General features: G+C 64.8%; 59 protein-coding genes, 1 tRNA gene and 1 pseudogene (1 of these 61 running past the window's edge). 44 read left to right on the forward strand and 17 right to left on the reverse strand.

Features of this window, described 5'->3' with window-relative positions:
* Positions 1-76 precede the first annotated feature (76 nt).
* Genes AB1411_02660 through AB1411_02670 form a run of 3 tightly spaced genes read left to right on the forward strand, consistent with a single transcriptional unit; the run spans position 77 to position 1,987 of the window.
* Positions 77-952 carry an HD domain-containing protein gene (locus AB1411_02660; GenBank protein ID MEW6542494.1) on the forward strand — a complete coding sequence of 292 codons (876 nt, stop codon included), beginning with the start codon at positions 77-79 and terminating at the stop codon, positions 950-952.
* Positions 953-982: 30 nt separating this feature from the next.
* On the forward strand, positions 983-1,237 hold the full coding sequence (locus tag AB1411_02665; protein ID MEW6542495.1) for a hypothetical protein: 255 nt from the start codon (positions 983-985) through the stop codon (positions 1,235-1,237).
* A 21-nt stretch (positions 1,238-1,258) separates the two neighbouring features.
* Positions 1,259-1,987, forward strand: a complete 729-nt coding sequence (locus AB1411_02670) for a hypothetical protein (protein MEW6542496.1) — start codon at positions 1,259-1,261, stop codon at positions 1,985-1,987.
* A gap of 60 nt (positions 1,988-2,047) precedes the next feature.
* Here the strand turns inward: AB1411_02670 and AB1411_02675 are convergent, their stop codons facing one another.
* Together AB1411_02675 and AB1411_02680 are read right to left on the reverse strand one after the other, a co-directional pair.
* Entirely contained in the window at positions 2,048-2,494 is a 447-nt protein-coding gene (locus tag AB1411_02675; GenBank protein ID MEW6542497.1) for a hypothetical protein, read from the reverse strand.
* On the reverse strand, positions 2,466-3,401 hold the full coding sequence (locus AB1411_02680) for a ParM/StbA family protein (GenBank protein ID MEW6542498.1): 936 nt from the start codon (positions 3,399-3,401) through the stop codon (positions 2,466-2,468). Before AB1411_02680 ends, AB1411_02675 begins: the two co-directional genes overlap by 29 nt.
* Positions 3,402-4,217: 816 nt before the next feature.
* Between AB1411_02680 and AB1411_02685 the strand changes: the two are divergent.
* From AB1411_02685 to AB1411_02810, 26 genes and pseudogenes are all read left to right on the forward strand, one after another.
* Positions 4,218-4,601, forward strand: a pseudogene (locus AB1411_02685) (type I restriction endonuclease).
* Between the two features lie 84 nt (positions 4,602-4,685).
* Positions 4,686-5,246, forward strand: a complete 561-nt coding sequence (locus AB1411_02690; protein MEW6542499.1) for a hypothetical protein — start codon at positions 4,686-4,688, stop codon at positions 5,244-5,246.
* Between the two features lie 697 nt (positions 5,247-5,943).
* Positions 5,944-7,674, forward strand: coding sequence for an SUMF1/EgtB/PvdO family nonheme iron enzyme (locus tag AB1411_02695; protein ID MEW6542500.1), 1,731 nt, complete (start codon positions 5,944-5,946; stop codon positions 7,672-7,674).
* Between the two features lie 27 nt (positions 7,675-7,701).
* Positions 7,702-7,854, forward strand: coding sequence for a hypothetical protein (locus AB1411_02700; GenBank protein ID MEW6542501.1), 153 nt, complete (start codon positions 7,702-7,704; stop codon positions 7,852-7,854).
* A 396-nt stretch (positions 7,855-8,250) separates the two neighbouring features.
* The gene (locus tag AB1411_02705) at positions 8,251-8,451 is read left to right on the forward strand and encodes a type II toxin-antitoxin system prevent-host-death family antitoxin (protein MEW6542502.1); all 201 of its coding nucleotides are present in this window, start codon (positions 8,251-8,253) and stop codon (positions 8,449-8,451) included.
* Between the two features lie 7 nt (positions 8,452-8,458).
* A complete protein-coding gene (locus AB1411_02710; GenBank protein ID MEW6542503.1) occupies positions 8,459-8,716 on the forward strand; it encodes a type II toxin-antitoxin system RelE/ParE family toxin in 258 nt (85 codons plus the stop codon).
* A 54-nt stretch (positions 8,717-8,770) separates the two neighbouring features.
* Positions 8,771-8,992 (forward strand): DUF2283 domain-containing protein, encoded by a 222-nt coding sequence (locus tag AB1411_02715; protein MEW6542504.1) that lies wholly within the window; start codon positions 8,771-8,773, stop codon positions 8,990-8,992.
* Positions 8,993-9,616: 624 nt separating this feature from the next.
* Positions 9,617-10,063 (forward strand): caspase family protein, encoded by a 447-nt coding sequence (locus AB1411_02720; GenBank protein ID MEW6542505.1) that lies wholly within the window; start codon positions 9,617-9,619, stop codon positions 10,061-10,063.
* Positions 10,060-11,394, forward strand: a complete 1,335-nt coding sequence (locus AB1411_02725; GenBank protein ID MEW6542506.1) for an SUMF1/EgtB/PvdO family nonheme iron enzyme — start codon at positions 10,060-10,062, stop codon at positions 11,392-11,394. The genes AB1411_02720 and AB1411_02725 overlap by 4 nt, the downstream gene beginning before the upstream one ends.
* Positions 11,395-12,183: 789 nt before the next feature.
* A complete protein-coding gene (locus AB1411_02730) occupies positions 12,184-12,399 on the forward strand; it encodes a hypothetical protein (protein ID MEW6542507.1) in 216 nt (71 codons plus the stop codon).
* Positions 12,384-12,719: a type II toxin-antitoxin system PemK/MazF family toxin gene (locus AB1411_02735; protein MEW6542508.1), complete on the forward strand. Its 336-nt coding sequence runs from the start codon at positions 12,384-12,386 to the stop codon at positions 12,717-12,719. The genes AB1411_02730 and AB1411_02735 overlap by 16 nt, the downstream gene beginning before the upstream one ends.
* Positions 12,720-13,155: 436 nt before the next feature.
* The gene (gene hpnH / locus AB1411_02740) at positions 13,156-14,172 is read left to right on the forward strand and encodes an adenosyl-hopene transferase HpnH (protein ID MEW6542509.1); all 1,017 of its coding nucleotides are present in this window, start codon (positions 13,156-13,158) and stop codon (positions 14,170-14,172) included.
* Positions 14,173-14,249: 77 nt separating this feature from the next.
* The gene (locus tag AB1411_02745) at positions 14,250-14,639 is read left to right on the forward strand and encodes a hypothetical protein (GenBank protein ID MEW6542510.1); all 390 of its coding nucleotides are present in this window, start codon (positions 14,250-14,252) and stop codon (positions 14,637-14,639) included.
* Positions 14,640-14,968: 329 nt separating this feature from the next.
* Entirely contained in the window at positions 14,969-15,436 is a 468-nt protein-coding gene (locus AB1411_02750; protein ID MEW6542511.1) for a carboxypeptidase-like regulatory domain-containing protein, read from the forward strand.
* Positions 15,437-15,668: 232 nt separating this feature from the next.
* Positions 15,669-16,259 (forward strand): cytochrome c, encoded by a 591-nt coding sequence (locus tag AB1411_02755; GenBank protein ID MEW6542512.1) that lies wholly within the window; start codon positions 15,669-15,671, stop codon positions 16,257-16,259.
* Positions 16,260-16,295: 36 nt separating this feature from the next.
* Entirely contained in the window at positions 16,296-18,014 is a 1,719-nt protein-coding gene (locus AB1411_02760) for a cytochrome ubiquinol oxidase subunit I (protein MEW6542513.1), read from the forward strand.
* Positions 18,015-18,118: 104 nt separating this feature from the next.
* The gene (locus tag AB1411_02765; protein ID MEW6542514.1) at positions 18,119-18,943 is read left to right on the forward strand and encodes a cytochrome c; all 825 of its coding nucleotides are present in this window, start codon (positions 18,119-18,121) and stop codon (positions 18,941-18,943) included.
* 1 nt (position 18,944) lies between these two features.
* Positions 18,945-19,883, forward strand: coding sequence for a ubiquinol-cytochrome c reductase iron-sulfur subunit (locus tag AB1411_02770; GenBank protein MEW6542515.1), 939 nt, complete (start codon positions 18,945-18,947; stop codon positions 19,881-19,883).
* A gap of 15 nt (positions 19,884-19,898) precedes the next feature.
* The gene (locus AB1411_02775) at positions 19,899-20,993 is read left to right on the forward strand and encodes a cytochrome bc complex cytochrome b subunit (GenBank protein MEW6542516.1); all 1,095 of its coding nucleotides are present in this window, start codon (positions 19,899-19,901) and stop codon (positions 20,991-20,993) included.
* An 82-nt stretch (positions 20,994-21,075) separates the two neighbouring features.
* Entirely contained in the window at positions 21,076-22,041 is a 966-nt protein-coding gene (locus tag AB1411_02780) for a hypothetical protein (GenBank protein MEW6542517.1), read from the forward strand.
* Between the two features lie 11 nt (positions 22,042-22,052).
* Entirely contained in the window at positions 22,053-23,903 is a 1,851-nt protein-coding gene (locus AB1411_02785; GenBank protein ID MEW6542518.1) for a cytochrome ubiquinol oxidase subunit I, read from the forward strand.
* Positions 23,904-23,933: 30 nt separating this feature from the next.
* Positions 23,934-24,557: a cytochrome c gene (locus tag AB1411_02790; protein MEW6542519.1), complete on the forward strand. Its 624-nt coding sequence runs from the start codon at positions 23,934-23,936 to the stop codon at positions 24,555-24,557.
* Positions 24,558-24,585: 28 nt separating this feature from the next.
* The gene (locus tag AB1411_02795; GenBank protein ID MEW6542520.1) at positions 24,586-25,305 is read left to right on the forward strand and encodes a c-type cytochrome; all 720 of its coding nucleotides are present in this window, start codon (positions 24,586-24,588) and stop codon (positions 25,303-25,305) included.
* A 43-nt stretch (positions 25,306-25,348) separates the two neighbouring features.
* Positions 25,349-26,188 (forward strand): ethylbenzene dehydrogenase-related protein, encoded by an 840-nt coding sequence (locus tag AB1411_02800; protein MEW6542521.1) that lies wholly within the window; start codon positions 25,349-25,351, stop codon positions 26,186-26,188.
* Complete coding sequence (locus tag AB1411_02805; protein ID MEW6542522.1) at positions 26,185-27,216, forward strand: c-type cytochrome; 1,032 nt, start codon at positions 26,185-26,187, stop codon at positions 27,214-27,216. Before AB1411_02800 ends, AB1411_02805 begins: the two co-directional genes overlap by 4 nt.
* Positions 27,217-27,237: 21 nt before the next feature.
* Complete coding sequence (locus tag AB1411_02810) at positions 27,238-27,738, forward strand: hypothetical protein (protein ID MEW6542523.1); 501 nt, start codon at positions 27,238-27,240, stop codon at positions 27,736-27,738.
* 9 nt (positions 27,739-27,747) lie between these two features.
* Here AB1411_02810 and ubiA read toward each other — a convergent pair whose 3' ends face one another.
* The gene (gene ubiA, locus AB1411_02815; GenBank protein MEW6542524.1) at positions 27,748-28,653 is read right to left on the reverse strand and encodes a 4-hydroxybenzoate octaprenyltransferase; all 906 of its coding nucleotides are present in this window, start codon (positions 28,651-28,653) and stop codon (positions 27,748-27,750) included.
* A gap of 141 nt (positions 28,654-28,794) precedes the next feature.
* On the opposite strand from ubiA, the gene AB1411_02820 reads away from it, so the two are divergent.
* The 3 genes from AB1411_02820 to AB1411_02830 all read left to right on the forward strand — a co-directional run bounded on the left by AB1411_02820 (position 28,795) and on the right by AB1411_02830 (position 31,854).
* On the forward strand, positions 28,795-30,696 hold the full coding sequence (locus tag AB1411_02820) for a hypothetical protein (GenBank protein ID MEW6542525.1): 1,902 nt from the start codon (positions 28,795-28,797) through the stop codon (positions 30,694-30,696).
* A 181-nt stretch (positions 30,697-30,877) separates the two neighbouring features.
* Positions 30,878-30,952, forward strand: a tRNA-Thr gene (locus tag AB1411_02825).
* Between the two features lie 458 nt (positions 30,953-31,410).
* Positions 31,411-31,854, forward strand: coding sequence for a hypothetical protein (locus AB1411_02830; GenBank protein ID MEW6542526.1), 444 nt, complete (start codon positions 31,411-31,413; stop codon positions 31,852-31,854).
* Positions 31,855-32,001: 147 nt separating this feature from the next.
* On the opposite strand, the gene AB1411_02835 is transcribed toward AB1411_02830, so the two are convergent.
* On the reverse strand, positions 32,002-33,984 hold the full coding sequence (locus AB1411_02835; protein MEW6542527.1) for a PAS domain S-box protein: 1,983 nt from the start codon (positions 33,982-33,984) through the stop codon (positions 32,002-32,004).
* Between the two features lie 234 nt (positions 33,985-34,218).
* Entirely contained in the window at positions 34,219-34,698 is a 480-nt protein-coding gene (locus AB1411_02840; protein ID MEW6542528.1) for a hypothetical protein, read from the reverse strand.
* A gap of 349 nt (positions 34,699-35,047) precedes the next feature.
* Here AB1411_02840 and AB1411_02845 point away from each other — a divergent pair, with 349 nt between their 5' ends.
* From AB1411_02845 to AB1411_02855, 3 genes are all read left to right on the forward strand, one after another.
* On the forward strand, positions 35,048-35,947 hold the full coding sequence (locus AB1411_02845) for a phosphatase PAP2 family protein (GenBank protein ID MEW6542529.1): 900 nt from the start codon (positions 35,048-35,050) through the stop codon (positions 35,945-35,947).
* Between the two features lie 93 nt (positions 35,948-36,040).
* Positions 36,041-36,967, forward strand: a complete 927-nt coding sequence (locus AB1411_02850; protein ID MEW6542530.1) for an HD domain-containing protein — start codon at positions 36,041-36,043, stop codon at positions 36,965-36,967.
* Positions 36,958-37,380, forward strand: coding sequence for a secondary thiamine-phosphate synthase enzyme YjbQ (locus AB1411_02855; GenBank protein ID MEW6542531.1), 423 nt, complete (start codon positions 36,958-36,960; stop codon positions 37,378-37,380). The genes AB1411_02850 and AB1411_02855 overlap by 10 nt, the downstream gene beginning before the upstream one ends.
* 10 nt (positions 37,381-37,390) lie before the next feature.
* Here the strand turns inward: AB1411_02855 and AB1411_02860 are convergent, their stop codons facing one another.
* The 3 genes from AB1411_02860 to AB1411_02870 form a co-directional block, all read right to left on the reverse strand.
* Positions 37,391-38,326 carry an alpha/beta fold hydrolase gene (locus AB1411_02860; GenBank protein ID MEW6542532.1) on the reverse strand — a complete coding sequence of 312 codons (936 nt, stop codon included), beginning with the start codon at positions 38,324-38,326 and terminating at the stop codon, positions 37,391-37,393.
* 74 nt (positions 38,327-38,400) lie between these two features.
* Complete coding sequence (locus tag AB1411_02865) at positions 38,401-38,598, reverse strand: DUF3565 domain-containing protein (GenBank protein MEW6542533.1); 198 nt, start codon at positions 38,596-38,598, stop codon at positions 38,401-38,403.
* Positions 38,595-39,041, reverse strand: coding sequence for a c-type cytochrome (locus AB1411_02870; protein MEW6542534.1), 447 nt, complete (start codon positions 39,039-39,041; stop codon positions 38,595-38,597). Before AB1411_02870 ends, AB1411_02865 begins: the two co-directional genes overlap by 4 nt.
* 268 nt (positions 39,042-39,309) lie before the next feature.
* Here AB1411_02870 and AB1411_02875 point away from each other — a divergent pair, with 268 nt between their 5' ends.
* Positions 39,310-39,666 (forward strand): hypothetical protein, encoded by a 357-nt coding sequence (locus AB1411_02875; GenBank protein ID MEW6542535.1) that lies wholly within the window; start codon positions 39,310-39,312, stop codon positions 39,664-39,666.
* A gap of 120 nt (positions 39,667-39,786) precedes the next feature.
* Complete coding sequence (locus AB1411_02880; GenBank protein ID MEW6542536.1) at positions 39,787-40,437, forward strand: OmpA family protein; 651 nt, start codon at positions 39,787-39,789, stop codon at positions 40,435-40,437.
* 571 nt (positions 40,438-41,008) lie between these two features.
* Here AB1411_02880 and AB1411_02885 read toward each other — a convergent pair.
* The 9 genes from AB1411_02885 to AB1411_02925 all read right to left on the reverse strand — a co-directional run bounded on the left by AB1411_02885 (position 41,009) and on the right by AB1411_02925 (position 47,717).
* On the reverse strand, positions 41,009-41,317 hold the full coding sequence (locus AB1411_02885) for a hypothetical protein (protein MEW6542537.1): 309 nt from the start codon (positions 41,315-41,317) through the stop codon (positions 41,009-41,011).
* A 34-nt stretch (positions 41,318-41,351) separates the two neighbouring features.
* Entirely contained in the window at positions 41,352-41,630 is a 279-nt protein-coding gene (locus tag AB1411_02890; GenBank protein ID MEW6542538.1) for a pyruvate ferredoxin oxidoreductase, read from the reverse strand.
* A 16-nt stretch (positions 41,631-41,646) separates the two neighbouring features.
* Entirely contained in the window at positions 41,647-42,351 is a 705-nt protein-coding gene (locus AB1411_02895; GenBank protein ID MEW6542539.1) for a 2-oxoacid:acceptor oxidoreductase family protein, read from the reverse strand.
* A 41-nt stretch (positions 42,352-42,392) separates the two neighbouring features.
* Positions 42,393-43,298, reverse strand: coding sequence for a thiamine pyrophosphate-dependent enzyme (locus AB1411_02900; GenBank protein MEW6542540.1), 906 nt, complete (start codon positions 43,296-43,298; stop codon positions 42,393-42,395).
* Positions 43,299-43,360: 62 nt separating this feature from the next.
* Positions 43,361-44,572: a transketolase C-terminal domain-containing protein gene (locus tag AB1411_02905; protein ID MEW6542541.1), complete on the reverse strand. Its 1,212-nt coding sequence runs from the start codon at positions 44,570-44,572 to the stop codon at positions 43,361-43,363.
* Positions 44,573-44,644: 72 nt separating this feature from the next.
* Positions 44,645-45,280, reverse strand: a complete 636-nt coding sequence (locus AB1411_02910) for a carbon monoxide dehydrogenase beta subunit family protein (GenBank protein MEW6542542.1) — start codon at positions 45,278-45,280, stop codon at positions 44,645-44,647.
* 363 nt (positions 45,281-45,643) lie between these two features.
* Positions 45,644-46,903: a tetratricopeptide repeat protein gene (locus AB1411_02915; protein ID MEW6542543.1), complete on the reverse strand. Its 1,260-nt coding sequence runs from the start codon at positions 46,901-46,903 to the stop codon at positions 45,644-45,646.
* Positions 46,904-46,975: 72 nt separating this feature from the next.
* Complete coding sequence (locus tag AB1411_02920; protein ID MEW6542544.1) at positions 46,976-47,257, reverse strand: YciI family protein; 282 nt, start codon at positions 47,255-47,257, stop codon at positions 46,976-46,978.
* A gap of 46 nt (positions 47,258-47,303) precedes the next feature.
* Positions 47,304-47,717 (reverse strand): DUF2203 domain-containing protein, encoded by a 414-nt coding sequence (locus tag AB1411_02925; protein MEW6542545.1) that lies wholly within the window; start codon positions 47,715-47,717, stop codon positions 47,304-47,306.
* A gap of 474 nt (positions 47,718-48,191) precedes the next feature.
* Here AB1411_02925 and rho point away from each other — a divergent pair, with 474 nt between their 5' ends.
* The 7 genes from rho to hisD form a co-directional block, all read left to right on the forward strand.
* Positions 48,192-49,442: a transcription termination factor Rho gene (gene rho, locus AB1411_02930; GenBank protein ID MEW6542546.1), complete on the forward strand. Its 1,251-nt coding sequence runs from the start codon at positions 48,192-48,194 to the stop codon at positions 49,440-49,442.
* Positions 49,443-49,506: 64 nt separating this feature from the next.
* On the forward strand, positions 49,507-49,713 hold the full coding sequence (rpmE, locus tag AB1411_02935; protein ID MEW6542547.1) for a 50S ribosomal protein L31: 207 nt from the start codon (positions 49,507-49,509) through the stop codon (positions 49,711-49,713).
* A 123-nt stretch (positions 49,714-49,836) separates the two neighbouring features.
* Entirely contained in the window at positions 49,837-50,943 is a 1,107-nt protein-coding gene (gene prfA, locus AB1411_02940; protein MEW6542548.1) for a peptide chain release factor 1, read from the forward strand.
* On the forward strand, positions 50,943-51,839 hold the full coding sequence (gene prmC, locus AB1411_02945; GenBank protein ID MEW6542549.1) for a peptide chain release factor N(5)-glutamine methyltransferase: 897 nt from the start codon (positions 50,943-50,945) through the stop codon (positions 51,837-51,839). The genes prfA and prmC overlap by 1 nt, the downstream gene beginning before the upstream one ends.
* 131 nt (positions 51,840-51,970) lie before the next feature.
* Positions 51,971-53,251, forward strand: a complete 1,281-nt coding sequence (gene murA / locus AB1411_02950) for a UDP-N-acetylglucosamine 1-carboxyvinyltransferase (GenBank protein ID MEW6542550.1) — start codon at positions 51,971-51,973, stop codon at positions 53,249-53,251.
* Complete coding sequence (gene hisG / locus AB1411_02955) at positions 53,248-53,886, forward strand: ATP phosphoribosyltransferase (protein ID MEW6542551.1); 639 nt, start codon at positions 53,248-53,250, stop codon at positions 53,884-53,886. Before murA ends, hisG begins: the two co-directional genes overlap by 4 nt.
* A 39-nt stretch (positions 53,887-53,925) precedes the next feature.
* Positions 53,926-54,999: the 5' portion of a histidinol dehydrogenase gene (hisD, locus tag AB1411_02960; GenBank protein ID MEW6542552.1), read on the forward strand. The gene runs 210 nt beyond the window's last position; only the first 1,074 of its 1,284 coding nucleotides appear in the window; it begins with the start codon at positions 53,926-53,928; its stop codon lies off the right edge, out of view.

Genomic DNA, 54,999 nt, shown 5'->3' on the forward strand with positions numbered 1-54,999 from the left:
AGTCTGCGAGCTCCTTGAGGCCAACCCCAACGATCCGTCCGTCGTGATCGTCGAGTCGTCACGTGACGAGGAAAGCATGGAACTCTTCTCCATTCGGGACACCTTAGCGAAGGTCCCACTCAAGCACCACACGGCCCGGGTCACCCGACACGCCCTCGATCTCCTGGCCCAGCAATATCGGACGCCAGAACCACTGCTTGCGAAACTCCTCACGATTGCCCTCGGCCATGACATCGGAAAGATCGCCACGTTGCGCCAGAGCGGGATTTACACGATGTCGGATCATCCCAAGATCAGTTCCTCGAAACTCCGGGAGATCTTCGCGCCGTATGCCGTCACGCAGAACCTGCATTGGCTGGACGAGGCCTTGAACAGCATCGAGGAGCATCATCGGGTCAGCCGCAATCCATTGACCAATATCCTGCAAATGGCGGATCGGAAGGCCCGCGAAGAAGAAGTGCAGCTCATGAGCCGCGATATCACCGTCCAACCCTGGGAGTCATGGTGCAAACCGGCCGACCTTTTATCGATCGTGGCCGAGAAAATCAACGTGCTCGAGCGAGGCCAGTCGTCGTGGAGAGGGATCTCCTTCGAGGGGGTCGTCTATTGCAAGCCGGAGTGGATGTATGAAGCCGCCAAAAAGCTTGCCAATCACAGACGGGTGATCGACTTGGTGCTGGTCGCCACGTCGGAGAAGGAAACCGCATACCGGCGCCTGGTCGAGACGCTGAGACAGGCTGATCTCCTGGCGCTGGATGTTGGCCCTGGCTATTACGGGCTGCCGTTCGAAATCCGATCGCCCCACTTGAAGAATCCGAAGAAGCACGCTTTGGTTCCAATTAAAATTGAGGCGTTCGGTCAGAAAGCCGGCGAGTTCGAGCAGATGAAAGAGGGGATCTTGCAAACCATCTCGTCTATCAAGCCGGCCAGGAGCGGCTCGCTCTTTCCCTAAACGATGCCACGCTGAACAGGAGTGGAAGTCATGGACAATCTCATTGAGTGGTTTAATCCCGCGTACTACGGGGATCCTGAAGCCTATCTGGCCTGGTGGCAGTCCGTTCTGGACACGCTGTTTACCGGCATGACCGCTCGGCTTCTGGCCTCGGTCATGCTGTTCTATTCGTTCTGGTACGGTGTCTATAAACAGCGCTTCGCGGTCGGCATGGTCTTCTTTCTCGCCGCCTACGCGCTGGCGTATGGCGCGAGTCTCAGCTGGCTCTTCGCTCCGCGACCGTAGTCTGAACAGGAGGAACTGGAGATGGGAAAGGGTGGGGGGCTGCTCCCGATCATCGGCGAGCGGCCAAAGCCAAAAAGTTTAATCGAGGCGATTTCCGACATCCAGATGTACGCCAATATGGAACGGGACGGTCAGCCGCTGCCGGAATCCTATCTCCTCTTACGAGAGCGGATGAGCTTCATGGAGGTGGGGTTGAAAGGAGGCTTGGTGAGCACCTTGATCAGCGGTCTCACCCTGCCGATCAGTGTGGCGGTGATCGAACAGCTCTTCCCAATTTTCGGGACGACGCACCCAAGCGCCTTCGATCAGATGTTTGCCCTCCTGCTGAGCGTCAGCTTTGCCCTCGGATACAACATCGTGACGGCGATGAATTTATCCGCCTGCTTTATCGGTCCGTGGAGCAAGAAAGCGATTTACGCGCTCTACGGCGCGCTCTTTACAGGGAAGGCCCTGGTCGTGGTCGGCCTCTTTTGGTTCTACCATTACCTCTATTTCTTCCTGACGCCGAATCGACTCGGGCTGTTCGTTGAGAAGACGCAATTCATCCAGAAACTCCTCCTGCTCACCCCGGGCACGGTCGGGCACCTGACCGCGTGGATTCTTCAGATTCGTCATGCCTTCCTGATTGCCGCCTGGCTTGTGCTGGTTCTGACCACCTTAACCGCGGTCGTCTCGATCGTCATTTTTCTCCTGGGTCAACATCGGATCCAGCGGGACCTCGCCAAGAAGCGGTTGTACCTGGATCAATGAGTGCCGCTTCCTTCCGATGGACATGGGCGGGCAACGGGGCTCCGGCTTTTCGGGGGATGGTCAGCCGTCCTCATCGGAACCCGTGTCGGTGAAGTGGATGACGTGTTTCAGGATGACATCGAACTCGGTCGAGCGAGTCGGCGTCGTCGCCAAGGAGGCCGGGCCGGGTTCCTGGCGCGTCGTCTCGGGTTCCGATGGCTTCCCTGATGGCCCAGGGTCAGTCACGGCGGGCCGTGGCCCGTCGTGACGCTCGATGACAAGACTGTCGAGCCCTCGCTGCGCAAAGCCCCGCAATAATCGCGCGCGCTCCCGTTGGTGGACGGCCGCCAGGCGGTCATAGAGAGGACGATCAAGGACCGATTGGGGCGAGATCGTCAGCTTGATGCGCAGCGATCGGGCCTTCTGGGATGGCTGAGCCGCCGGCAGCCGCCACTTCGCAAGCCGCTGGCCGATTTGCGTGGTGCGCGCTCGGTTTGCACTACTGGACTTGCTGGATCTGCTTCCCATACTTGAAATACCCCCGCGCGTTGGCGATCGCCGGGTCTTGGACCGCCAGGACCGGATACTCCTTGCCGAGGCCGGCCTCGACCAACTGAGCCCCGCCTCCGGTCAAGAGGAGCTGATCAACCGTCGCGTCTTGCCAGAGTTGTTCGATATACCGCTGGAGGGTCAACGTCAGCTCTTTGACCCGGTGACTGACCAGATCCGCGATGTCATGTGTGGTCCCCCGCACTTTAATCGATCGGCTGCGGAGCGCCGCATCCAATTGATGGAGGCGCCACGAGCATCGGAACTTCTCCCGAAGGTCGCGTTCCAACCGCTGACAGACGAGCGAGACCCCGACCTCGATTCCGGTCATGCGTTCCGTTCGGGGTTGTAGACGATCCACGATCAAGCAGTCCGTCGTATAGTAGCCAATGTCGAGGATGCCGACGGTTTGGTCGGCCAACGCCGGGTTGCGGGTGGCGCCGGCCTCGTCGAGGAGGAGATCCATGTAGGAGCCGAGCGGCTGCGGCAACACGGAGATATGCTTGACGCCACGATGGATCTGACGGATGAGTTTCGTGAGGGATTTCCGATCATCGAGATACCCGACTGGCAGGCCAGTCACCACATGGAGAGGTTCAGGCTGGTCGTACGGCCTCAGCGCATGGGACACCAAGACCCGGTACGGGAGCGATTCGATCCACGATCGCGAGCGGGCTTGAAACTCCATGCTACTGGACCGTACGGCCCGGTCCCCGACGAAAAACAGCTGTCCCTCCACGGTCTCGACGTCATCGAGCCGATCCGTGAAGCCTTCGATAGCCATGCCAGCCTCATAGCTCCCAACGACACTCGGGTAGCTGCGAACTCCCTTCTCGTCCACGATTTTGGTCCACCCATACCCCACATCGAGTCCGATGCTCTTCATGCCCTCCCTCCCTGCGGTTACGGTCTCTTCCGCGTCTCGGCAATACTCTTTTGAGATGTTGTCGCCCGTCGTCGGAATCCGGGGGCCACCCCCCCCTCTCTCGCGTCTCGGCCGCACTCCTTGGCGATTTTGTCGCCCGTCGTCGGAATCCGGGGGCCACCCCCCCCCCTTCCGCGTCTCGGTAATACTCTTTTGAGATGTTGTCGCCCGTCGTCACGGCCGACGGGTCGCTCGTAGCCCCATCATGGTATTACGACCATCGGACGGATCAATTTCATCTGAAAATTCGCGTGGTTCAATGTCTAACACGGCGATATTGCGCAGGTTGAGAGGGAAATTCAGAAGGAATAACAAGAAGTTACATACGAGGTCCCCTGAGGGGCCCTCGTATGCATCAATAATTGTTGATTAACAGGTCCCCTCAGGGGCCCTCAGGGGACATAGCCATAAAATAGCCAAAGAAACTCACAACTTAGAAACGAGCACTTCAGGCGCCCGTGAAGCCGCCGCAGACTGAATGCAAGAAACTATCGAAAGATCAAGGCGTTAGACAACATGGTCGATCTTCTATTTCGTGGCCGTGTGGGCCGTGTGGCGAAAAGCCATGTGATTTCAAATGGTTCGAGAGAAGCCGCGCTCCGCGGTCATTCCATTCGTCCGAGACGCGCCTGGCCACAGCTGTAAGATTGCCGCGAGGGCAACTCGGAACAGTCTGCGTGTTTTGTTAAGACATAACCTATAAGATTTATTCGTAAGACACTCCCAAGTGGCAGGGTGATTGGGGACGGGGTGGGGGAGAGAGGGGTGGGAGAACTGGTGGAACGAGAGTTCAGACTGGCAGGATGGAGGACTGACAGGAGCGATGCTGGGGACGACGTACGCCGCGATGAAGGTGAAATCTCCTGGGAAGACATGGAGTTAGCTATTCAACGGCTCAATCAGCTAGATCAGGAGGAAGCCAAGGCAAAGTCCGTGGTGGTCCGTGACTGGTTACGGAAATTACCATGGGGGTTGGAGGGAAACTGGCTGTTTTGGCAGGCACTTGTATATGGCTTGGATGGCATTCGTCTGGTTGATTGGGAGCATCCGGAGCGGAATCGGTTTGCTGTAACCGGCCGGATCAGGGTAGGGACAGATTCCGGTCGAAGAGTGTCGCCGGGGACAGTGGGATGGGTCAACGGGCTTCCCCTGATCTTGGCGGTTGCGAGGACTGGGACTAGGACGGATGGGATGTGGAAGCTCTGGCGACGGGTTCGTCAGGTAGAAGCACGGTGCCGGGAGTGGATGACGCTCATACAGATCGTCGTCTTGATCGACGGCAAGAGGGTATGGGTCTCGCCGGCGTGGGCATTGCCGAGGCGGTCCATGACTCGATCAGCGCCACAGGTGGCAAACGTGGCGCGCTGGACAGCCGCTGCCTTTCAGCCTGGGCAGTTTCTGGACTGGTTGCGGCATGGCCTCCGGTTTAAGCGAGCGGGGGGAATCGCCGGTCCGCTGAAAAAGACCTTGGTGTATCCCGACTTTAACGGCGCCCTGCCAGCCTGGATAACCGGTGACCGGACGGGAAAGCCGGCACGTTCCGCGAACGGGCCATGGACGCCCGAGGAGAAGCGCCGGCGCGAACAGACGGTGGGGGCCTGGATGGAAAAGCGCTTCGAGACCGACATGCGTATCACCCCAAAGGTGATGGCGTACCAAGCCCGCTATTACCTGATGGGCCGGGAGCCGCGGATGATGCCCTGGCTGATCAAGCTCGCTCAGCGGGTGAAGGTCCGCCTATGGATGCGGCAACGACGGGCGGAACGCCGGGAGTGTCAGGTGCCTTCACCTCACTCGATTGCATAACCGGGTGAAGGGTCAAGCCAGGCCGTCATGGGCTTCGGTGACAAGGGCTGCGTTTTTCGGGCCAGATCGGACACCATTTCGGGGATTTCGGACACCCCAGACAGGCGGAGGAGCGTTGCCCTTGAAGCGGCGCGGGAGAGCGGGCTCCATAGCACCGGTCCTAACCAGGAGGTGCTATGCCGAGGGAGCGCCTCTCCATGCGCAAGATTCGCGAAGTCCTGCGTCTCAAACACGAGTGCCGGCTGACGGGCCGGGACATTGCCCGCAGTTGCGGGCTCGCCAGCAGCACGGTCAGTGACTACTTGGCCAGGGCTGCTGAGGCCGAGCTGAGCTGGCCGCTGTTCCCACCCGCAGCGCCCCGGAACTCGAAGCCCGCCTGTTTCGCCGTCCGGGGACGCCGGGTCGGCCTCGGCCCCTGCCGGACTATGCCGCCATCGAGGAGGAGCTCCGGTGGCATCGGGGCGTCAATCTGACGCTGGACCTGCTCTGGTGGGAGTACAAGGCCCAGGATCCCGACGGGTACCAGTACACTCAGTTCGTCGCCTACGATCACCAGTGGCGGCGGCAACCTACTAAAAACCGGACATTTCTATTTTGGTTTGACATACTCACAAGCGGTGCCTTGCTTTTTAGGAAGAGCCGAGGTAGCCTGGTGCAGGCTTGGCCTGCACCTATGGTTTCACAAGGGAGGCGTGCCATGTATCTTCCGCGCACGTGGGCCTTGGTCAGCTTGCTCCTTCTGGCTGGTCTGAGTCCGATGGCGAGCCAGGCCGGAGTGCCATCACTCCAGCAGCCCGACGCCTACGCGGTGGTCATCGGGATCAGTCAGTATCGCGAGGAGGTCATCCCGAAAGTGGCCTATGGCGTCAAGGATGCCGAAGCGGTGGCGAAGCTCCTGGAGACCCAAGCCGGGATCCCGAAATCCCATATCCGGGTCATGACCGACGCCAAAGCCACCAGCGCGGATCTGCGCACCATCGGGGACTGGCTGCGGATGCGGGTCAAACCGGAGTCCACAGTCTATGTGTACTATGCCGGGCACGGGACGCCCGATCCGAAGACTGGGGACGCCTACCTCGTCCCCTGGGACGGACATCCGGATTATCCCGACGGCTTGTATCCGCTCAAGGCCCTGTATGAGTCCCTGAACAAGCTGCCGGCCAAGCAGGTGCTCGTCCTGCTGGATTCCTGCTTCTCCGGCAGCGCCGGCCGCTCCCTGCTGGCCAAGGGCGCCCGCCCGATGGTGCTCTCCCTGGAGAACCCCCTTCTGGCGGCGGGCAAGGTGGTGGTGCTCGCGGCATCCACCGGCACCCAGATCAGCTCGGACTATGACAAGGCCGGGCACGGTCTCTTCACCTATGCGTTGCTCACGGGGCTGCACGGGGAGGCCGACCAGGACAAGGACGGACTCGTCACGCTGAAGGAGCTCTACCCCTATGTCCGGAAGCAGGTGGCGGAGACCGCCGTGGAAGAGTTGAACCGGGAGCAGACGCCGGTGCTGTTGCCGGGGGAGGAGGTGCTCGGCGCCCGGAGCGCCTTGCCGGTCACGGTGGCCCGCGCCAGGCCATACGAAGCCCTGCGCCAGCCGGGCCGGGAGCTGACGGGGAAGGATGGCGCCAAGATGCTGCTCATCCCCGCCGGGGAGTTCCTGATGGGGAGCACGGAGGGGGAAGCGGACGAGCAGCCGGTCCATCGCGTGACGCTGGACGCCTTCTACCTGGACAAGTACGAGGTGACGAACCGGTTGTTTCAGAAGTTCGTGCGGGAGACCGGCTACGAGACGACGGCGGAGAAGGAGGGCAAGGCCTGGGCTTATGTGCACGACGACAAGTGGACGGAGGTGAGCGGGGCCAACTGGCGCAAGCCGGAGGGCGGCGAGACGGTGTTCGTCTCCAACCGGGACGAGCATCCCGTGGTCTCGGTGAGTTGGTACGATGCGGAGGCCTATTGCCGCTGGGCGGGGAAGCGGCTGCCGACCGAAGCGGAGTTCGAATATGCCAATCGGGGCGGGACGCAGACGACCTACTGGTGGGGCGACGGGAATCCCGGCTCGCGGCGCGTCGCGAATATCGCGGATAGGACCAACAAGCAGCGCTTTCCAGGCCGGCCGTGGCCGATCATGGACGGCTATGACGACGGCTATGGCCGCACGGCGCCGGTGGGCTCGTTCGACCCGAATCCGTTCGGACTCCATGACACGACCGGGAATGTGTGGGAGTGGACGGCGGACTGGTACGGCAAGGACTACTACGAACGCAGCTCTCAACGCAATCCGACCGGGCCATCCAATGGCAAGTCTCGCGTGCTCCGCGGTGGGTCCTGGTACGATGAACCCGTGATCGTTCGTTCTGCGCTCCGGTTCTGGATTCAACCGGCGAACCGGAATGACGTTATCGGCTTCCGGTGTGTCCAGGACGTTCCGAAATAACCCTCTGGACTGTGGCCCTGTAGCCCTGTGAGTCTTGAATCCGAGTCCTCGGCCCCGCCGCCGGCGCTGCCGGCGGCGGTGACCGTGGCCTACGACCTCCTGCTCTGGTTCGTCAATCATGTCGGCACGTTTCCCCGCTCGCATCGGTTCGTGCTGGGCGGTTCTGCCGCCCCTTCGTAAGGGGAGGCCAGGTGGGGTCGAACTCATGCCCTCCGCGAAACGAGGGCGCCGGACTTCCTGCCCCTGAAGCGCCGACTCCGAAGAGCGCACCACCCTGATCCCTTCGACAAGCTCAGGACGGGCCCGGACCGGCCCGCGCCCGAGCACTGGCCAGTTGCCGGCCCGGGACCGGGGCGCCCTGTCGCAATTTCTTCGTCGTCGTTCACGCCGGCGGAACGCGGGCGCATCCTGGGGGGAGCAGGGGGGTGTCGAGAAGACTCCCCCCTCACGAAGAAAAGCTTTCTTGACAGCGCTGACGCCGGACTGTAGTGTGATGAAGTGATTGGCTAGGGGAGACAGGAGACTTGCCACATGTCGAGAGCCTCAGCTACTAAATCGCCAGGCCGATTCTCTACGATGGTCAATCGAGCGGCCCTCCGTAAGGAACGGGTGGTGATCACCCGCCGCGGAAAAAAGGTGGCGGCTGTCGTGCCGATCGAGGATGTGACCCTGCTGGAGAAGCTCGAGGATCTCATGGACCTGGAAGACGCGCGTCAAGCGCTCAAGGAACCAGGGTCCATTCCTTGGGACAAGGTCAAGGCGGATTTGGGGCTCTGATCCCCTGGTGCTGTATCGCGTCGAGTTCAAGCCTTCCGCTGCTCGTAGCCTCGGCAAGTTACCTGAACAGGTGCAGAAGCGGATTGCGGTCAAGGTCAATGCCTTGGCTAACAATCCACGCCCGCCTGGAGTCGAAAAGCTGTCGGGTGCGGAGAGCCTCTACCGCATCCGCGTCGGGGACTATCGGATCATTTATGAAATCCAGGACCAGGTCCTGCTCGTCCTTGTGGTCAAAGTGGGACACCGGGGAGAAATCTATCGTTAGGTGCCCGGTCTGGACGAGTCGAATTGAGCGATATTGGAAAGGGGGAGCGTCATGATGCGCATACGGTATGACCCTGAGGCGGATGTGTTGCTTCTGAAATTGCGTGACGATCCTCCGACCGATGCGGTTGAGGAGCCGGGAGGGGTCATTGTCAGTTACGGCGAGGACCGCGAGCCGGTGAGTGTGGAATTTCTGAACGCCTCCGCTCGGCACCTGGTTCTCCCCAATGAGGTGAGCGTTACGATCCAGGCCGAAGGACACGCACGGGCCGTGTAACGACCGGTTGAGGTGGCGGCCTGAGCTCAGCCGGATCGGGCGTTCGAGAGTTCCCTCGAAAAGCCGCCTAGGTAAGTAGGCACCCTGATCCCGGTTTTACTCCCGGTTCCACTCCCGATTTTGGTCCCTATCCACAGTCTGCCTCAATCGCCATCGGTCACAACGAACATTGCGAAACCCCTTGTTTTTACGGCTCCGGCGTAGTACCCCCTCGCCGTTGATCGCTCTCGGTCGTAGAGGCTTCGGGCTCGCTGCAAAACTGCGATGCGGCGGTTCGAACCCGCCCGGCGCCTCCACCAAGTCCCGCAAGTGGCTCAAGGACTTCTGAAGATTCCGGCTCGGACGGCTTGAGCGGGCTCACCGCGTGACTCCCGGTTCCAACCTCAATTTTTGCCGCAATTGCCCCCAAGCTGGCCTTGTTCACGGCGACCAGCTCAACGCCTTGGTTCGGTAGGTGCTCTCGCATTCTCGCCGGCGGACACGCGGGCGCATCCTGGGGGGAGCCGGGGGGGGCGAAGACTCCCCCCCTCGCGAGTTTCGTCCAGGGCGACGCATTGCTTTTGGGGAAAAACGGAGCTAGCCTAAAATATTCCTATAGCACGTGTTTCACAAGGGAGGCGTGCCATGTATCTTCCGCGCACGTGGGTCTTGGTCAGCTTGCTCCTTCTGGCTGGTCTGAGTCCGATGGCGAGCCAGGCCGGAGTGCCATCACTCCAGCAGCCCGACGCCTACGCGGTGGTCATCGGGATCAGTCAGTATCGCGAGGAGGTCATCCCGAAAGTGGCCTATGGCGTCAAGGATGCCGAAGCGGTGGCGAAGCTCCTGGAGACCCAAGCCGGGATCCCGAAATCCCATATCCGGGTCATGACCGAGGCCAAGGCGACAGGCAACGATCTCCGGACCGTGGGGGAGTGGCTGCGGATGCGGGTCAAGCCGGAGTCCACAGTCTATGTGTACTATGCCGGGCACGGGACGCCCGATCCGAAGACTGGGGACGCCTACCTCGTGTCCTGGGACGGGCACCCGGACTACCCTTCGGGGCTGTATCCCTTGAAAGCCCTGTATGAGTGAACAAGCTGTCGGCCAAGCACGTGATCGTCATGCTGGATTCCTGCTTCTCCGGCGCCGTCGGCCGCTCGGTGCTGGCCAAGGGCGCCCGCCCGATGGTGCTCTCTCTGGAGAACCCCCTCCTGGCGGCGGGCAAGGTGGTGGTGCTCGCGGCATCCACCGGCACCCAGATCAGCTCGGACTATGACAAGGCCGGGCACGGCCTCTTCACCTATGCGTTGCTCACGGGGCTGCACGGGGAGGCCGACCAGGACAAGGACGGACTCGTCACGCTGAAGGAGCTCTACCCCTATGTCCGGAAGCAGGTGGCGGAGACCGCCGTGGAGGAGCTGAACCGGGAGCAGACGCCGGTGCTGTTGCCGGGAGAAGCTGATCTGGGAAAAAGAATCGCTGTGCCGCTGGCGGCTGTGGCGCCGGCTGGATCGGCCGCATCGAGGGCGAGCGCGGCGCTGAGCCGAGCCGAAGCGGAATTGAAAGCGTTAGAAGAACAGGAGCGGCGAGTTGATGAGCAGGTCAAGCAGGCCGCGTTGCAGCGCCAAATTGAGAAGAAAAAGCAACAGATCGAGGAGAAGAAAAAGGCGCTCGAAGTGGCAAGCCTGCCATCCCACAGCACGCCCAAGCAGGCCGCGCAGGAGATCACGGGGAAAGACGGGGCGCCGATGGTGCTGGTGCCGGCGGGGGAGTTCATCATGGGCAGCAACGACTTCACTGATGAGGAACCCGTCCACCGCGTCTCGCTGGACGACTACTACATTGACAAGTACGAAGTGACGACCACCCGCTATGCGGCCTTTCTGCAAGCCACGAGTCGGGCGACGCCGGCCCGCTGGAACGAAGTCAGCCTGGTCAGCGACGGGGAGCGGCCCGTGATCGGCGTGGACTGGCACGACGCCGACGCCTATTGTCGGTATTATGGGAAACGGTTGCCGACCGAGGCGGAATGGGAGAAGGCCGCGCGGGGAACGGATGGACGGACATATCCCTGGGGCAATGACGCGCCTACGAGCCGGCATGCCAATTTCGGCAAGTGTTGTGAGTGGAAGGGGTACGCCACGTTGACCGCGGTGACGGAGCATGACGCCGGCAAAAGCCCCTACGGCGCCTACGACATGGCGGGCAATGTCTGGGAATGGACGGCGGACTGGTATGACAGGACCTATTACCGGAGCAGTCCAGACCGGAATCCGACCGGCCCTTCGAGCGGCTCATCCAAGGTGCTCCGGGGCGGCTCCTGGCTCAATTACGCGTTCAACGTGCGGACAGCGTACCGGAGCAGCGGCCGCCCGACGCTCCGGGACGACCTCGTCGGGTTCCGGTGTGCGAAGACTCCCTGAGCCCTTGGACGCTTGAACCCTTGAGCCCTTGGTCTTCGATTTTGAAAATACCGCCCCTTCGTAAGGGGAGGCCAGGTGGGGTCGAACTCATGCCCTCCGCGAAACGAGGGCGCCGGACTTCCTGCCCCTGAAGCGCCGACTCCGAAGAGCGCACCGACCTGATCCCTTCGACAAGCTCAGGACGGGCCCGGACCGGCCACCCCCTCCCATCCCTCCCCTTGATAAGGGGAGGATAGGTGGGGTAGGGGCCAGGTGCTGGCCCGGGACCGGGGCCTGCACGCGGCTGACGAGCCTCTGGGAAGGTGCCGGATGAGCCGATGGTCCGCCTGATGACGAAGTTTCTACGGGTATCTCTGGCGAAGCCCGAGTGATGGCGGGCCGCTGGGGAAAGCGGCGGCGCTGCGGCAGGCCCAACTGGATGTGATGAAAGAGAACCGGGCGAAGTACGGTGGCGACAGCCGGCCGAACGACTGGGGCGCCTGGGTGCTGTCGGGCGACTGGCGGTAACAGCAGGAACGCTGAGTGATGAATGCGGAATGATGAACGTAAGGCTTTGCGAATCGTTGTGCATTCATCGTGTCGTTAGGCCGGCCCGGTTCGACGAGGCTCACCGCAGGCAGTTCGACGAGCTCACTACAGGCGGGACCGGGGCGCCGGCTCTGGAGGTGCGCAGGGCTGCCCCGTCAGCCAACGAGGAAGCGCCCTTGACAGACCCTCCTGGATCGGATAACCTATCCTACCAACTATCCTACCCATAAACAGGTTGAAGCTGTGAAGGAAAAACTCTCCGTGACGGTGGACCGACCGCTGGTGCGCTTCCTGGATTCGCTTCCCGGCCAATCACGCTCCGAAAAGTTAGAGCGGGTGCTCCGGCGTTTTCAGGAAGCGTCCGAGGACCTCGCCCTGCGGCGGGCTCTGGCCAAGCACAAGGAGCCCGAGGATGAACAACGTGCCCACGCGGCCCTGCGGGACCTGATGGAGGAGGCGATGTGGAGGGAGGAATAAAGCGTGGCGAGATCTGGACCGTTGTCCCGCCAAGGCACCCCAAACCACGTCCGGTTCTGGTCGTCAGCATCAACGCCGTGAATGAATCTGCCTGGCCGGATGTCCTGGTCATTCCGCTCACCTCTGTCCCGAGTCCGCTCCGCGTGCCCCTTCCAGAAGAACCAGAGCAGACTGGTCTGCGCACCGCCAGCTATGCCAAGTGCGAGTCGGTCGGGCCGCTGGAGAAGTCCCGTCTCAAAAAGCGGATCGGGACGCTTCCTCCCGAGGCCTGGGCCTCGATTGAGGAAGGAATCCGGCGGGTCCTTGGTCTCCGAGCTTGACGTCCATTCTCTGCTGTGCCAATGATACCCGCCCACGGTCAGAATCCGCATCTGGGGCGCCCATTGCTCTTTTTCAATGCAATGGGCCGTGGGAAGGCCCGGAGTGTGTCATGCGGGCGTCCAGACCGATCCCCGGCTCATCCCGCTGTTGAGGCGGGAAGCCGAAGAGCGCACCACCCTGATCCCTTCGACAAGCTCAGGACGGGCCCCGACCGGCCCGTGCCCCGACCAGTGGGCCAGTCGCCGGCCCGGGACCGGGGCGCCCTGTCGCAATTTCTTCGTCGCCGTTCACGCCGGCGGAACGCGGGCGCGTGCAAGAAAATTGAAGATTCCCTTTATTTGACGATGAGCGGTTCGCGGTGATAGCATCACGGCTTTGAAGCGGCGACGATGCGGCGGGCTAGCCCGCCGATTCGATACAAAGAAGGAGAGAGGAATGGCCGTTCCGCTTTCCCAGATGTATACCGTCACCAAGTACGTCCTGACCCAGAAGGTGAGGGGGGTCCAACGGTATCCGCTCGTGCTGATGCTGGAGCCGCTGTTTCGCTGCAATCTGGCTTGCGCCGGTTGCGGCAAGATCCAGTATCCGGACCACGTCCTCGACAAGCGGCTGACGCCGGAACAGTGCTGGGCCGCGGCCGACGAGTGCGGGGCGCCGATCGTGAGCATCCCGGGCGGCGAGCCCCTCATCCACCCGGAGATGCCTGCAATCGTGCGGGGACTGGTGGAGCGGAAGAAGTACGTCTATCTCTGCACCAACGCCCTGCTGCTCGAGCGGAAGCTCGGTGACTACGCTCCGTCGAACTACCTGACGTTCAGCGTCCACATGGACGGGCTGCGGGACGAGCACGACCTGGCGGTCTGCCGGGACGGCGTCTACGACGTGGCGGTGCGGGCCATTCGCGCGGCGCTCGCGCGCGGGTTCCGGGTCACGACCAACACCACGCTCTTCGACGACGCGAATCCCGAGCGCGTGCGCGCCTTCTTCGACGAGATGATGGCGCTCGGCGTCGAAGGCATGATGATCTCGCCGGGGTACAGCTACCAGAAGGCGCCGGATCAAAGGAACTTCCTGAAACGGCACCGGACCCGCGAATTGTTCGCGCGCATCCTGGGCGGCCGCAAGCGGTCCTGGCGCTTCAACCAGTCTCCTCTCTTTCTGGAGTTCCTCATGGGGAAGCGGGATTATCAGTGCACGCCATGGGGAAATCCCACCTACAACGTCTTCGGCTGGCAACGTCCCTGTTATCTGCTGCAGGAAGGCTACGCCAAGACCTTCCGGGAGCTGATGGAGGAGACCGATTGGAGCCGGTACGGAACCGGGCGGAACGAGAAGTGCGCCGACTGCATGGTGCACTGCGGCTACGAGGCCTCCGCCGTCGAAGAGACGTTCGGGTCCTGGTCCGGATTCGGGCGTACCGTCGTCACCACGCTCATGCCCAACGCCCGCTAACTCCTGTCGGCGTGTCTCGTGGCTCGTCGTTCGTCGCTGGCGAGGTACGCTTCACGAGCAACGAGAGAGGACGGCCCATGACCGATGCCAAGTACCACACGCCGGAAGCCGGATCGCTGCAGGGGCGCCTGTTCCGTCCTGCGACCCAGCAGGAGCTTGCCGAAGCCATCGAGCTGGCCTTCGATTATCGGGGCGACGTCACGTTGGAGCTGGAGTCCGGCGAGACCGTCGAGGGCTACATTTTTAACCGCGTGCCCACCGGCGCCAGGCCGGTGCTCCACCTCTTTCCGAAGGGCCAGGACGAAGAGAGGGTGATCGCCTACGCCGACGTCCGCACGATCGCCTTCACCGGCGAGGACACCGCTTCGGGCAAGTCCTGGGAAGCCTGGATCGCCAAAAAGGAATCCCAGCGCAAAGCCGAAGCGGAGCGGGCCGCCGCGGAGGCCCGGGCCCGCGGTCACCTGTGAACGACGGATTCCGGCCGGTTTCGGCATCGTTTCTCCCAACTGAGTTCGTGCGGAGTTTCGCTCGGCCAGGGGCCGCCCATCCCTCCGTACCCCTTCTCGCAGCAGGCGAAATCGTTTATTGACAAAGGGGAAAGCCTATGCTAAAAACTTCGCGCCCAAAATCGGGCGTGCCGTGTTTTTCTGAGGGTTTCCAAGGGTTGCCGCGATTGCGAACGCGGCAACCAACGGCTGCGGCGGCACGGTCGCCGAGACACATGGGGCAGGGGCCACGAAGCAGGAGGTTCTGGCAGGCCGGCTCGGCGTCGTCGGCTGTCAGGGCTCTCGCGATCGTGGCGATTACCTATGCGCCTGGCGTCGTGTCGGCCACGCACGAGGTGGATCACCGGTTCACGGTCGAAGGGTTCGTCTGCGGGAGCGACGGGAAGCCCGTGGCCGAGACCCAGGTGATCGTGAAGGATACGCGGGCTTCCGTGGGCGTCAGCGTCTACACGGACAGCCGAGGGTATTACAAGGCGACGCTGCATCTGCACAACGACAACCGGGGGGATCCGATCCTGGTCTCGGCGCTCCAGCAGGAGCAGCGGGTGACCGCGCAGTTCGACCCCAAGGATGTCGAGACGGAGCGGCTGGTCAAGGTCACCATCGGGTCCGGCTGCGAGACGGCGGGGGAGGAATCGTCGCCCTGGGTCTACTACGGAGCGGGAATCGGAATCGCGGCGGTGGCGGCGCTTGCCGGCGCCAGATTCTTCAGGAAGCGCCAACGGTCGCAGGGGCAGGGAAAGAGGCAGCGGAAATAGCCGAGACGAAGCAAGGCGAAGAGGCCGGTCGCCTCACGAGATGTTCTAGGAGTCGGCGGCGCCGCACGGGCTGCCGGCAACCCTCAGGGCGGGTTGAGCGGGATGGCGCTTTTGCCTCAGGCCCGGCGGCCTGGACGAAAGCGTCTTTAATTTTGAGAGCCGGGCGCAGGGGCTTCTCGATCGAAAGGACGGTTCGGCGGGGAACCTCGAAGAAAGGAATGGGTGGGCACGTATGAAACGTATGGCATGGACGAGGACGATTTTCTTGGCAGGGATGGCGGGCATCGGCTTGTCGGTCGCGGGCTGCGGTGAGGAGGGCGAAGGGCCGATCGTGGCTCCGCCGCCGCCGCCGCCCGAGTATGCGGACAAGCACATGCCGGCCGGCTGGTGGGCCGACGAGAAGATCGCGGAAGAGGGGCGTCAACTGTTCATCGGGGCCAAGAACCCGGACGTCAACTGCGCGAGCTGCCACGGGAAGGACGGGAAGCCGGTCAAGGCGGGCGCCCGCGACTTCCGCGTGACCGACCGGATGAAGCTCTATTCGGACTCGGTCTGGTTCTGGCGCATCTCCGAAGGCGTGCCCAACACCAAGATGAAGGCTTGGAAGAGCAAGCTCTCTGAAGAGGACCGCTGGAAGCTGGTCGCGTTCGAGCATAACTTCGGGCTGAAGGGGAAGGAGTGGGACGTCGCGAAGAAGGACTGGGTGCCGGTCGGCTCCGCCTCGGCGGCGGCTCCGGCAGCAGCTCCGGCCGAGGGCGCGAAGGACGGTGCGGCGCCTGCGGCGGCTCCGACCGGGGGCGCGCCGGCGGCCGGCGGGAAGTAAGCGTTCCGGATTCTGGAGGAGGGGCGGCGAGACACCATGAAAATGTGGCAGCGTAGTCTCCTCATTCTGTTTGGCTTGGCGGCCCTGTTCGGAACGGCGGCCTACGCCCAGGTTCCGAACCCGCCTGCTGCCGAGTTTCCCTACACCGGCAACAGGACGGCCGTGTGGATCGTCGCCCAACTCCACATCCTGTTCGCGGGGTTCATCCTCGGGGCCCCGATTTTCGTGGTCATTTCGGAGTGGCTGGGGTACCGCAAGCAGGACCCGCGCTACGACCGGCTGGCCAAGGAAGTCATCAAGGTCACGGTCATCCTCTACAGCATGACGGCGCTGACCGGCGGCCTGTTCATCTTCGTCCTCCTGGCGACCTACGCCCAGTTCACCACTTGGCTGATCAACCACTTCTTCCTGATCTTCGCGGTCATCTATCCGCTCCTGTTCATCGGCGAGACGATCGTCCTCTACATGTACTTCTACACCTGGGATTCCTGGAAGGGGGACAAGAAGGCGCGGCACATCGCGCTCGGCGTGCTGCTGAACCTGATCGGCACCGTGACGCTGTTCGTGATCGACGGGCCGACGGCGTTCATGAACACGCCGGCCAAGGCGGCGGAAGGCCTGTCCCTGGTCGAGTACATCCAGACCGCCTCCCTCTGGGACAAGGTGTACAACTACAGTTGGATGCCGATGAACCTGCACCGGCTGGTCGGGAACGTGACGTTCGGCGGGTTCATCACCGGCCTGATCGCCGCCTACATGTATATGGGGGCCAAGAACGACAACGAGCGGTCCTACTACGACTGGATGGGGTTCGTCGGCAACCTCATCGGGGTCGGGGCGCTGCTCTTCCTGCCGTTCATGGGCTACCTGCTGGCCTACGAGCTGTGCGACTACGACGCGTCCATCTGCCCGTACATGATGGCCGACCAGCTCTCGATGTTCTTCGAGATGCAGGGCGCGATGGTGGGGCTGATCTTCCTGGCCAGCAACTATTACATCTGGCTGAGCATGAAGCGGATCGAAGGGGTCGAACGCGTCAGGATGTCCGTGCTGACCGTGCTGGTGATGCTCGCGCTGCCCGGAGTCATGACGTACGCCTGGACGATCTTCCCGGCTCCCGATCCGAGGTCCCTCGCGGTGCTGGTGCCCCTGGTGCTGGCGCCGGCCATCCTGGGCAAGATCGTCCCGCCCCTCGGCCGGCTGGCGGTTTCGTCCCGCGCCGTCATCAAGGTCGGCTTCCTGATGGTGGTGGTCGGCAACGCGATCTGGATGACTCCGCACGGGTTCGTGGCCACCCAGGCCCTGGCGACGGAGCACCTGGAGCTGCCGTCGGACTGGGGTTTCCTGGCGCTCATGCCGGCCAAGAACGCCGCGGCGTTCACGCTGGTGTTCGTGACGGTCGTCAACTACGTCCTCTACAACCGCGCGATCCGGCAGGGCACGATCGTCTGGGGGAAGATTGATTTCGCGTCCCAGTTCGTCCTGATCTTCCTGGCCTTCAGCGCGATCTGGACGATGGGCCTGATGGGGGCGGTGCGCTCGCTCGTCAAGAAGTATTTCCATACGTACAACCTGGTGCCGGACTTCACCGCGGAGTCCTTCACGCCGACGCTGACCTATTCGGCCTGGTGGGTGACCGGGATCACGCTGGCGTTCTACTTGATCGTGAGCTTCGCGATCATCCTGACCCTGCGCGTCTCCGAAGCCAAAGCCCACGCGCACGAAGCCAAGCCGGTGCCGGCGGGCGCGGAATAAATGCAGCGATAAACGCGAAACGATGAACGACGAATGAAAATCGGCTCTGCATTCTCAATGTTCTTCGGCATTTAGCATTCAGCGTTCATCATTGAGGTTTGTATATGGCTGACCAGCCGAGTCTCATCGCGGGCATCATCAAGAAAGGCATCGCCGGGGTCGTGATCGGCGGGGTCCTGGTCGGGGCCGCCAAGGCCCTGGCGTTTCCGCCCGTCTTCCAGGTCATGTTCTTCATCTACGCCATGCTGGGCGCGGCGGTCTTCATCCTCCTCGACGCGCCCACCGTCAAGCCGATGGGCGGCGCCAAAGCGATCGCCGCGCTCCTGGTGTTCTATCTCGTGATCTCCGGCGTTTATATCGGCGGAGCCTCGCTCCTGCCCCAGTACGATCCGGAGGACGAGAAGGGGAAGATCGAGAAGCTTCTGAAGGCCAAGCGGGCGGCGACCGAGCAGGGCAAGGCCGAAGAGTTGATCGCCAGGGCCAAGGCCCTGACCGAGAAGACCGAGGCGCTCATGGCGCGGCTGCAGGCGGTCGGGGGGCCGGTGGCGGAAGCGCCGGCGGCGGACGGCGCCAAGCCGGCCGTGGCGGCTGCGGGGGCGCCGACCGGCGACCTGGTCGCCCTGGGCAAGGAGCAATGGAACCTTCAGGAATGCTACAACTGCCACAAGCTGTTCGGCGAGGGCGGCAAGAAGCGGGGGCCGGAGCTCGACAACATCGGCAACCTGCTGAAGCCCGAGGAGCTCAAGCAGAAGATCCTGGATCCCCAGAGCTGGATGGCGGAAGGCTTCGAAAAGGAATACGAGAAGAAGAAGATGCCGGACAAGTACAAGGAGCTCATGGAGGAGAAAGAAGTCGAGGCGCTGGTGGCGTTCCTCTCCACGCTCAAGAATCCGGCCGTCAACACGCCGAAACCGATCAAGAAGAAGTGACATGCAGCAGCCCAAGCTGAAAGCTAAGGTCCGCTGCACCGACCGGGAGGTCGGCGAGGTGACGCGCGTCATCGTCGATCCCCTCTCCCGCGAGATCAGCCACATCGTCGTGGGAGATGGAGCCGGTGCGCCGGAGCGGCAGGTCCCGATGTCGCAGGTCCAGGCGGTGACGGACGGCGCCGTGCAGCTCCGCGCCGCCTCCAGCGAGCTGGAACAGTTCCCGGCGCTGAAGCGGGACGACTACGTGACGGTCCACGAGGTGGAGATCGCGCACCTGGAGGAGCACCTGCACGTGGAGCCGGGCGAGGTGCTGGTGCCGGTGCCCGAGCTCGAAAAGAGCATCAAGCGCCGGACGTTCTTCACGAACTTCACGCACGCGATCGGCGCCCTCATGACGCTCCCGCTCGCGTTCCCGGTCCTCCGCTACCTCATGAAGCCGATGTACGCGCCGTTCGACAACAACTGGATCAAGATCGGCAACGTGAGCAAGATCAAGACCGAGGACGTGGGGGTGCAGTTCAAGTTCAAGAAGAAGGTCAAGGAAGCCTTCATGCCCGAGGCCGAGATCGACAAGAACGTCTGGATCCTCAAGGCCTCTCCCGCGGTCATGGCGGAGGTTTACAAGGGCAAGGACATGGACTTCCACGACTCCGCCGGGAAGCTCGTCTGGAGCAACAAGCAGACGGTGCCCTACATCGCCTATTCCGGGAAGTGTCCGCACCTCGGCTGCGGCTACAAGTGGCGGTCGCACAAGGTGCTCGGCCAGGTGTTCCTGTGCCCGTGCCACCTCAGCATCTACAACGCGAGCGGCAAGGTCCTGGACGGCCCGGCTCCGCGTCCGCTGGACGCCCTGCCGATCCGGGTGGCGGCCAACGGGGACATCGAGATCATTGACATGGAATACAAGGCCGGGACCAAGGCCCAGGTCCGCATCGTCTGAGGGGCGGATCGCGTCATGAACGGACAACCGACCGCGCTGGAAAAGATCATCGCCTTCGTCGACGAGCGGGTTGGGCTCAAGACCATCCAGGCCAAGATGCTCAACGAGCCGGTGCCGGGGGGCTCCCGCTGGGCCTACGTGTTCGGCTCGGTCCTGCTCTTCATCTTCATCATGCAGGCTGTGACGGGCATCCTGCTGATGTTCTATTACGTTCCGAGCGCCGACCACGCCTACGCCAGCACCCAGTACATCATCCATGAGGTAGACTACGGCTGGTTCATCCTGAGCTACCACTTCTGGGGCTCCTCGGCGATGGTCGTGATGGTGTTCGCCCACATGTCGCAGGTGTTTTTGTGGGGGGCCTACAAGAAGCCGCGGGAGATGATCTGGCTGGTCGGGCTGGCCCTCTTCGGCATCGTGATGGGCTTCGGCTTCACCGGGTACCTGCTGCCCTGGGACCAGCGGGCCTACTGGGCGACCACCGTGGGCGTCGAGATCATGGACAAGACGCCGGTCGTCGGGGATTTCATGGCCCGGTTCCTCAAGGGCGGGCCGACGCCGGGTCAGATGACGCTGAGCCGCTTTTTCGTGATCCACGTGATGATCCTGCCGGCGGCTCTGATGGGGCTCGCGGGATTGCACCTGTTCCTGTTCCGGAAGGCGGGTCCCGCCGGGCCGTTCCGCGGGAGCCACGAGGAGCTCAAGGCCAAGACCGATTATTTCTTCCCGCGGCAGGTCTGGAAGGACATCGTCGCGATGGGAGCCGTGTTCCTCACGATCTGCAGCCTGGCTTTCGTCGAGCCGGTCGTGCTGCTGGAGGAGGCGACCCCGGACCCCGGCGAGTACCATCCGGAGCCGGAATGGTATTTCCTGTTCCTCTTCCAGATGCTCCGGCTCAAGATCTTCGCCGGCGAGTTCGGACAGTTCCTGGGCGCGGTGGCCATTCCGGGCGCCTTCATGCTGTTCCTGGCCGCGCTGCCCTTCATTGATCGGAGCCCGGAGCGGAATATTTTCAAGCGGCCGGTCGCCCTCGTGGGCTGGCTGATCGTCATGGCCGGCATCCTCGTGTTCACGGTATCGGCCATCATCAATCGGGAATTTCTAGATTAAGTGATGAATGGTGAGCGCTGAATGCTGAACGAGGGACGCTCTTCATTCATCATTTGTCGTTCTGCATTCATCGTTGGTTAGCATGGCTGATCAGCCCTCGACCATCTCGCCCGTGAAGCTGGGGCTCGCCGTCGCCTGGCCGGCTTTCTGGACCGGCGTTCCCGCCAAGTTCGTCGTCGTCCTGCTGCTTCTGGCGGCCGGCCTCCACCCTTGGGAGATGCCCGGCCTCGCGTTCCTCCTGCTCCTCTCGATTCCCGTGGACATCTGGGCCACGGGGCTCAGCGCCAGGACGGTGTTCCTGGAGCGGCTGCGGGTGAACCCGCAACCCTCGCTCGGCCTCACGCTCTGGTGGCAAGGGGCCGCCTTCAGCGCGGTCTATCTGCCGATCGCCTACGTGGTCGAAACGCAGACGGCGGGCCTCGCCAAGGGGATCACCGAGAAGATCATGGAGATCGAAATCCTCAAGAGCCTGCCGGTCGCGGAGCGGATCGGGATCGACCTGACGATGTGGGGCAGCGTCGCGGCGGTCATGCTGCTGGTGCTGATCCTCGCGTGGCTGTCCATTTTCGGATGGATCGTCCGGCGGCAGGCCATCCTCGCGGCCCCCTCGGACGCCTCCTACCAGGCTTTGGTCAGGCAGTGGGACCTGAGCCGGGTTCCGGCGGATCAGCCGCTGCTGCTCACGGCCTTCACGGCGACCGGCGTCCTGCTGATCGTTCTGTTCTGGGGCTTCCTGCCGGCCACGACCCCGCACCCGCACGAGCTGTACAAGAAGGAGGCGCCCAAGCCGGTGCACCAGCTCAAGCCGGTCGAAGCCCTGCAGAAGAGCGAGAAGCTGCTGGCCCAGGCTGAGGCGACGGTCCAGTCGCTGGAGGAGAAGGCCAAGGAAGAGGAGACCAAAGGCAAGGGAAAAGGCAAGGCCAAGGACCAGTCCAAGGGGGCGGCGGGGAAGAACGGGGCCGGCGCGAAGGTCGAGCCGGCCAAGGCCGCTGCCGCCGCCAGGCCGGATCACGCCGACGCGCACGCGGCCGACGGGCACAAGCACTGAAGGGGAGAGCCATGAGGAACCACGAACATCATCCGAAGCGGACCGGTTTCTTCCACGGTCGGGGCTCGGTGCTCGCCGGACTGCTCGTGCTGACGGCCCTGGCTTTCCTGCCCGGCCTGGGGCTGGCTCAGGACGCGACCAGCGCCGCCCAGAGCGTCGCCTACCGGGACATTCCCGGCTTGGGCAGCCGGAACGTCGTCTGGGTCATCGCCCAGTTGCACCTGTTGCTGGCCGGCTTCGTCCTCGGCGTCCCGATCTTCGCCTGGCTTTGCGAGATCGTCGGCTGGAAGACCGGCGACAAGCGCTACGACAAGCTCGCGAAGGAGTTCACCAAGCTGCTGACCTCCTCCTACGCGACCACGGCGCTCTTCGGCGGCATCCTCCTGTTCCTGCTGATCGGCTTCTACCCGAAGCTGATGGCGTACCTGACCGACATCTTCTTCCCGTCCTTCATCGTCTACTGCCTCCTCTTCCTGCTCGAGACCGCGACCCTGTACCTCTACTGGTACGGGTGGGACGCGATGCAGGACGGGGGGATGAAATCCCTGCACCTGTTCCTCGGGTTCCTGCTGAACGTCTTCGCCTTCTTCATCATGATCGTGCCGAACTCCTGGGCCACCTTCCAGGCCAGCCCGGTCGTGATCTCGGAGGGGACCGAAATCCAGCGGGCCTGGGCCGCCACGTGGAATCCGACCTGGTGGCCGGTCAACATCCACCGGCTGATCGCGAACGTCGTGCTGGGCGGCTACATCTGCGGCGCGTATGCGGGCATCCGGTACCTCTCGGCCAAGAGCCCGGAGGAGCGCGACCACTACGACTGGATGGGCTACGTGGGGAACTTCATCGGCGTGTTCGGGCTGCTCCCGCTGCCGTTCGCCGGCTACTGGCTGATGCGCGAGATCTACCAGTACAACCAGCAGATGGGCATCACGCTGATGGGCGGCTTCCTCTCCTGGCTGTTCATCCTGCAGGCGATGCTGATCGGGGTCCTGTTCCTGGGCTCGAACTACTACTTCTGGCTCGGCATCACGCACCGGATTCCGGGAGCGGAAGTGAAGTACAAGCGGCCGATCATGGCCATGCTGGTGATCCTGCTCCTCTGCCTGGGAGTCTGGATGACGCCCCACTCGCTGGTGGCCAGCCTGGAGGAGGCGCGGAAGATGGGCGGCACCCACCATCCGCTGCTCGGCGTCTTCGGCGTCATGTCGGCCAAGATGACCGTGGCCAACCTCATGATCCTGGTCACGTTCATGAGCTTCATCATGTACTGGCGGGCCGGCAAGCAGGAGACGGCCACCTGGGCCAAGGTGGCCAAAGCCATCATGGGCGGCGTGCTCGGCGTCGCGGCCGTCGTCGTGATCGTGCTCGGCGTCTGGGGCTATTTCGTCCCGGCCATCGTGCGGATCAACTACTTCTCGGTCGCGCAGGTGCTGATCGTGCTGTTCGTCATGCTGACGATCACCCCGCTGACGGCGCTGTTGCTGCGCAGCGCGAAGACGACGACCGAGATGGTCTGGGGCCGCATGCCGCCGCGCTCCGCCTACGCGCTCGTGCTGAACGCGGTCATGGTCATCCTGCTCATGACCCTGATGGGCTACGCGCGGTCCTCGTCGCGGGTGCACTGGCACATCTACGGCGTGATGCGCGACTCCTCGCAGTACGCCTACTCCCCGGCCCTTGGCTACGCCGCGGCCTTCATGTCGCTGAACACGTTCCTGTTCTGCATGCTCGTGGCGTTCATCTTCTGGGTGGCGACGATGGGCGACAAGGCCAAGGCGGGAGGGACCGAGGGCAAGGCCAAGGTGCCGGCCGGGGCGGTGCCGGCGATGGCGGGCGGCTCACCGGCGCTGGACAAGGAGTAGCTGACAGCTTCTCAGCTTTCGAGAGGGCTTATGAGCGAAGTCGCGTTACTTCAGGTGATCGGGCTCTGCATCGTCGGCATCGGAGTCGCGATCCTGCTGTTCATCCAGGCCCGGTTCGTGCGGGTCGTCGGGTTCGTGGTCATCGTGCTCGGCATCTTCGCGCTGGTCGCGCTGGGCGTTCCCCAGATGGCGTCGCTGCCGCCGGCCGAAGAGAAGTTCGACGTGGCCAGCATCAAGACCGCGGCGGACATGGCGGCGATCGGCCAGAAGATCTTCTTCAGCAAAGGGCAGTGCGCCCTCTGCCATTCGATCGGTCCCAGCGAGTCGGCCCGCTGCCCGGACCTGAAGGGAATCGGCGCCAAGCTGACGCGCGAGTTCATCTACGAAAGCCTGACGCAGCCCCAGGCCTACATTTATCTCGACTTCCGGCACGAAGGGCCGCCGAAGGAGTACCCGGCGCGGATGCCCTACATCAACAAGAACCCGATCGGGCTGACGAAGAACGAGATTCTCTCCGTGATCGCGTTCCTCCAGCAGATGAGCGGGGAGCCGATCACGGTGAGCCCGTCGGAGATCGAGCAGGCCGGCTCGCCGGCGCAGCCGGCCGCGCAGCCGCAGAAAGTGGCGGCGCTGATTCCCGCCCACGGCCGGTGAGATCCTCGGGAAGGAAGGGATGGAGGGTATGAAAGGCGGACTCCTGCTCAAAGGCACGATCTTCACCGTCGTCATCTACCTGCTCCTGAAGTTCGGGCTCCCGCTGTTCACCGCGCCGCTGCCGGCCAGCCTGATCTTCCTCTATTTGGCCCTGACGGTCACGGGCATCGTGATCTTCGCCACGCTCAGCGGTCAGTCCATGGACGCGTTCCTGGGGCCCATCTTCCGGTTCCTGAGCGGGGAAGGGCAGCGCGGCGCGATGCAGGGCGCGCGGATGGCCGTGCTGGTGCTGTTCCCGCTGCTGGTCGGGTACCAGACGTATGCGAGCACGATGCCGAGCGACCAGCCTCCGGCCGAGAACCGCACGATCCACCCGGCGCCGCCTGGCGAGTTCGTGGGCCTGTCGAATCCGGTGCCAAACACGCCGGAGAACGTCATGACCGGCAAGGGGCTGTACGCCGCCTTCTGCTCGCCCTGCCACGGGGGCAATTTCGACGGGAAGGGGCCGGCCGCGCGGGGCTTCAACCCGCCGCCAGCGAACTTCTCCGATCCGACCACGATCGCCATGCTCCAGGAGAGCTACCTGTTCTGGCGCATCAAGAAGGGCGGGGTCGGACTCCCGATCGAAGGCATGCCCTGGAAGTCGGCCATGCCGCGCTGGGAGGTGGAGCTGCCGGACGAGTGGATCTGGAAGATCATCATGGGCGAGTACGACGGCGCCCATCAGAAGCCGCGCACCTGGGAATAATCGGTTGCGGGCGAGGGGCCAGGGGCGAGGGAGGAGGAGCAGCGTGAAGCAGCCTGGGAAAAGAGCGGGACTAGGACGAGTGTTGATCCTTTCGCTGGCTGGATTCGTGCCTCTCGCCTCGGGCCTCGTGCCTCTCGCCCATGCCCAGGAGAGCGTCGTCGTGCGGGCTCCGATGGTCAAGGGCGACCTGCCGGGCGAAGACCCGACCGCGGCCGCCTGGAACGCGGCGCCTGCCGCCGAGTTCCCGATGTCCCCGCAGGTCCACTGGCCGAACCGGATCCAGGAAGTCACGGTCAAGTCGGTGAAGGTGCGGGCCCTGCACGACGGCCAGCGCCTGGCCGTCCTGCTGGAATACGAAGACCCGGCGCAGGACCCGGACGATGCGGCGGCGCTGGAGTTCATGGTGGGGGACAAGAAGGCGCACTTCGCCCACGGGCAGCCGATGGCGCAGGTCGAAGGCGGCCCGGTGAACATCTGGTTCTGGAAGAACAAGGACGCCACGGTGCTGGACATGACCGCCCAGGGCTTCGGCACCCTCAAGACCCAGGAGCAGCAGGACGTCAGGGGCAAGGGGGTCTATCAGAACGGCTCCTGGCGGGTGGTGTTTTCGCGGAGCCTGACGACGGCGGACGCGCAGTACGACACGCAGTTCAAGCCGGGTGACTTCATCAACATCGCGTTCGCGGTGTGGGACGGGAAAAAGCTGGAGAGCGGCGATCTGAAGGAGAAGGGTTCGCAGAAGGCCGTCTCTTCCTGGTGGTACTTCCGCCTGGAGCCGCCGCCGGACTATTCCGCTTACTATTACGCGGCCTTGGCCGTCGGTCTGGCCCTGGGAGTCCAGTTCGTGATCATCCGGAAGCTGAAGAAAGGGACGACCACATGAGGGGGGCCGCACAGCAGGGGGCGACAAGGGGCGTGCACCGGCTTGCGCTCGCCGCGGCGCTCGTGGGCGTCGCGGCCGCCGTCGGAGGGGCGGGCTGCGCCCTTTTCCAGAGCGAGCAGGTGACCAAGGGGCAGAAGCTGTACGCGCACTACTGCATGCACTGTCACGGCGAGCACGGCCGCCAGAACGAGGGCTACAACTGGGCGCAGATGCCGGACCCGCGCCCCAAGGACCTCTCGAACAAGAGCGAGATGTCCACGTTCAAGGACGAGGACATCTTCAACACGGTCTCCCGCGACATGAAGGACACGACCCCCGAGATCGGCGACAAGATCGGGGACGACGAGTTCGCCGTGCCGACGATGCCGACCTTCAAGTACACGTTGTCCGAGGAGGAGATCTGGGCGATCGTGGCCTACGTCCGGACCCTGCACGGCATGAAGCTGGAGTTCAACGTGGAGGGCCGGAAGAAGGAGCTGCAGGACCAGCTTCAAGCGGCCCAGCAAAAGTTCGACCAGGCCAAGCAGGCGCTCGAAGCGGCGGAGAAGAAGGCGCAGGAGGAGGCGGACAAGAAGGGCGCCGAGGTGGACGAGGCCGCGACGGCCAAGGAGCAGGAGGCTCTCGGGGCCGCGTCCAAGGAGTTGGAAGCGGCGAAGACCGCGGCGGGCAACTTCTCCTCCCGGCCCAAGTTCGCGGCCGTCCCGCGGCCGGACCTGGCGATGGCTCAGGACCAGTCCGCGAAACAGGCGGAGCTCGGCAAGCGGCTCTACACGAACAAGTACGGCTGCAACGCCTGCCACCGGGTCGGGGAAGAAGGGGGCGTCGTGGGGCCGGCGCTGGACCGGGCCGGCTTCCGCCTGAACGCCACCTGGGTGTACCGCTGGATCAAGTACCCCCAGGCCATGAAGCCGGAAACCCGCATGCCCAACCTCGGCATCAGCGACGAAGACGCCAAGGCCCTCGCGGCCTACCTGAGCATGCTGCGCGCGCCGAAGCCGGAGAAGCCGATCGAAAAAGCGGCTGGCTGAGACGCCGCACAGGAGGGACCCATGCGCTCCATCGAGCGATCGCCGCTCGCTCGCCTCCAGGTTCTTTTTCCGCTGCTCGCCGCGGGCCTCTGGCTCTCGGGAGGTTGCGCCACGAAAGGCGATCTGGAAAGCTTGAAGCAGGAGATCGAAGCCTCCTCCGCGGCCAAGGTCGAATCCCTCAAAGGCGAGACCAAGAGCGGCTTCGAGGCGACCAGGAAGCAGATTGAAGAGCGGGAAAAGCAGCTCGCGCAGGACCTCAAGGCCCAGCAGGAGGCGCTGGCCAAACTGACCGAGTCGCTCAAGAGCGAGCAGGCCAGGCTGGCCGATCTGAGCGCCAAGCTCGACGCCCTCTCCAAGGACCAGGCCGAGGTCCACTCGGCGGTCAAGACCTCGACCCAGATGCTGCGCGATTTTCTGAAGACGGAGGAAGCGCGGCTGCAGGCGAGCTTGAACGCCGTGCAAGGGATGCTGAAGAGCGCCGCGTCCGACGACAAGCCCAAGGAAGCCAAGCCCGTCCATTAAGCCGGTCCGCTACACCGTTCCTCCCCAGATTCCCAGCAGAATTCCCCAGCCCGCCCAGACATGCTGCTTGAAGAGCGTGAAGGCCTGCTCCGGTGACGGGGACTCGCGAAGCCGACGCACCTGCCACAGAAAAAACAGGCCGACCGCCGCCAGCGCCGCGTAAAAGAGGGGACCGAGACCGACCAGCCACCCTGCGGTGGCCAGCAGGAGCACCATCCCCGTCAGCGACAGGCCGACGGCCAGCCAGGTCTGGGCTCCGAACAGGATCGCCGCCGACTTGACGCCGATCCGGACGTCGTCCTCGCGGTCCTGCAGGGCGTAGATCGTGTCGTAGGCCAGGGTCCACAGGGCGATGCTTCCGTAGAGGAACCAGACCGGCGGGTCGAGACTGTTCCGCACGGCCGCCCAGGCCATGACCGTGCCCCAGCCGAACGCCAGCCCCAGCATGGCCTGGGGAAGCCGGATGACTCGCTTGGCGAAGGGGTAGAGGGCGGCCAGAAGCAGGGCGATCGGGCCCAGGAGCAGGGTCAGACGGTTCAGGAAGAGCAGCAAGCCCCCGGCCAGGCCCAGCAGCAGGAGCGCCAGGCGCCGGGCGTCAGACGGGGCCAGGGCCCCGCTGGCTAGAGGCCGCGATCTGGTCCGGCTCACCTGGCGATCGAAAGGCCGGTCGGCCAGGTCGTTGAGGACCACGCCGGCGCTGCGCATCAGAAACGAGCCGGCGACGAAAATCGCCAGGAGCGTCGGAGACGGGCGGCCTTTGGAGGCCAGAAACAGCCCCCACAGGGTCGGGAGCATCAGCAAGAGCGTGCCGGACTGGTTGGAGAGGCGGATCAGCCGAGCCAGGGCCGCCCAGTCCGGGCGCGAAGAGGGGGGAGAAGCGGGCGAAGGGCGCTCTGCCGCCGGGGGTGGTAACATGGGCCGGACCTTAGCCCAAGCCAAGCACCCTGTCAACGCGAGCGTTTCAGGTTGCTTGAACCGTCGGTTTCCGGTATAACCCTAGGCTCGTGTGGGCTGCGGATGTTTCCCTTTAGCCCCCTACCTCCGGCTGCTCCCCCAATGGCACGTCTGACCCTCGCGCTGGTCCTGGCGGCGGTTCTGGCCGGCTGTGCCGGCCTGACCTCCAGGCCCTGGTTCGGCTCCGATTCGCAGGGTTACTGGCTGCCCCTGACGGTCAACCTCCAGCTTGACCCCTCCGTGACCGGCGCGGGACTGGAGTATAACGATGCCTGCGGACAGGCCCAGGTGCTTCAACTCGGGGACCGGTTTCGGGCTTCGTTGAAGCGGGAGATCGGCATGACCTTCGAGCACCTCCAGATGGAGGGGGGACCGCAATTCCCCGGCCCAAGCGAGCCGCCTGACGCCGTGGTCCAGGTTTCGCTGGGCCTCAAGGAGTTGCGGCTCTTCATCCCCCGCCATGAGACGAACTCCTATGCGGCGGCCGTCTCGCTGGGCGCGACGGTGAACTACGTGGACGTGGACGGGACGGTCCTCTATACCAAAAGCCTCAAAACCGAGGCCCGGGGGAACGTGGACACGGAGCGGGACGCCTGCGACGTGCAAGGACTGGCCGATCTGGCCAACGAGGCCGTGGCCAAAATGGCCGAGGGATTCAAGAAGCACCTCGGCTCCTCGACCAAGATCCAGCAGGTCGCGACCGCCAAGCGGCAGGGGAGGAGACCGGTGGTGGCCGGGATCGCTCCAGGGGCCAGCAAGAGCGGTCCGGATTTGGCTGCGACCGCCGCAGGGCCGGCTGCGGCTGCCCCCGCGCAGCAGGGGGCTCCGACGGCCCTGTCCTTCCGGGCCATGCTCAAGGACGAAGGTCAGGATCAGGTCCTGGAGGGGGAAGAGCGGGTAACTCTTCGGGTGGAGGTCAAGAACGAGGGCCCCGGCTTTGCGAACGGCGTCGTCGTGGCGCTGAAGGGCGGGCCGGTCCTGGCCAAGACCCTGCCCGCGCAGATTCCGGTGGGCGATCTCGCGCCGGGCGAGAGCAAGCGGGTGGAAGCCAGCGGGACCCTGCCGGTCGTGTCCGACGAGCGGCAAGGGGAGCTGACCGTCTCGGTCGAGGCCGCCTCGCCGGTGTTGGGCCAGATTCGGCCCAAGAAATTCATTGCGGCCATGCGTCCGGGGCGGGCGGAGCAGTTGGAGGTCCTCTCGGTGGACGTGGACCAGGTGCCACGGTTGGTCCGCGGGGCCGTGCGGAGGAACGCCGCCGCCGTGGCGATCGGCATCGGGACTTATCGGGATCCGGACCTGTCGGGCGTCAAGTTTGCCGTCCACGACGCGGAGATCATGGCCCAGTATTTCCAGAACGTGATCGGCATTCCCGAAGACCGGGTCAAACTCCTGACCGACGAGCACGTGTTGAAGCCGGATCTGGCGGAGGTCTTCGAGGACTGGTTGCCGCAACGGGTGGGGCCTGACGGCTTGGTGCTGATCTACTTCTCCGGCCGGGCCGTGGTGGATCCGGCCACCGGCGCGGTCTCCCTGCTCCCCCACGAGGGGAGTCCCGAGGCCCCGCTCAAGGCATTCTCCCTTCGCCGGCTGCAGACGGCGCTGACGCGCCTGCCCATCCAGCGGGCGATCCTGATGCTGGACGTCACGCCGATGGGACCCACCGCCGCGATCGAGCAGGACGATAGAGAGCCGGTGTGGGTCGCCCCCTCCGTGACCGACGGGAAGCTGGTGCAGCTTCTGAGCACGAGCAAGATCCAGACGGCTCAGCAGCACGAGGCGGGCCAGCACGGGCTCTTCACCTATTATCTGCTCAAGGGCTTGCGGGGGGCCGCCGACAAGGACAAGAACGGCGTGGTGGCGCTCGGCGAGCTGTTCGACTATGCGCGGGTCCAGGTGATCCAGACTGCCAAGGCCCAGTACGGGCGCGAGCAGGAGCCGGCCTGTGTGCCGGCACTCGATCCCACCCACAAGGCCTGGAACCTTCCTCTGGCCCGTCTCAAGTGAGGTGCCCGGCACGGACACAGGCCGGCTCGGCTTCCCCGTGGCAGCCTCAATTCGTGACGGGGAGCGGCGGAGACGGTTCGGTGGATCGGTTGACAGGCTCGTGAGGACCTGCGTATCATGCCGCCCATGGTCGCGCGGGCCGCGACGCTCGACACGTCTCCCGACCCTCGTACAGATCGGCGCCGGCGTAGCTCAGTGGCAGAGCAGCTGATTCGTAATCAGCAGGTCGGTGGTTCAATCCCACTCGCCGGCTCCAGTTTCTCCGTACCCCACCAGCCCCGGCGTCCGTACGAACCACCGACCTGGGGGATCTGAAGGGGGCGTGCCCCCTTCATGGGGATCGTACAAGGGGGCTGGCCCCCTTCGTAGGAGCTGGCGAGGCAGGTTTCAGAGCCGAGCCAGCGACGGTCGGTGGTTCAATCCCACTCGCCGGCTCCAGCCGTTTCTTTCTTCCCCGAACACACCGTTCAGTCTGCCGCTCCTTCGACATCCGCCGCGCTTTCTGAAAGGCGCCAGAACGCGACGCGCTCTCAAGTTTCCTCATCTCCACAGCCCCGGTCTCTGAACATCAGGTCCCACTAACCGGCAGTAACCGCCAACTGCCAACGAAGGAGCCAGCTTCACTAAGGTCTGTGGAGCCCCCGTCCGATAGGGAGGTGTCCATTAACCTTAACCAGGCCGGGGGGGGAGGCCCGCGGCTAGAAGGAGGACCCCATGCAACGCACGATCGGCGTATTGGCGGTGGTGGCGGTTCTGGGAATCGTCGGAGTGCCCGTGGCGGCGCTCGCCGGTTCTTCTGAGCCAATCTGGTCAACGGACACGGTTATGCCGGAGCAGCCCATGAAGAAGGCGGACGCGTGTCCCAAGGCGAAGCCCTACGACGGGCCCGTGTGGTCCACGGACGCGGTCGAAGCCTCGCCGTGCGGAACGATGTCGGCCTCGTCCCCGTCGAAGAAGGCGGATAAGAAGGACGGCATGATGAAAGAGGCGCCCAAGAAGTCGTCGATGGTCCCTTGCTCCAAGGCGAAGCCCTACGACGGGCCCGTGTGGTCCACGGACACGGTGGACGCTATGCCGTGCGAGAAGGAGAAAATGGCGGCCTCGGCACCCAAGGGGAAGCCTTACGACGGGCCTGTCTGGTCGACGGACCCCAGGTAAATCCTGGGCCGCTGACCGGCCGGGCACAGCCAATCATGACCCCACGACCCTGCGGAGATCTTCTCCCCGGGGTCGTGGCGCGCCCTGCGCCTGCAAGCTTTGCCAATCATGCCAACCTTGCGCAAGCCGTGAAGACGGGAGCGTGGTCTAGATCTTTCGGGGGGCGTCCAAGATTTCCCGCACGGTGCGAAGGAGCACGGCGGCCTCGATCGGCTTCGGAAGAAAGAACGTGCCGGGGTTGATCTTGCCGTGATGCACCACGGCCGCGTCGCTGTAGCCGGACATGTACAACACCTTCATGTCCGGGCGTATTGGCCGAAGGCGATCGGCGAGCTCGGGGCCGCTCATCTGGGGCATCACCACGTCGGTCAGCAGCAGGTGAATCGGGGCGACCGATTGGTTCGCCACCATCAGGGCCTCGAATCCGTGGCGGGCTTCGAGCACCGTATAGCCGCGACTCGCGAGCGTCTCGCGGACGAGGGTCCGAACCCCCGGCTGGTCTTCTGCCAAGAGGATCGTCTCCGTGCCCCCCATTGCCGTCTCCTCGCTCGGGGCTCGTTCAACCGGCTTTGCTGCACCGTCAATTCGTGGGAGATAGATTCTGAAGGTGCTCCCGCGTCCCGGCTCGCTGTAGACAAAGACATAGCCGCCGCTCTGCTTCACGATTCCGTAGACGGTGGAGAGTCCGAGCCCGGTGCCTTCGCCGACCGGCTTGGTCGTGAAGAAGGGCTCGAAGATGCGGGCCTGGGTCTCCGGATCCATGCCGCACCCGGTGTCGCTCACCGAGAGCGTCACGTAGCGTCCGGGACGGACTATCTGTCCGTGGCGGGCGGATTCGGTGATGTCCCGGTTCCTGGTTTCAATGGTGAGCCGGCCTCCGCGCCGCATCGCATCGCGGGCGTTCACCGCAAGGTTCATGATAACCTGCTGCATCTGTCCTTCATCGGCTTTCACCGGCCCGACCGTTTGATCCAGATCCGTGGACAGGTCAATGTCCTCACCCAAGAGGCGCTGGAGCATGGCGCTCATCCGGCTGACCACGGCATTCAGGTCAATGACGGTGGGCACCAGGACTTGCTTCCGGCTGAAGGCGAGGAGCTGTTGGATGAGCGAGGCGGCGCTTTCTGTCGCCTGCTTGATCTGTTGAACACTGGTGCGGAGGCGCTGGTCCGTGCCATATTCCTCCAAAAGAAGCACGCTGTACCCGTTGATCACCATCAACAAGTTATTGAAGTCATGGGCCAAGCCCCCGGCGAGCCTGCCGACCGCCTCCATCTTCTGCGCATGGCGAAGCTGCGCTTCGCTCTGCCGAAGCGCCTCTTCAGCGGACTTGCGCTCGGTAATGCCCTGAATCTGCGAAATGAAGTGCACCGGCCTCCCTTGGGTGTCTCGAACCAGGGACACGCTCAGCAGAATCCAGACCGTATGCCCCAGCTTGTGGAAGTACCGTTTCTCCATCTGGTAGGTGTGAATCTCACCCGCCAGCATTTGGCGCACATAGTCAAGATCACGTTCGAGATCATCCGGATGCGTGATGTCCTGGAAGGTCTTAGCGAGCAACTCCTCCGCCGAGTAGCCGGTCAGATCGCACAACGAGCGGTTCACCTTGAGCCAGCGGCCGTCGGGAGCTACGAGCGCCATGCCGATCGCTGCGTTCTCGAACGCACTGCTGAATTGCTGCTCGCTGTGCCTGAGGGCCTCCTCCGCCCGGCGCCGTTCGCGTATCTCCCTTTCCAGTGCTGAGCGTTTAGCCAGCTCATCCGCCATGCTCGTCTCCGCCGCATGGCGGGCTCGGCGTTGCCACTGGATGAGGCCGACCGCCACGAGGCCGATGAAGAGGTACAGCCCAAAGTCGAGCCGATCGGCTGGAGCCGCAATGGCCAGAGACCCGCGCGGCGCGATAAAGAAATAGTTGGCGGAGAGAAGCGCGAGGCCGAGCGCGAGAAGTGAGGCGCCCGTATCGGTGTACAGGATGGCGATGAGCACGGCCAGGATGAAGGTCACGAAGGGATCACGATCGCCTAAAAGCGGGTCGAGCAGCATGCGCGAGCCGGTTGCGAGGAGCACGACCCCGACGGCGACGAGGCAATGGAGAGGCCGGGAGCCTTTCAAAGGAGAGGGAAGACGCACAGGGCAAGCTCCATCTCCGTGACGTACCGGACGGATCTTAAACGAATGACTTGGCGCTAAGGTTATAAGGAAAAACACCCGGAGAGGTCAAGGACGGCGACGGGGAATTTCTGACGGTCGGCTCCGGCCAGTCGGAAGAAGTTAATCTGCGAGCGGCTCGTTGCAGCTCGTTGCTGTCAACTTTTCCCCGTTTGGAAACGTTGATGGTCGTGCCCGCGATCCACGGGACCGTGCTTACCGGTACTTGTTGGCGGCCCGGTAGTCCGCCGCCAATTGTGTGAGATGTCTGGTGAGTTGCTCGAAGACGCCGGCCTTTGCCTTGTCCCGCGTACCGGACAGGTAGGACTCGATGTTCCAGGCCCGGACCGCGGTCAGGAGGGCGGTGTCGCGAAAGATCGCCTTGCGGGTGACCTCCAGGGCCACATGCCCGAAGAATCCGTGGAACGTGTCGGTCGCAATGTTTTGGAGATAGACCTTGTAGGCCACCCGATCGGGGCAGCCCGGCTCGACCTTCAAGTCCGGCGCCTGGGCGATGAGCCCGGACTGGATGGCGTTTCGCAACTCCTGGGTGGTGATCCCGAAAGACTCTCCCACGTCCAGGTAGTAGGCCTCGATGGAGACGCAGTCGAGCCTGCCCAGGAACGGATCGGCCTTGGCGGCCGCCGGGAGGACGCAGAGCAGGCACGCAATCACCAACGACCGAGCCTGAACCATACGACGTCTGCGCATCATCATGGCTGCCTCCGCTCCGTTGGACCGATAGAGAGAAGCTGGCCTGGCCCTTTCCCTGGTCCCCATTCTCTTACTTTTCCCTCTTTCCCTCAATAGGGTGGCGACTCGAGGCACCGAGGCGATGGCCGGAATCGAGAGAGTCCGCACGGTTGCGCCAGCGCCAGCGCTGTGTTATCGTGGCCGCCGTTCGGGACCGGGCCGTCCGGTCGCTTGACACGGCCATGGGACTGCGCTTGCTCCTCCGACGAGACATCGCCCATCGCGGCTTGCCGACTGTTCCTCCCTCTCCATCCCCTCGAGGGTGACCCCCCTTTCTGGCGAATTCACGAGCGTGCGTCGAAGCGACCATCATGTGATCGGGAGCCGGCCGCGCGTCATCCGCGTGGGGTGGTCCGCGCTCCTCTGTCTGTCTGCCTGCGTCGTCGGCATGGCGGGAGTGCCGGCCTGGGCCCAGGCCGGTGAGCCGGAAGGCCCCACGGTGATCCAGGAGGAATCTATCACTGAGGGGGTCAAGGCCGTTGTGGACGACGCCAAGGCCCTCCTGACCGCTCCGCTTCGGATGGACCGCGGGGACGCCCTCAAGGTCGGCGGCGCCTTGGCGGCCGTGGGCGGGATGTTTGCGGCGGACAAGCCGATCCGCAATCTGGTGTCGAGCAATCAATCCTCCACGGGCAAGAACGTGGCCGACGGGCTCAATACGCTGGGAAGCGCGGGAACTCTGGCGGGCTTCAACGCCGGCGTCATCGCGCTCGGCGTGGCGCAAGAGTCCTACGGAGGAAGCGGCAAGCTGAAGGAAACGGGCCTCGTCAGTTTGGAAGCGGAAGGCTTCGCGGTGGCGGCCACCGCCCTGCTCAAGGGATTGACGGGCCGGTCAAGACCGGACCAGAATCAGGGCACGACCCACTTCCGTCCTTTTTCGGGACTCAACGGTTCCTTCGCGTCCACCCATGTCGCGGCGAGCTTCGCGGTCGCGACGGTCTTCGCCGACCGGTATGGTGCGCCGGCGGGGATGGTGGGCTACACGCTCGCCACGGCCGTCGCGGCGGCCCGCGTCTACAGCGACCAGCACTTCGCCTCCGACGTGGTGGCCGCCGCCCTGATCGGCTGGGGGATGGGGTACTTCCTCAGCAAGCGCCACGGCGCGGACGAGGACCCCACGGCCTGGCAGATCCAGCCCGTGCCGATGGGCGACGGGTTGGGGGGCGGGGTGATGGTCGGCCGCCGGTTCTAAGACCGCGGCTCCTTTGCTTGACACCCGGTTTCGGCTGACGATATGCTCGCCCCATCGTTTTCCAGGCCACCTGACACGGCTGCTACCTACCAGATGACCATCGCCAACGGAGCCGGCCGATCTCGTGCGAGCCACGGAGCCGGACGGCGCGACGGAGCGCCGCTCCTGATTCCCAGGCCGCTCGCGGCCGCGCTGCTCCGGCTTTACGACGTGCCCGATCCGCGTCGGCCGGGCCGTCTCATCCGCGGTTACGACCGGCCCCATGCGCTCCGCACGGCCCGGATGTGCGCGGCCGTGGCCTTGAAGCTGGGCCATCCGCTGCGCCGAGTGGTGGCCTATCAGATCGCCTGCCTGCTGCACGATCTGGGCCGCGCAGGCCTCGACCGGCGGCGGTTCGGCGCAATCTGGTCCTGGGCCCGTCGGCACGGCATTCCGACCAGGCCGCGCGAGTGGCGCGCCGTCCACCCGGACACGTCTTACGGGAAGGAAACGGAGGCGTTCCTGTTCCGCTACGCCGCCGAATTGGAAAACGTCGGCATTCCGGTGGATAGCTGGACCCGCGAACAGGTCGAGATGCGCCTGGGGTACGCGCGCCGGCTGGCCCGTCGGTTGCGGGAGGTCAGGCCGAGCCTCGCGAGGCTGGGCGTGTCGTGGGCGCCCTGGATGAGCCGGGTCATGCTCTACTACTACTACCCGGAGAAGCTGGACGGCGCACCGCCCTGGGTGCGCCAGCTCGCGGAGGTGTTGGTCGCCTGCGAGCAGTTCGAGGCCTACTGCAACCGGCGCCGCGGACGCGATTACTACACGCGCACCGGGGAAAGCGTGGCGGACGCCTCCGGGTATCTGGAAAAGCTCCGGGTCGAGGGGATTCTCAGCGAGCGCGTCGTGACCGTCCTGCGCGACCTGGCTGCGGAGGGCGCCTTCGACCGCATTCTGGCTGAGGCGCAGGGCGCGCCCTTGCCCCGGCGGGAGATCCGGGCGCTGCGGGCGCTGGCGTCGGGGGAGACAGCATGCCGGTGAAGACGGTTCCGCTTCGGCTCGACCTGCGGGGCGGCACGCAGGTCGAGAACATCACGAAGCTGGTCCAGCAGGCGGTGGAGCGCGCCGGCCTTCGGGCGGGCATCGCCACCGTCTTCATCAAGCACACGACCGCCTCGGTCCTGATCATCGAGGACGAGCCGGGCATCCGGGCCGACACCAAGAGCCTGTGGGATCGCCTGATCCCGGCCGATCCGGCCTGGCAGCACAACATCCGCAATCCCGGGGAAGACAACGGCCATAGCCACCTGCGGGCGCAACTCCAGGGCTCCTCCGTCACCATCCCCTTCACGGACGGCTCGCTGCTGCTCGGCACGTGGCAGCAGGTGGTGGTGGTGGACTTCGACACGCGGGCCAGGACCAGGGAGCTGGTCGTCCAGGTCATCGGGGAATGACGCACGAGCTTCAGTCGCCAGGCCCATTGAACACGTACTCCACCAGCCGGTTTTCCGCCCAATAAGCGTCCTCGCCCGCCCGAGACCGTTGGAAGAAGCCGCAATGGCCCCCGTGCCTGGGCGCGACCAGCCTGATCCATCTGTTGGCCCTGAGGGCGGGCGCCTCGAAGATCGAGTAGGGGATGAAGGGATCGTCCTGCGCGGCGATGACGAGGGTCGGCACCCGGATGCCGCCCAGCACATGGCGGGCGCCGGCCCGCTCGTAATAGTCCTCCGCACTGGCGAAGCCCCCGTCCGGCGCCGTGTAGGTGCCGTCGAAGGCGCGCAGGGTCCCGATCCGGGCCAACGGCCTTAGGTCGAACGTGCCGGGAAAATGCGCCGCCTTGCGGCGAAGCCGCGCCTTGGTGCGCCTGAGGAAGTACCGCTGGTAGAACCAGTTCCCCGGCCGCTCCAAGGCCGCCACGCAGGCGGCCGGATCAATGTTCGGACAGACGGCCATGACCCCGCGCAGCGCCGGTACCCCGGTGCCGATCTCGCCGGCCATCTTCAAGACCAAGTTCCCGCCCATCGAGTAGCCGGCCAGCCAGATGGCTTCCAGCCCGTCCTTCGCGGACAGTTCCATGACCACGGCGGCGTAGTCCCCGCTCAGGCCGGAATGGTAGAGCGTCGGCGCCAGGTGTTCCGTCCCGCCGCAGTTCCGCTGGTTGAGGCGGACGACGTTGAGCCCGGCCCGCCAGGCCTTGCCAGCGATCCCGAGCATGTAATGGGAGTCGCTACACCCCTCGAAGCCGTGCACGAGGACCAGGGTGCGGCACCGGAGGCGGTCCGGCTGCCAGTGACAGTAGCCCAGCAACTGCGTCTCGGGGGCGACCGGAAAGAGCCGGGCTTCGGAGGGGATTCCGTTGAGCAGGCCGGTGCAGGGGCGCTGACGCGGCACGATGGTCATCAGATGGGGGTGAAAGAGCAGCGGGTGAGGCTCGAAAGCCGGGAACGGGACGGATCGGTCCGCGGGAGAGGCCTTCACGATGCACCGGCGCCGTCACAGAGCCGGCAGTCCAGAGCCGTCCCGATGCGGCCGGCCCGCCCCTCGTCCGTCAACACCCAGGGCCGTTCGACGAGCGGCGGGTTGTGCCGGACGTGCTGGCTGTGGGCGCAGTCCAGCTCCGCCACCCAATGGCCCTCGTCGTCCCGTCGAAAGCCGACGATCGTTCGCTTCACCGGGCACGGTCCCTTTCGGGGACGGCCCCTCCGGTCCTGAGGGCGGCCAGGTAGGCCAGGAGGTGGGCCATCTCCCCGTCCGTCAGGAACTTCTTCGGAAACATGGCCGTCCCCGGATGTCCGAACTTGATCGTCTGAAGCCGCTGCGCGTCGCTCTCCGATTTCAGACCGGCGGGGTTGCGCAGGTCTGAAGGCTGCGGGTCGAGGCGGCCCAACTCCTCGGCGAGCTTCGCGGAGAACTGCGAGCGGCGGGCGAGGTCTCCGTCATAGCCGTGGCAGGTATAACAGCCGCCGATACCGTTGAAGATCCGCTTGTCTTCCTCCGTCTCACCGGCCGGAGCGGGAGGAGGAGCGGCCTGGACGGCAAAAACCGTCGGAGGCCATGCCCAGATCGCCGCGACCGTGAGCGGGGCGAGCAACCTGAACATGAGCGGCCTTGACATCGGCACCTCCTTCCCTTCGGGAAATGAGCCATCCTGGATCGCGGAACAAACGCGCCGTCGAAACACCCGTTCGTCGAACTTAACGCTCCGGATCGCCGGGAATCAAGCGGCGGGAGCCCGGTCGACCGTGAGAACGGGTGGGCGAGCCATCACAATGGCCGAACGGTGCGCGAATCCGAAAATGTTTTGCGTTCGTATGCCCCTTGTGGTAGAGAACCCTTCAAGGCTTTCACTCACACGGGCAATTTCGTAGAAAGGTACAAACAGAATGGTTTGCGCGAAAGGCCGGCGCGCCGAAGCCCGTCGAGTTCTGCACGGACTCGTTCAGATCGGACTCGCTGTGCTGCTCCTGCTGTTTCAATGGCAGGTGCCGGGTCTGTCCGGGACGAGCCGGGCTGACTCCTCCGCCCAGGCCGTCCTGGAAGACGCGGATGAGACCGATGACCGGCTCGTGGCCCCGCTCGGGAAGTCCCTCGCCAAGATCGGGATGGCGTTCCGTGCCTCGACGGAGAAGCCGCTCCAGACATCATCCCTGACCCGCTCAGTCGAATCGTCCCATGAAGCTCGGAATCCACCGACCTCCGTCCTGGTCGTCCGTGCTCCTCCCCCGTCCGATTTTTCCTGATCCGCTTTCCACGAGCTTGGGTTGATCACTTGATGGCCCGCCTTCTGTCCGGGCAGCCGGTTCATGACGACGGCGTGCGGGCAAGAACGGCGTAACATTCCATAGAGGGAGGATGCTTCTATGTTCAGTTCGGCGATTCGAAGTCAGCCACTGTTGCTGGGACTCAGCCTGCTTCTCCTCCTGGTCGGGTGCTCCAAGAAGGTCACCTCGTCCGTCCAGGACCAGAGTTTGACGGCCGGCCCGCCCAAGGCCGAGGCGAAACAGGAAGTACCGTCTCCTCCCCAGGAAGCCCCGCTTCCTCCCAAGGAGGAAGAGCGTGTGGTGGAGCCTCCTCCGCCGCCGCCAGCCGTGGCGGAGCCGGCTCCCGCGGCTCCGGAAGTCGCCCGTGAAGCTCCGGCTGCTGCCGAGCCGGCGGCTCCGTCCGTTCCCCAATCCATGCTGGGCGGCCTGGCCGACGTCTTCTTCGACTATGACCGGTTTGCCATCAGGAACGACGCGAAGTCGGTCCTGGATGGCGACGGCGCGCTCTTGAAGGCGGAAAACGGATGGAAGCTCATGATCGCCGGCCACTGCGATGAGCGCGGGACGGTGGAGTACAACCTGGTCCTGGGCGAGAGGCGGGCGCAGGCGGTCAAGCGGTATCTGGAGGATCTCGGCGTGCCGGGCTCGAGCATCCAGGTCACCAGCTTCGGCAAGGAGAAGCCGTTCTGCACGGAACACAATACTGAGTGTTGGCAGAAGAACCGCCGGGTCCATTTCTCGATCCAGTAGGCCGAAAGACCGGGACAAATCAGGCGGACGGAGACCTGAACGGCAAGGGCCGCACCTCGTGAGAGGCGCGGCCCTTGCTGTTGATGGCTCCCCGGGCAGGACTCGAACCTGCGACCAACCGGTTACGAGTACCCCCGGCATTTCTGCCGGGCTCGGACTATCTCTTCACCCGCCTGGAAACCAGGGGAGGGTGTCGGGCGCTGGTGAGGCCTTATTGGATGGGCTCCTCAGCCTCTAGTCTCTGCACGTTCCTGCCTACGTTCGAGCCCTTCGGCAGGCTTCGCTCAGGATTACCCTTCCTGATCCAAAACGATCAGGGGCGGGCTTCCCTGAATTCACCCGATGTTGCAACCACAGTTTCCTGTGGAAGCTGCAGTCCGGCGTGAACGGGCGTTCACGCATCCCTACAGCCGGTCGCTCTACCAACTGAGCTACCGGGGAACACAACCTGATGTGATGTAGTGAGTGATGCCGTTCCGGTTCAGCGCAAACGTGGGGGATTCTAGCACAAACTGGATAGTCTGTGGACAGTTTTTTCGAACGAGCGCGAGGTCAGAGGCAGCAACGGGAGCTAGGTCCCGAAGTCGGCCTCGTCCTCCTCGTCGGCCGCGTCGGAGGTGCCCTTCGACAGGGCGGCATAGTGGCGGGCCCAGGACAGGTAGATGTTCCCGCTGTCGCGCATGGCGTCGGCGCCGCTCACGAGCTTGCCCGCCAACTCCGGGTCCTTGCCGCCGGCCTGGATGACGGCCGCCCTGCGCTCAAGGGCTTCCGGGAACTCCTTCAGCAGCGTCGTGAGCTCGTTGAGCAACTCGCTGAGTATGTTGTCCTCGTTCATCATCGCGACATCCTCGAACAAAAAACCCCACGGCGCGAACGCCATGGGGTTCTTCGGTGTGGGAAGCGCTCGGAAGCCGTCAGCCCTGGTACGCTTGTCCCAGTGCGGCGGACTCCCCCTTCTTCGACGCGAGCGTGCCGTCGGCGCTGACGGCCACCATCACGATGGCCTCGTGCTTGGCCGCGTTGCACACGGTGACGCAGAGCTCGCAGCCCTTGCACCGGTTGATGTTGACCTCGGCGACCATCTTCGTGACGTTCAGATCGAGGCAGTTGGCTTCCGGGCAATACATGATGCAGAGCCGGCAGCCTTTCTTGGCCGTGCACTTTTCCTCAATGACTTGCGCGACGTTGTACATGCGTCCGTGATCCTTCCTAGGCCGCCGCCGGCAGGCCCACGCGGAGCTCGATGTGGTTCTTCTCCGCCCATTCCGATCCGATCTCGTAGGCCCGCTTGACCGTCGCCAGGTTCTTCTGCAGCAGCATTTCCTTCTTGGCGAACTTCTTCTTGATCGCCTCGTCCAGCGAAGCGGTCCCCCCGGAAGCCACGAACTTCTTGCCGAACCGCTCCTGCAAGGCGCCGTCGAGCGCTTCCAGGGACACGCACTTCGTGATTCCGGCCACGGACCCGATCATGGTCATGTTCGTCGAGAGCTCCGTGCCGGCGATCTCCAGCGCGATCTGGGTGCCCTTGATGTAGAACACGGCGACCTTCAGGTTGTTCAGCCGCTCGATGTCCTCCTCGGAGAGGAGCGGGACGTCCGAGTTGATGATGACGACGCCGCCTTCCTTGATGCCCGAGTAGAACGGCATCGTGTAGCTCTTCCCCAGCGTGATCACCTGCGGGTGGAACACCTCGATCACGTCGGGGAAGACCAGCTCGCCCCGGTCGTAGATCCGCTCGACGCCGATCCGGCAGTAGCTCTCGGCCGGAGCCATGCGCTTCTCCGCGCCGAAGAACGGGTTGGAGATCGAGAACTTGCCGTCCCGGTTCGCGGCCATGGCCATGACGTGCGCGGCCGTGACCGCCCCCTGGCCGCCCAGGCCCGACATCCGGATGTTCAGTCGCTTCTTGATCATGTGCCGCTCCTTCTGCTCGTGCGTATCCGGCTTCGGGGCGCTCAGGCTTCCTGGGACGCCAGCTGCTTGGCGGCCGCCTTTTTCTCTTTCTCCTTGGCGGCCAGCTCGGCCAGGAACTGCTTGGCCGGCTCGCTGACGAATTCCTTGTAGGCGAACCGCTCGGTGGGCTTCTCCGAGTCCCGCATCTCCTGCAGCCCTTCCATGCTGTTCTTCCCGATTTCCAGGATGCAGGGGGTGTAGAGCTGGATGTAGGTCGGGCCGAGCTCCCGGGCGACGAAGACCGCGTTCCGGATGACCCGCTCGACCACCGAAGGCTTGCTGACCGTGCACTGCACGACGTAGTGGCAGCCGGACTCGCGCGCGATCTCCGGCAGCCGCACCTTCTCGAATTGCTTGCCGATCGGCGCCATCTTGGCCACGAACCCTTTCCGCATCAGGCCGCTCTCCTGGCCGCCGGTGTTTGCGTAGAGCTCGTTGTCGAAGCAGATCGTCGTGAACTTTTCCTGGCGGAACCAGGCCTGCAGCGTCATGTCCAGGCCGATGTCCACGGTTGCGCCGTCGCCGGCCAGCACGACCACGTCCTTGACCTTTCCGGGGAAGCGCACCGTCAGCGCGCGCTTGAGGCCTGAGGCGATCGCGTTCTGGTTGCCGAAGAGGGAGTGGATGTTGTGCACGGCCACCATCGGGAAGACCAGGCTGGTGCAGCCGGTGGATCCCACCATGACCGTATCCTCCGGGTTCGGCAGCGAGGCCAGGATGTACCGGAAGGCCATGGACTCCGGACAGCCGGCGCAGAGCGAATGCTCTTCGATCAGCTCCTTGGCCGTGCCGATGTCCTTCCAGCCCCGGTCTTCCTTCCCGTAGGTCGCCCGCTGGACCAGGTCCTGGTACTCGGGCGGCATGATGTCGAAGAACTCCGGCGCGATCTTTATCCGCTCTTTGCTCATGAACGCCTCCTCTTCAGCAAGAAGCTCTCGGTCATTCGCCGGCCGCTTTCAGCCTGCTGCGATCAGCTCCCGCGGCCGGCCAGCGACACCGCCCGCATGCCGAGGGTCGTCTTGATCTCCGACACGATGATCTCGGGCGGCATCGTCATGCCGCCGCACACGTGCGGGCCGGCGTGCACGCGATCGCTGTTGGGAACCGTGGCCCGGATTTCCTTGGCGAGCCAGCCGGTCACGTTGAACTCCGGCACGAAGATGTGTTCGGCGTGCTTCGTGGCCTCGCGGATCTCCTCGCCGGGCCAGGGCCGCAGCGTCTTGACCTTGACTAGGCCGGCCCGAACCCCCTCGTCCTCCAGCATTCGGATGGCTTCGCGGCCCTGCGAAACGGCCGTGCCGGAAGCCACGATCATGATGTCCGCGTCGGTGTTCTCCGCGTCGATCAGCCCGTCCAGCCAGGCGATCGTGTGCTTGCGCGAGCGCTCGACCGCCGCCCAGATCTCCTGCTGCCAGCTCGCGTGGGTCGCGTAGCTGATGTAGTTGCTCTTCATGATGAACGGGTCCCGCATCATCCGGACCGGCGGGCATTCCATGTCCATGCAGGGCACCGGGGAGCGGTAGGGATCGTAGGGCGGCAGGCACATGTCCGCGGGCGTGAGCTGGACCACGTCCTTCGTGTGGGTCACGAAGAACCCGTCGCAGCAGAGCGCCAGCGGCAGGTGCACGTCCGGCTCCTCCGACACCATGTAGCCCTTCAAGATCCAATCGAAGAAGTCCTGGGCCGTCTCCGCGTGCCAGACCAGCATGCCGGTGTTCATCAGATAGGAGATTTCCAGCGTGTCGGGCTGGATCGAGAGCGGGGAGTTGATGCCGCGGCAGGTCACGATCATCTGGATCGGGAGCCTGGCGCCGGCCCACATCGGGAAGTTCTCCATGGCCCGCATGGTGCCGGGTCCGGCCGTGGTCGTGAACACCCGCGCGCCGCCGAAGGCCGCGCCGGCGCACTGGGACATCACGGCGAACTCGCTCTCGCCGCGGAAGTAGTCGCCGATGTAGCCCTCCGCGAACAGCTCGCCGATCAGGGCCGCCGCCTCGCTCTGCGGGGTGATCGGGTAGGCGATCATGACGTCGCAGCTCGCCCGCCGGATCGCCTCCTTGATGACCTCGCTCCCGGTGTAGAACGACGGGGTGCGCGGCGCCTCGAACAGCATGCGCCGAGGGTCGGTGTAGGTCTGTCCCTTTTTATTCTGCGTCCCGATGAGGGATTTGGTCTCCGCCATGGCCCCGGCCTCCTTGACTTGTTTCACGAGCCGCGCGGCACGCGGCTGCTGTGCTGTATGGTCCCGTCCCGCTCAGTGCGAGGCCTTCGCTTGTCCGGCCCCCGGGTTGAACTTCACGCTGCCTTTGAGCTTCTTCACGGTCTCGGCCAGCCGCATGATCTTTTCGTAGGTCGCGTCGCGGAACGACAGCATCGCGTCCTCGTGGCCCGCCTGCGCGCACATCGCGATCGTGTAACAGGCGGTCCCGCCGCGGATGATCTTGAGCGACAGGTTGGCCTGGTGGCAGTGCACGCCCACGAACATGCAGCAGTCGATCTTGTTGTGCCAGATCGTCAGGTTCGGATGGTTCGGATTGATTTCGACCTCGGGGTTGATCTTGGGGTACTTGGGGCGGTAGTCCGGCATGGGGATCAGCATCGGCTTCTGCTGCGGCGTGACGCATTCCTTGATGGTCTCGTACAGGTGCCGGATGGCGGTCGCCTTCTTCGCCGCCTTCTCGTTCCAGGCCCACAGGACCAGCGGGCCCGGGAAGATCGTCGGCACCTTGGCCAGGAGGAACTGGCGGGCCGCTTCCTCCATCGCCTGCTCTTCCGGCACGATCACGCCGTGGATGTGGCCTTCTCCCGGATTCGGCAACCTAATGCCCATCGAGGCCGCCGCCGGCGGCAGGAAGTGCTCCGGGCCGGGCATGACGCGATACTGACTCATCCCTATCTGCTCCTCGGCCGTTTCTCTAACCCGGGTCTGGACGGCCGCTTCGAGGTGGATGTCGCCGCAATGGATTCAACCATGCGTACTCTATGCTTTTTCTCCCCCGCTCTGCAAGGCCGCAGAAGGCCCACACGTCCGCGCTTATGGGCTATAACCGCCGGACCCAATAGGCCTTTGGGACTAACCCGACAACGGGGCAATTATCGAATTCTCACGCCGACTTAAACGCAAGTATAGCGTCCATTCTTTCGGGTTGTCAACGAGGATGAGACGGCCCAGGCCGGTCGGACCGGCGGGACACCGGCCCGAGGGCACGAGGAGGGCCAAGGGGTTGGGCAGGGGGCCGGGAAAGGGGCCGAGTTAGGGCAGTTCCGCGCAGGCCTCCTCCGCCCCCAACGAGCAGGCCTGCTCGAAATCGTCTTTTGCCAGCCGGCCCTGCAGTTGGCGGCGGTAGAGCTTGGCCCGGAGGAGCAGCGCCTCCGCGTTGGCCGGCTCGACCCGGATCACGGCGCTCAGGTCGGTCAAGGCCCGGTCCAGGTTGCCCAACTCCGCATGGATCCGGCTCCGGAGCAGCCGCGCGTCTTTCTCGTGCACGATCCAGCTCTGCGGCGAGTCGTCCCGCAGCACCTGGTTGAGCGTGGCGAGAGCCTGCCGCCACTGCTTGGCGGCGACCTGCTTCTTGGCCATGGAGGCGGAGAGGACAATCAACCGTTCGCGGGCCACGTCGAAGAACGGGTCCAGCTCCAGGATGCTCTCATAGTCCCGCGCGGCCTCCTGCATCTTCTTCTGCCAGGTGTACGCGTCGCCGCGCCCCAAGAGCGCCCAGGTGCTGGTCGGATCCAGGGCCAGGGCCCGGTTGAAGTCCGCGATCGCGCGATCCACGTACTCGCCGAGCTGGGCTCGGGGGGCCCGCTTGGAGAAGGTGAGCGAGGCGATGCGCAGGTAGGTCTGGCCCCGGACGACGTAGGCGTCCACGTACTGTTCGTCGGCGGCGATGGCGCGGGTGGCCAGGTCGATCTTCTCGGGCAGGCTGGTCGTGCGGATCGCGGCCCGCTCCAGCTCCATCGCGGCCTGCCGGCTCTTCTGCTCCTTGGCCGGATCGGGTTTGGCTTCGGCCGCCGCCTTGAGCTGCTTGCGGAGGCTGTTGAGCTCGGTCTTGAGCTTGCTGTTCTCGGTCTGGAGCTGGCGGTGGTGGGAGGCCAACTGCTCGTCGGACGTGACCCGCTTCACGGCTTCAGCCAGCGCGTCCAGGTGGACCGTGGCCCGGATCCTGACGTAGAAGACGAGCCGGTCCTTCTCCAACGTCCGCCGCTTTTCCAGGATGTCGGTCTGGGTGATCGCGGCGGCGATCGTGCGGACGCCCAGGGAGTTGAGACGCGAGGTCGTCCCGTTGGCGCGGGTCTCGACGTCCTGGGAGACGGCCTCGACGTAGACCCCGGCTTCTTCGACCGCCTTGCGCTTGGCCCGCAGAAGGGCCGCCTCCTCGGCGCCGACCAGGGTGTCCGAGTCCCCCATGACGTAGGTCGCCTCGGCCTCGATCACCTTGACGTTCTGGGCATAGAGGGGGGGCGCGAGCAGGGCGGCGCTGAGAAGCCAGACGGGGAGCGGAGGGGCCCTCATGCCTCTCATGATAGCGCCGGAGGCGGACCGGGGCAACGATCGGCCCGCTCTCGGCGCGGGCCAGGCGGGGGCCTACTCCTGGGGCTTGGGGAGGACCTGCATGAAGGGGTGGACCTCGTAGCGCGCGAAGACGCCGTGGACCACGTAGGGGTCCCCCTTGGCGAAGGCCTCCGCGTCTTCCAGCGAGTCCGCCTCAATGACGATGAGGCTGCCGGCCTTGTCGGTCAGCGGCCCGGCCAGCACGACCCGTCCCTGGGCGTCGAGCGCCTCCATGCGGGCGAGGTGTGCGGGCCGGTGGGTCTTGCGCAGCTCGGCCCCCCGGGGCCCGTCGAAACCGAGGATCACGAATTTCATGAGAAGCCGTGTCCGGTCCGGAACGGACCGATCGGAAGCCGCGGGCCTATTCCTCGAACTGCGGCAGACGTTGGCGGCCGGTGTACCCGTTGTTGACCTCGTGCCACCACCGGATCTCCGTCTCGCCCAGTTTCCAGCAGAGGTAGACGATTCGGCCGTCCAGCATGTGCGGGAAATCGCAGAGCCCGATGTCCAGGTCCTTGACGAGCACGCCCGTCTCCTGGATCGTCTGCAGATTGTCGCTGATCTGCTCCAGGGCTCCGATGTAGTGGATGCCGGCGAAGCTCCCGCCGCCGAGGTGGGCCTTCGCGGCCGCTTTGCCGATCTCGGCCTTCGTGCGGAGCAGCACTTCCCGCGCCTGTTTCACGCAGGACAGGTGCTCCTGCAGCTGGGGAATCAGCCGGTTGGCCTCGGCGAGGGTGAAGAGGCGCTCGACGTTCTGCTCTTCCGGCTGGCCCATGGGGCGATTCTTTAACACAAACGGGACCGTCGCGCAACGGGCGGGAGACCGGCCTGTCCCCTGGGGCGAGCGGCTGTGCCGCGGCCTGCGCCGGGCGAAATAAACTTAGGGTATTGACAAGCGTGCGGATCACCGATTAGTATGGGGCACGATCCAGCTTCCCGAAAAAACAACCGGATACGCTTCCACCTCTATATCGCTTCCCGGGGCTGATCTCGAACCAAGACAGTTTGTGTGAGCAGGCGGTCGGCGGATTGTGGCGCGTGCCGCCACCTGTGGGGGAGCCACCGACTTCACATGGAGACCCAGGTCATCGACATCGTCGTCCCTCGCGGGCCGCTCTCTCCGCATATCGGCCAACATCTTCGTCCATAGTCAATCCATGCCGGTGATCTTGTCGCGTCGTGTCATGACCCGGGGCCCTGTGCGGCCCTTGTAGTCAGGGACGTTACGTTCATGTTAAGGGAGAAGACCATGTATCTTGCCGAGTTGAAGCAGAAGAGCATTGCGGATCTGAACGAGGTGGCGCGCGAGCTGAAGATCGAGGGGGCGGCCAACCTGCGCAAGCAGGAGCTGATCTTCGCGATCCTCCAGGCTCAGACGGAGAAGAACGGCGTCATCTTCGGCGAAGGGGTGCTGGAGACCCTGCCCGACGGGTTCGGGTTCCTGCGTGCCCCGGACTCGAACTACCTGCCGGGTCCGGACGACATCTACATTTCGCCCTCGCAGATCCGGCGGTTCAACCTGCGGACCGGCGACATCGTGTCGGGCCAGATCCGTCCTCCGAAGGAGAGCGAGCGATACTTCGCGCTGCTCAAGGTCGAGAAGGTCAACCTTGAGGACCCCGAAGTCGCCCGCGACAAGATCCTCTTCGACAACCTCACGCCGTTGTACCCGGAGGAGCGGATCAACCTGGAGTTCGACCAGGAGGAATATTGCACGCGGGTCATGGACCTGATCACCCCGATCGGCAAGGGACAGCGGGGACTCATCGTGGCGGCCCCTCGCACCGGCAAGACCATGATGCTGCAGGCCATCGCGCGGGCCATCCTCAAGAACCATTCCGAGATCGTGCTGATCGTGCTCCTCATCGACGAGCGGCCGGAGGAGGTGACCGACTGGCAGCGGCAGGTCAAGGCGGCCGAGGTCATCAGCTCCACGTTCGACGAGCCGGCCCAGCGCCACGCGCAGGTGGCCGAGATGGTCCTGGAGAAGGCCAAGCGGCTCGTCGAGCACAAACGCGACGTCGTGATCCTGCTGGACAGCATCACGCGGCTGGCCCGGGCGTACAACACGATCGCCCCCCCGAGTGGCAAGGTCCTCTCCGGCGGGTTGGACTCCAACGCGCTCCAGCGGCCGAAGCGGTTCTTCGGCGCGGCCCGCAACATCGAGAACGGCGGGAGCCTGACGATCATGGCCACGGCGCTCGTGGACACCGGCAGCCGCATGGACGACGTGATCTTCGAGGAGTTCAAGGGGACCGGCAACATGGAGGTGCACCTGGATCGCCGGCTGGCCGACAAGCGGATCTTCCCCGCCATCGACATCAGCCTGTCCGGAACCCGCAAGGAGGAGCTGCTGGTGGACCGGGACCGGCTGAACAAGATGTGGATCCTGCGGAAGGTCCTGAGCCCCCTCGGCACCGTGGAGGCGATGGAGTTCCTGATGGACAAGATCGGGGGAACCAAGACCAACCAGGAGTTCCTCCAGTCCATGAACCGGTAGGCTTCGCGCAGTTGTGGGCGAAATTAAAAACTGACAACTGAAAACCTTAACGCTTGGAGTCGTCATGAAGAGCGGCATTCATCCGGAGTACGTCGAGGCCACCGTCAGTTGCGCCTGCGGGGCCCGGTTCAAGACCCGTTCGACCGTGGGAGACCTCAAGGTGGACATCTGCTCGCACTGTCACCCGTTCTTCACGGGGACGCAGAAGATCGTGGACACCGAAGGGCGTGTGGAACGGTTCAAAAAGAAGTACACGGCCAAGAAGAAGTAGCCCGCGACCGGACTGGATCGGTTAGCTTCAAAAGATCCTGCCTCGAGGAGGGGCAGGGTTTTTTGTTTGTGGGGCCGGCGAGGCGCGCGCGGGCTGCCGCGACGCGCAGGGGAAGAGGGACTCATGGCGGGGACGGACATCGCTGAATCAGGCATGGCGGCGCTGCTCCCCAAGTGGGAGGGCGTCGTCCGGCGCTACGAGGAGTTGACCCGTCAGCTCACGGACCCGTCCGTCCTCAGCCAGCCGCCCCTCATCCACAGGCTCAACAAGGAGCGGACCGAGATCGAGGAGCTGGCCCAGCTTTTCGAGGTCTACCAGGGACTGCTCAAGCAACTGGCCGAGGCGTCCCAGTTGCTCCAGGACTCCGGGACGGACCAGGAACTGCAGCGGCTGGCGGCGGACGAGGTGCGCAGCCTGAAGGAGCGCCGGCGGGAAGTCGAGGAGCGGGCCAAGGAGCTGCTCGTCCCGAAGGACCCGCGCGACGACAAGAACACGTTCGTGGAGATCCGGGCCGGGACGGGCGGGGACGAGGCCGCCCTCTTCGCCGGGGACCTCTTCCGGATGTACGTGAAGTACGCCGAGCGGAAGCGTCTGCGGGTCGAGGTGATGGAAGCGAGCGAGACCGGCATCGGCGGCTACAAAGAAATCGTCCTGCTGGTCGAGGGCAAGGGCGCCTACAGCCACTTCAAGCACGAGAGCGGCGTGCACCGGGTGCAGCGCATCCCGGCCACCGAGGCCAGCGGGCGCATCCACACCTCCACCGTGACCGTGGCGGTCATGCCTGAGGTGGACGAGGTGGACGTGCAGATCGACCCCAAGGACCTCAAGATCGACACCTTCTGCTCGTCCGGGCCGGGGGGCCAGGGGGTGAACACGACCTATTCGGCGGTGCGGATCACCCACGTTCCCACGGGGGTGGTCGTGAGCTGCCAGGACGAGCGGTCCCAGCTGAAGAACCGGAACAAGGCCATGCGTACGCTGCGGGCGCGGATCGTGGAAGCGGAACGGGCGAAGCAGGAGGCGGAGATCGCCCAGAGCCGGAAGGCGCAGGTGGGTACCGGCGAACGGAGCGAGAAGGTCCGCACCTACAACTTCCCGCAGAACCGCGTGACCGACCACCGGGTCGGGCTCACGCTGCACAAGCTGGATCAGGTGTTGGCCGGCGATCTGGACGAGATCGTGGAGGCGCTGCGCGCGGACCAGGCCAAGGCCCTGGCGATGGAGGCGTGATGGAGGCCCTGGCTTCGTCCACCCGGGACACCACCCTTGCGGATCTGCTCCGGCGGGGACGAGCCCTGCTGGCCGAAGCCGGGATCGAGCAGGCGGACCGGGAGGCGGGCTGGCTCGTGGAGGGGGCGCTGGGGCTCTCCCGGCTCACGCTCCACCTCGAGGGGCCCCGTCTTGTCTCCCCGGAGGAGCAGCGGCTGGCCTCCGAGCGTTTTGCGCGGCGCGCCGCGCGGGAACCGCTCCAGTACGTCCTCGGCACGCAGGAGTTTTGCGGTCGCGAGTTCGAGGTGGGGCCGGCGGTCCTGATCCCGCGGCCGGAGACGGAGGGGCTGGTCGAGGAAGCGCGCCGGCGGTGCGCGGAAGTCCCGCAGCCGCTCGTCGCGGACGTCGGCACGGGGTCTGGCTGCATCGCGGTGGCCCTCGCGCACGCGCTTACCCAGGCCGTCCTGTACGCGACCGACGTCTCCGAAGCGGCCCTCGAGACGGCCAGGCGGAACGTCCGGCGGCACGGGGTCGGCGAGCGGGTACGGCTGCTGGCCGGCGATCTGTGCGAGCCGCTGCGCCGGCTGGGCCTGGGCGGGAGGCTGCACGCGATCGTCTCGAACCCGCCCTATGTCCCGACCGCCGAGCTGGCTTCGTTGCAGCCGGAGGTGCGGGACCATGAGCCGAGGCTGGCGCTGGACGGAGGGCCGGACGGGTTGGCCTTCCACCGGACGCTCCTCCGGGAGGCGCCGGAGCTGTTGGTTCCGGGGGGATGGCTGCTGCTGGAAGTGGGCCAGGGGCAGGCCGATTTGATCCGCGAGACGGCCAGGGAGCTGGACGGCTACGGGGAACCTCACATCGCGAAGGACGCGGCCGGCATCGAACGGATTGTCTCCCTCAGAAAACGTGATGGGTGACGCGTGATGCGTGATGAGTTACAGAGAGAATGGATTCCGGGCGAGCGTATTCGTTGTCTGTCACTCGTCACGCGTCACCGGGGACCCGTTGCTCCGGGAATGCAACGGGTGCCCCGCGTCACGGTCTTGTGATGGATCGAATCATCATCACAGGGGGCAAGCGGCTGGATGGGAGCGTCCGGGTCAGCGGGGCCAAGAACGCCGCCCTGCCGATCCTCGCCTCCACGATCCTGGGCGGCGGGGACTGTCTGCTCACGAACGTGCCGCGCGTCGTGGACGTGACGACCATGGGCAAGCTGCTCGGCATCTTGGGCGCCTCGGTCAAGGCCGAAGGGAGCCGGATGGCCGTCAATGCGGAGCGGCTGCACTCGACCGAAGCCCCCTATGAGCTGGTCAAGACCATGAGGGCCTCGGTGCTGGTGCTGGGGCCGCTGCTCGCACGCTGGGGAGAGGCGACGGTTTCCCTGCCGGGCGGGTGCGCGATCGGGACCAGGCCGGTGAACCTGCACCTGGCCGGCTTCGCCAAGATGGGCGCCGAGATCGCGATCGAGCACGGGTACATCCACGCGAAGGCCAAGCGTCTGCGCGGGGCGCGCATCTACCTGGACATCCCGACCGTCACCGGCACCGAGAACCTGTTGATGGCCGCCTGCCTGGCCGAGGGGACCACGGTGATCGAAAACGCGGCGAGGGAGCCGGAGATCGGCGACCTGGCCTCGTTCCTCGTCAAGCGGGGCGCCAGGATTGTCGGGGCCGGGACCGACCTCATCACGGTGGAGGGGGTGCCCCGCCTGTCCGCGGCCGACCACGAGGTCGTCCCGGACCGGATCGAGACCGGGACCTTCCTCACGGCCGGCGCGATCGCCGGCGGGGACATCTGCGTCGAGGGCTGCCGGCCGCGGCACCTGGAGGCGGTGCTCGTGAAGCTGCGCGAGGTCGGGGCCGAAGCGATCGAGGGCAAGGAGAGCGTGCGGCTGAAGGCCCCCCGACGGCCGAGGGGGGTGGACGTCAAGACCTTCGCCTACCCGGGCTTCGCGACGGACATGCAGGCGCAGTTCATGGCGCTCATGTGCGTGGCCGAGGGGACGAGCGTCATCACGGAGACGGTGTTCGAGAGCCGGTTCATGCACGTGCCCGAGTTCCGGCGCATGGGGGCCGACATCAAGGTGGAGGGGAGCCACGCGGTGGTCAACGGGGTCCAGAAGCTGGCCGGCGCGCCGGTCATGGCCTCGGACCTCCGGGCCAGCGCGGGCCTCATCGTGGCGGGGCTGGCGGCGGAGGGGGAGACCGTGGTGTCGCGGGTCTATCACCTGGATCGGGGCTACGAGCGGATCGAGGAGAAGCTCGGCGGGCTGGGGGCCGACATCCGCCGGGTGAAGGGAGGGGTCGTGGAGGCTCGCGCCGAGTCATGATCACGGTCGCGCTGTCGAAGGGCAAGCTGCTCGCGCCCACGCTGGAGCTGTTCCGGCGGGCCGGCATCGCCACGGACGGGCTGTCGGCCGAGAGCCGCCGCCTGGTCTTCCCCTGCCCCGAGGCGGACCTGACCCTGCTGATCGTCCGGCCGAGCGACATCCCGACCTACGTAGAGTACGGGGCGGCCGACGCGGGGGTGGTGGGGAAGGACGTGCTGCTGGAGCAGGAGCGGGACGTGTACGAGCCGCTGGACCTGAAGATCGGTTATTGCCGCCTGTCGGTCGCGGCGCCGCGCGGGCAGGAGCAGCGGGACCGCCTGTCGTCCAAGATCCGGGTGGCGACCAAGTATCCGCACGTCACCGAGGGGTACTTCAACCGCAAGGGCGTGCCGGTCGAGATCATCAAACTGTACGGGTCCATCGAGCTCTCGCCGATCGTGGGGCTGGCGGAGCGGATCGTGGACCTGGTCTCCAGCGGCAAGACCCTGAAGGCCCACAACCTGGTGGAGACGGACGTGATCGCCGAGTCCACGGCGCGCTTGATCGTGAACCGCGCCAGCCTCAAAATGAAGCACGGGGGCCTCACGGATCTGATCGCCAGGCTGAAGCGGGCCAGACCGAAGCGCGTCCGGTGAGCGGCAGGGCATCCGCGGTGAACCGCAGAGGGTAGAGCCATGAAGGTCATCTCGAGCAGGGACCGGGCGTTCAAGACGATGGTCAAGAAGGCCGCCGCGCGCTCCACGCCCCAGGGCGGCGCGGTGGAGAACTCCGTCAAGACGATCCTCAAGGCCGTGGAGCGGGGCGGGGATCGGGCCGTCCTCCGCTACGCGAAGAAGTTCGAGCGGGTGTCCCTCAAGCCGGCCGAGATCCGGATCAGCCCCGAGCAGGTCAAGGAGGCCTACTACCAGATCCGCAAGGAGGAGGGGGACGCGCTGCGCTACGCGGCCCAGCGGATCATGGCGTTTCACGAGCGGCAGAAGACCAAGACCTGGATGTACCAGGACAACGGCGCGACGCTGGGGCAGATGGTGATGCCGCTCGATTCGGTGGGGATCTACGTGCCGGGCGGCAAGGCCGCCTATCCCTCCAGCGTGCTCATGTGCGCGATCCCCGCCAAGGTGGCCGGGGTCAAGCGGGTGGTCATGTGCACGCCGGTGACGAAGAGCGGCATCAGCCCCTACCTGCTCGTGGCGGCGGACGTCGCGGGCGTGGACGAGATCTACCGGATCGGCGGCGTGCAGGCCATCGGGGCCATGGCTTACGGGACCAAGACGATCGCGCGGGTGGACAAGATCGTCGGCCCCGGCAACGTCTACGTGGCCGCGGCCAAGCGCCTCGTGTACGGGACCGTGGACATCGACATGATCGCGGGGCCCAGCGAATTGCTGGTGCTGGCCGACGAGACCGCCAACCCGGCCCAGGTCGCGGCCGACCTCCTCTGCGAGGCGGAGCACGACGAGGAGGCCAAGGTCTACCTGGTGACGACCTCGGACCGGCTGGCCAGGGAGGTCGTCCGCCACGCGGCGGAGCAGGTCAAGCGGCTCACGCGCGGCAAGATCGTCGCCAAGTCGCTCGCCCGGCACGCGGCGGCCTTCGTGGTCGGCGGCATGGAGGAGGCCATCGAGCTGGCCAACGAGCTCGCCCCGGAACATTTGGAGCTGGCCGTGGACCGGCCCTTCGACTATCTGGAGAAGGTCCGGCACGCCGGGGCCCTGTTCCTGGGCCGGTACACGCCGCCGGCGGTCGCG

Source organism: Nitrospirota bacterium (assembly GCA_040757595.1).
Taxonomy (GTDB): domain Bacteria; phylum Nitrospirota; class Nitrospiria; order Nitrospirales; family Nitrospiraceae; genus JBFLWP01.

What these genes read in the sequence shown, in the direction of transcription:
- AB1411_02915 (MEW6542543.1), bottom strand. Translation starts at nt 46,903, where the DNA reads ATGAGGGCCCCTCCGCTCCCCGTCTGGCTTCTCAGCGCCGCCCTGCTC.
- AB1411_02715 (MEW6542504.1), top strand. Translation starts at nt 8,771, where the DNA reads ATGCGCATACGGTATGACCCTGAGGCGGATGTGTTGCTTCTGAAATTG.
- AB1411_02695 (MEW6542500.1), top strand. Translation starts at nt 5,944, where the DNA reads ATGTATCTTCCGCGCACGTGGGCCTTGGTCAGCTTGCTCCTTCTGGCT.
- AB1411_02665 (MEW6542495.1), top strand. Translation starts at nt 983, where the DNA reads ATGGACAATCTCATTGAGTGGTTTAATCCCGCGTACTACGGGGATCCT.
- rpmE (MEW6542547.1), top strand. Translation starts at nt 49,507, where the DNA reads ATGAAGAGCGGCATTCATCCGGAGTACGTCGAGGCCACCGTCAGTTGC.
- AB1411_02850 (MEW6542530.1), top strand. Translation starts at nt 36,041, where the DNA reads ATGACCATCGCCAACGGAGCCGGCCGATCTCGTGCGAGCCACGGAGCC.
- AB1411_02855 (MEW6542531.1), top strand. Translation starts at nt 36,958, where the DNA reads ATGCCGGTGAAGACGGTTCCGCTTCGGCTCGACCTGCGGGGCGGCACG.
- AB1411_02890 (MEW6542538.1), bottom strand. Translation starts at nt 41,630, where the DNA reads ATGTACAACGTCGCGCAAGTCATTGAGGAAAAGTGCACGGCCAAGAAA.
- AB1411_02885 (MEW6542537.1), bottom strand. Translation starts at nt 41,317, where the DNA reads ATGGCGTTCGCGCCGTGGGGTTTTTTGTTCGAGGATGTCGCGATGATG.
- AB1411_02765 (MEW6542514.1), top strand. Translation starts at nt 18,119, where the DNA reads ATGGCTGACCAGCCGAGTCTCATCGCGGGCATCATCAAGAAAGGCATC.
- AB1411_02925 (MEW6542545.1), bottom strand. Translation starts at nt 47,717, where the DNA reads ATGGGCCAGCCGGAAGAGCAGAACGTCGAGCGCCTCTTCACCCTCGCC.
- hpnH (MEW6542509.1), top strand. Translation starts at nt 13,156, where the DNA reads ATGGCCGTTCCGCTTTCCCAGATGTATACCGTCACCAAGTACGTCCTG.
- AB1411_02895 (MEW6542539.1), bottom strand. Translation starts at nt 42,351, where the DNA reads ATGATCAAGAAGCGACTGAACATCCGGATGTCGGGCCTGGGCGGCCAG.
- AB1411_02670 (MEW6542496.1), top strand. Translation starts at nt 1,259, where the DNA reads ATGGGAAAGGGTGGGGGGCTGCTCCCGATCATCGGCGAGCGGCCAAAG.
- AB1411_02875 (MEW6542535.1), top strand. Translation starts at nt 39,310, where the DNA reads ATGGTTTGCGCGAAAGGCCGGCGCGCCGAAGCCCGTCGAGTTCTGCAC.
- AB1411_02820 (MEW6542525.1), top strand. Translation starts at nt 28,795, where the DNA reads ATGGCACGTCTGACCCTCGCGCTGGTCCTGGCGGCGGTTCTGGCCGGC.
- AB1411_02805 (MEW6542522.1), top strand. Translation starts at nt 26,185, where the DNA reads ATGAGGGGGGCCGCACAGCAGGGGGCGACAAGGGGCGTGCACCGGCTT.
- AB1411_02900 (MEW6542540.1), bottom strand. Translation starts at nt 43,298, where the DNA reads ATGAGCAAAGAGCGGATAAAGATCGCGCCGGAGTTCTTCGACATCATG.
- AB1411_02870 (MEW6542534.1), bottom strand. Translation starts at nt 39,041, where the DNA reads ATGTCAAGGCCGCTCATGTTCAGGTTGCTCGCCCCGCTCACGGTCGCG.
- AB1411_02770 (MEW6542515.1), top strand. Translation starts at nt 18,945, where the DNA reads ATGCAGCAGCCCAAGCTGAAAGCTAAGGTCCGCTGCACCGACCGGGAG.
- AB1411_02775 (MEW6542516.1), top strand. Translation starts at nt 19,899, where the DNA reads ATGAACGGACAACCGACCGCGCTGGAAAAGATCATCGCCTTCGTCGAC.
- AB1411_02920 (MEW6542544.1), bottom strand. Translation starts at nt 47,257, where the DNA reads ATGAAATTCGTGATCCTCGGTTTCGACGGGCCCCGGGGGGCCGAGCTG.
- AB1411_02760 (MEW6542513.1), top strand. Translation starts at nt 16,296, where the DNA reads ATGAAAATGTGGCAGCGTAGTCTCCTCATTCTGTTTGGCTTGGCGGCC.
- AB1411_02905 (MEW6542541.1), bottom strand. Translation starts at nt 44,572, where the DNA reads ATGGCGGAGACCAAATCCCTCATCGGGACGCAGAATAAAAAGGGACAG.
- AB1411_02830 (MEW6542526.1), top strand. Translation starts at nt 31,411, where the DNA reads ATGCAACGCACGATCGGCGTATTGGCGGTGGTGGCGGTTCTGGGAATC.
- AB1411_02790 (MEW6542519.1), top strand. Translation starts at nt 23,934, where the DNA reads ATGAGCGAAGTCGCGTTACTTCAGGTGATCGGGCTCTGCATCGTCGGC.
- murA (MEW6542550.1), top strand. Translation starts at nt 51,971, where the DNA reads ATGGATCGAATCATCATCACAGGGGGCAAGCGGCTGGATGGGAGCGTC.
- AB1411_02810 (MEW6542523.1), top strand. Translation starts at nt 27,238, where the DNA reads ATGCGCTCCATCGAGCGATCGCCGCTCGCTCGCCTCCAGGTTCTTTTT.
- prmC (MEW6542549.1), top strand. Translation starts at nt 50,943, where the DNA reads ATGGAGGCCCTGGCTTCGTCCACCCGGGACACCACCCTTGCGGATCTG.
- AB1411_02660 (MEW6542494.1), top strand. Translation starts at nt 77, where the DNA reads ATGGAACTCTTCTCCATTCGGGACACCTTAGCGAAGGTCCCACTCAAG.
- prfA (MEW6542548.1), top strand. Translation starts at nt 49,837, where the DNA reads ATGGCGGGGACGGACATCGCTGAATCAGGCATGGCGGCGCTGCTCCCC.
- AB1411_02795 (MEW6542520.1), top strand. Translation starts at nt 24,586, where the DNA reads ATGAAAGGCGGACTCCTGCTCAAAGGCACGATCTTCACCGTCGTCATC.
- ubiA (MEW6542524.1), bottom strand. Translation starts at nt 28,653, where the DNA reads ATGTTACCACCCCCGGCGGCAGAGCGCCCTTCGCCCGCTTCTCCCCCC.
- rho (MEW6542546.1), top strand. Translation starts at nt 48,192, where the DNA reads ATGTATCTTGCCGAGTTGAAGCAGAAGAGCATTGCGGATCTGAACGAG.
- AB1411_02680 (MEW6542498.1), bottom strand. Translation starts at nt 3,401, where the DNA reads ATGAAGAGCATCGGACTCGATGTGGGGTATGGGTGGACCAAAATCGTG.
- AB1411_02840 (MEW6542528.1), bottom strand. Translation starts at nt 34,698, where the DNA reads ATGGTTCAGGCTCGGTCGTTGGTGATTGCGTGCCTGCTCTGCGTCCTC.
- AB1411_02690 (MEW6542499.1), top strand. Translation starts at nt 4,686, where the DNA reads ATGACGCTCATACAGATCGTCGTCTTGATCGACGGCAAGAGGGTATGG.
- AB1411_02860 (MEW6542532.1), bottom strand. Translation starts at nt 38,326, where the DNA reads ATGACCATCGTGCCGCGTCAGCGCCCCTGCACCGGCCTGCTCAACGGA.
- AB1411_02785 (MEW6542518.1), top strand. Translation starts at nt 22,053, where the DNA reads ATGAGGAACCACGAACATCATCCGAAGCGGACCGGTTTCTTCCACGGT.
- hisG (MEW6542551.1), top strand. Translation starts at nt 53,248, where the DNA reads ATGATCACGGTCGCGCTGTCGAAGGGCAAGCTGCTCGCGCCCACGCTG.
- AB1411_02720 (MEW6542505.1), top strand. Translation starts at nt 9,617, where the DNA reads ATGTATCTTCCGCGCACGTGGGTCTTGGTCAGCTTGCTCCTTCTGGCT.
- AB1411_02910 (MEW6542542.1), bottom strand. Translation starts at nt 45,280, where the DNA reads ATGAGTCAGTATCGCGTCATGCCCGGCCCGGAGCACTTCCTGCCGCCG.
- AB1411_02880 (MEW6542536.1), top strand. Translation starts at nt 39,787, where the DNA reads ATGTTCAGTTCGGCGATTCGAAGTCAGCCACTGTTGCTGGGACTCAGC.
- AB1411_02780 (MEW6542517.1), top strand. Translation starts at nt 21,076, where the DNA reads ATGGCTGATCAGCCCTCGACCATCTCGCCCGTGAAGCTGGGGCTCGCC.
- AB1411_02675 (MEW6542497.1), bottom strand. Translation starts at nt 2,494, where the DNA reads ATGGGAAGCAGATCCAGCAAGTCCAGTAGTGCAAACCGAGCGCGCACC.
- AB1411_02745 (MEW6542510.1), top strand. Translation starts at nt 14,250, where the DNA reads ATGACCGATGCCAAGTACCACACGCCGGAAGCCGGATCGCTGCAGGGG.
- AB1411_02755 (MEW6542512.1), top strand. Translation starts at nt 15,669, where the DNA reads ATGAAACGTATGGCATGGACGAGGACGATTTTCTTGGCAGGGATGGCG.
- AB1411_02705 (MEW6542502.1), top strand. Translation starts at nt 8,251, where the DNA reads ATGGTCAATCGAGCGGCCCTCCGTAAGGAACGGGTGGTGATCACCCGC.